44 protein-coding genes and 1 riboswitch (2 of these 45 cut by a window edge) are annotated in these 57,671 nt (G+C 41.7%); of the genes, 15 read left to right on the plus strand and 29 right to left on the minus strand.

Annotation, left to right across the window (positions count from 1 at the left end):
• Positions 1 to 120, minus strand: the start of a protein-coding gene (locus tag BLV55_RS09355) for an ABC transporter substrate-binding protein (RefSeq protein ID WP_093313723.1). Its footprint begins 1,989 nt before the window's first position; the window shows 120 of its 2,109 coding nt (coding positions 1–120); it begins with the start codon at positions 118 to 120; its stop codon lies off the left edge, out of view.
• A gap of 369 nt (positions 121 to 489) precedes the next feature.
• On the opposite strand from BLV55_RS09355, the gene BLV55_RS09360 reads away from it, so the two are divergent.
• From BLV55_RS09360 to BLV55_RS09375, 4 genes are read left to right on the plus strand one after another with little or no spacing between them, the layout of a single operon-like run.
• Positions 490 to 1,257, plus strand: a complete 768-nt coding sequence (locus BLV55_RS09360; protein WP_093313725.1) for an ABC transporter ATP-binding protein — start codon at positions 490 to 492, stop codon at positions 1,255 to 1,257.
• On the plus strand, positions 1,241 to 3,250 hold the full coding sequence (locus BLV55_RS09365) for an FtsX-like permease family protein (RefSeq protein ID WP_176968350.1): 2,010 nt from the start codon (positions 1,241 to 1,243) through the stop codon (positions 3,248 to 3,250). Before BLV55_RS09360 ends, BLV55_RS09365 begins: the two co-directional genes overlap by 17 nt.
• A gap of 17 nt (positions 3,251 to 3,267) precedes the next feature.
• Positions 3,268 to 3,939, plus strand: a complete 672-nt coding sequence (locus tag BLV55_RS09370; RefSeq protein ID WP_093313729.1) for a response regulator transcription factor — start codon at positions 3,268 to 3,270, stop codon at positions 3,937 to 3,939.
• On the plus strand, positions 3,936 to 4,982 hold the full coding sequence (locus tag BLV55_RS09375) for a sensor histidine kinase (protein WP_093313731.1): 1,047 nt from the start codon (positions 3,936 to 3,938) through the stop codon (positions 4,980 to 4,982). The genes BLV55_RS09370 and BLV55_RS09375 overlap by 4 nt, the downstream gene beginning before the upstream one ends.
• A gap of 20 nt (positions 4,983 to 5,002) precedes the next feature.
• Here the strand turns inward: BLV55_RS09375 and BLV55_RS09380 are convergent, their stop codons facing one another.
• Positions 5,003 to 6,499, minus strand: a complete 1,497-nt coding sequence (locus BLV55_RS09380; protein ID WP_093313733.1) for a protein adenylyltransferase SelO — start codon at positions 6,497 to 6,499, stop codon at positions 5,003 to 5,005.
• A 261-nt stretch (positions 6,500 to 6,760) separates the two neighbouring features.
• Here BLV55_RS09380 and helD point away from each other — a divergent pair, with 261 nt between their 5' ends.
• The 3 genes from helD (at position 6,761) to BLV55_RS09395 (ending at position 10,910) form a co-directional block, all read left to right on the plus strand.
• Complete coding sequence (gene helD, locus BLV55_RS09385; protein ID WP_093313735.1) at positions 6,761 to 9,067, plus strand: RNA polymerase recycling motor HelD; 2,307 nt, start codon at positions 6,761 to 6,763, stop codon at positions 9,065 to 9,067.
• Complete coding sequence (locus tag BLV55_RS09390) at positions 9,064 to 10,356, plus strand: MFS transporter (RefSeq protein WP_093313737.1); 1,293 nt, start codon at positions 9,064 to 9,066, stop codon at positions 10,354 to 10,356. The genes helD and BLV55_RS09390 overlap by 4 nt, the downstream gene beginning before the upstream one ends.
• A 98-nt stretch (positions 10,357 to 10,454) precedes the next feature.
• The gene (locus tag BLV55_RS09395) at positions 10,455 to 10,910 is read left to right on the plus strand and encodes a hypothetical protein (protein ID WP_093313739.1); all 456 of its coding nucleotides are present in this window, start codon (positions 10,455 to 10,457) and stop codon (positions 10,908 to 10,910) included.
• Positions 10,911 to 11,153: 243 nt separating this feature from the next.
• On the opposite strand, the gene BLV55_RS09400 is transcribed toward BLV55_RS09395, so the two are convergent.
• The gene (locus BLV55_RS09400) at positions 11,154 to 11,627 is read right to left on the minus strand and encodes a hypothetical protein (protein WP_242870089.1); all 474 of its coding nucleotides are present in this window, start codon (positions 11,625 to 11,627) and stop codon (positions 11,154 to 11,156) included.
• Positions 11,628 to 11,852: 225 nt separating this feature from the next.
• On the opposite strand from BLV55_RS09400, the gene BLV55_RS09405 reads away from it, so the two are divergent.
• Positions 11,853 to 12,905: a GGDEF domain-containing protein gene (locus BLV55_RS09405; protein WP_093313741.1), complete on the plus strand. Its 1,053-nt coding sequence runs from the start codon at positions 11,853 to 11,855 to the stop codon at positions 12,903 to 12,905.
• A gap of 4 nt (positions 12,906 to 12,909) precedes the next feature.
• Here BLV55_RS09405 and BLV55_RS09410 read toward each other — a convergent pair whose 3' ends face one another.
• From BLV55_RS09410 to BLV55_RS09430, 5 genes are all read right to left on the minus strand, one after another.
• Positions 12,910 to 13,692: an MBL fold metallo-hydrolase gene (locus BLV55_RS09410; RefSeq protein WP_176968351.1), complete on the minus strand. Its 783-nt coding sequence runs from the start codon at positions 13,690 to 13,692 to the stop codon at positions 12,910 to 12,912.
• 102 nt (positions 13,693 to 13,794) lie between these two features.
• The gene (locus BLV55_RS09415) at positions 13,795 to 15,093 is read right to left on the minus strand and encodes a helix-turn-helix domain-containing protein (RefSeq protein WP_093313745.1); all 1,299 of its coding nucleotides are present in this window, start codon (positions 15,091 to 15,093) and stop codon (positions 13,795 to 13,797) included.
• A gap of 451 nt (positions 15,094 to 15,544) precedes the next feature.
• Positions 15,545 to 16,738: a M20 metallopeptidase family protein gene (locus BLV55_RS09420; RefSeq protein ID WP_093313747.1), complete on the minus strand. Its 1,194-nt coding sequence runs from the start codon at positions 16,736 to 16,738 to the stop codon at positions 15,545 to 15,547.
• Between the two features lie 47 nt (positions 16,739 to 16,785).
• Positions 16,786 to 18,318 (minus strand): AbgT family transporter, encoded by a 1,533-nt coding sequence (locus tag BLV55_RS09425; protein ID WP_242870090.1) that lies wholly within the window; start codon positions 18,316 to 18,318, stop codon positions 16,786 to 16,788.
• 74 nt (positions 18,319 to 18,392) lie between these two features.
• Positions 18,393 to 19,688: an amidohydrolase gene (locus tag BLV55_RS09430; RefSeq protein WP_093314087.1), complete on the minus strand. Its 1,296-nt coding sequence runs from the start codon at positions 19,686 to 19,688 to the stop codon at positions 18,393 to 18,395.
• A gap of 301 nt (positions 19,689 to 19,989) precedes the next feature.
• On the opposite strand from BLV55_RS09430, the gene istA reads away from it, so the two are divergent.
• Positions 19,990 to 21,381, plus strand: a complete 1,392-nt coding sequence (gene istA / locus BLV55_RS09435; RefSeq protein WP_093313751.1) for an IS21 family transposase — start codon at positions 19,990 to 19,992, stop codon at positions 21,379 to 21,381.
• A 216-nt stretch (positions 21,382 to 21,597) separates the two neighbouring features.
• Here istA and BLV55_RS09440 read toward each other — a convergent pair whose 3' ends face one another.
• From BLV55_RS09440 to BLV55_RS09485, 10 genes are all read right to left on the minus strand, one after another.
• Complete coding sequence (locus BLV55_RS09440) at positions 21,598 to 22,611, minus strand: ABC transporter ATP-binding protein (RefSeq protein WP_093313753.1); 1,014 nt, start codon at positions 22,609 to 22,611, stop codon at positions 21,598 to 21,600.
• Positions 22,608 to 23,654, minus strand: a complete 1,047-nt coding sequence (locus tag BLV55_RS09445; protein ID WP_093313755.1) for an ABC transporter ATP-binding protein — start codon at positions 23,652 to 23,654, stop codon at positions 22,608 to 22,610. Before BLV55_RS09445 ends, BLV55_RS09440 begins: the two co-directional genes overlap by 4 nt.
• Before the next feature lies 1 nt (position 23,655).
• A complete protein-coding gene (locus BLV55_RS09450; protein ID WP_093313757.1) occupies positions 23,656 to 24,552 on the minus strand; it encodes an ABC transporter permease in 897 nt (298 codons plus the stop codon).
• A 22-nt stretch (positions 24,553 to 24,574) separates the two neighbouring features.
• Positions 24,575 to 25,546, minus strand: a complete 972-nt coding sequence (locus tag BLV55_RS09455) for an ABC transporter permease (protein ID WP_176968352.1) — start codon at positions 25,544 to 25,546, stop codon at positions 24,575 to 24,577.
• A 192-nt stretch (positions 25,547 to 25,738) separates the two neighbouring features.
• Positions 25,739 to 27,424, minus strand: a complete 1,686-nt coding sequence (locus BLV55_RS09460; protein ID WP_242870091.1) for an ABC transporter substrate-binding protein — start codon at positions 27,422 to 27,424, stop codon at positions 25,739 to 25,741.
• A 457-nt stretch (positions 27,425 to 27,881) separates the two neighbouring features.
• Entirely contained in the window at positions 27,882 to 28,361 is a 480-nt protein-coding gene (locus tag BLV55_RS09465) for an HAD family hydrolase (RefSeq protein ID WP_093313759.1), read from the minus strand.
• 24 nt (positions 28,362 to 28,385) lie between these two features.
• Positions 28,386 to 29,135 (minus strand): phosphate ABC transporter ATP-binding protein, encoded by a 750-nt coding sequence (locus BLV55_RS09470; protein ID WP_093313761.1) that lies wholly within the window; start codon positions 29,133 to 29,135, stop codon positions 28,386 to 28,388.
• A complete protein-coding gene (locus tag BLV55_RS09475; protein ID WP_242870092.1) occupies positions 29,132 to 29,983 on the minus strand; it encodes a PstA family ABC transporter permease in 852 nt (283 codons plus the stop codon). The genes BLV55_RS09470 and BLV55_RS09475 overlap by 4 nt, the downstream gene beginning before the upstream one ends.
• Positions 29,980 to 30,864 carry a phosphate ABC transporter permease subunit PstC gene (gene pstC / locus BLV55_RS09480; protein WP_176968353.1) on the minus strand — a complete coding sequence of 295 codons (885 nt, stop codon included), beginning with the start codon at positions 30,862 to 30,864 and terminating at the stop codon, positions 29,980 to 29,982. Before pstC ends, BLV55_RS09475 begins: the two co-directional genes overlap by 4 nt.
• 12 nt (positions 30,865 to 30,876) lie before the next feature.
• The gene (locus BLV55_RS09485; RefSeq protein WP_093313765.1) at positions 30,877 to 31,782 is read right to left on the minus strand and encodes a phosphate ABC transporter substrate-binding protein; all 906 of its coding nucleotides are present in this window, start codon (positions 31,780 to 31,782) and stop codon (positions 30,877 to 30,879) included.
• 239 nt (positions 31,783 to 32,021) lie between these two features.
• On the opposite strand from BLV55_RS09485, the gene BLV55_RS09490 reads away from it, so the two are divergent.
• On the plus strand, positions 32,022 to 33,005 hold the full coding sequence (locus BLV55_RS09490; RefSeq protein WP_093313767.1) for an OmpH family outer membrane protein: 984 nt from the start codon (positions 32,022 to 32,024) through the stop codon (positions 33,003 to 33,005).
• Positions 33,006 to 33,012: 7 nt separating this feature from the next.
• A complete protein-coding gene (locus BLV55_RS09495) occupies positions 33,013 to 33,660 on the plus strand; it encodes a response regulator (RefSeq protein ID WP_093313769.1) in 648 nt (215 codons plus the stop codon).
• Between the two features lie 4 nt (positions 33,661 to 33,664).
• Here the strand turns inward: BLV55_RS09495 and BLV55_RS09500 are convergent, their stop codons facing one another.
• On the minus strand, positions 33,665 to 35,425 hold the full coding sequence (locus tag BLV55_RS09500) for a sensor histidine kinase (protein WP_093313771.1): 1,761 nt from the start codon (positions 35,423 to 35,425) through the stop codon (positions 33,665 to 33,667).
• Between the two features lie 174 nt (positions 35,426 to 35,599).
• On the opposite strand from BLV55_RS09500, the gene BLV55_RS09505 reads away from it, so the two are divergent.
• The 3 genes from BLV55_RS09505 to BLV55_RS09515 all read left to right on the plus strand — a co-directional run bounded on the left by BLV55_RS09505 (position 35,600) and on the right by BLV55_RS09515 (position 38,122).
• The gene (locus BLV55_RS09505; protein WP_093313773.1) at positions 35,600 to 35,959 is read left to right on the plus strand and encodes a YegP family protein; all 360 of its coding nucleotides are present in this window, start codon (positions 35,600 to 35,602) and stop codon (positions 35,957 to 35,959) included.
• A gap of 100 nt (positions 35,960 to 36,059) precedes the next feature.
• Entirely contained in the window at positions 36,060 to 37,307 is a 1,248-nt protein-coding gene (locus BLV55_RS09510; protein WP_093313775.1) for a copper amine oxidase N-terminal domain-containing protein, read from the plus strand.
• Positions 37,308 to 37,450: 143 nt separating this feature from the next.
• A complete protein-coding gene (locus tag BLV55_RS09515) occupies positions 37,451 to 38,122 on the plus strand; it encodes a hypothetical protein (protein ID WP_143033186.1) in 672 nt (223 codons plus the stop codon).
• A gap of 67 nt (positions 38,123 to 38,189) precedes the next feature.
• On the opposite strand, the gene BLV55_RS09520 is transcribed toward BLV55_RS09515, so the two are convergent.
• From BLV55_RS09520 to BLV55_RS09565, 10 genes are all read right to left on the minus strand, one after another.
• A complete protein-coding gene (locus tag BLV55_RS09520; RefSeq protein WP_242870093.1) occupies positions 38,190 to 38,876 on the minus strand; it encodes an ECF transporter S component in 687 nt (228 codons plus the stop codon).
• A 20-nt stretch (positions 38,877 to 38,896) separates the two neighbouring features.
• Positions 38,897 to 40,552, minus strand: a complete 1,656-nt coding sequence (locus BLV55_RS09525) for an ABC transporter ATP-binding protein (protein WP_093313781.1) — start codon at positions 40,550 to 40,552, stop codon at positions 38,897 to 38,899.
• Positions 40,489 to 41,427, minus strand: coding sequence for an energy-coupling factor transporter transmembrane component T (locus tag BLV55_RS09530; protein ID WP_093313783.1), 939 nt, complete (start codon positions 41,425 to 41,427; stop codon positions 40,489 to 40,491). Before BLV55_RS09530 ends, BLV55_RS09525 begins: the two co-directional genes overlap by 64 nt.
• A complete protein-coding gene (locus BLV55_RS09535) occupies positions 41,418 to 42,392 on the minus strand; it encodes a DUF4430 domain-containing protein (RefSeq protein WP_242870094.1) in 975 nt (324 codons plus the stop codon). The genes BLV55_RS09530 and BLV55_RS09535 overlap by 10 nt, the downstream gene beginning before the upstream one ends.
• 101 nt (positions 42,393 to 42,493) lie before the next feature.
• Positions 42,494 to 51,808, minus strand: coding sequence for an S-layer homology domain-containing protein (locus tag BLV55_RS09540; protein ID WP_093313785.1), 9,315 nt, complete (start codon positions 51,806 to 51,808; stop codon positions 42,494 to 42,496).
• Between the two features lie 253 nt (positions 51,809 to 52,061).
• Complete coding sequence (gene sucD, locus BLV55_RS09545) at positions 52,062 to 52,994, minus strand: succinate--CoA ligase subunit alpha (RefSeq protein WP_093313787.1); 933 nt, start codon at positions 52,992 to 52,994, stop codon at positions 52,062 to 52,064.
• Positions 52,991 to 54,172, minus strand: coding sequence for an ADP-forming succinate--CoA ligase subunit beta (gene sucC, locus BLV55_RS09550; RefSeq protein ID WP_093313789.1), 1,182 nt, complete (start codon positions 54,170 to 54,172; stop codon positions 52,991 to 52,993). The genes sucD and sucC overlap by 4 nt, the downstream gene beginning before the upstream one ends.
• A gap of 18 nt (positions 54,173 to 54,190) precedes the next feature.
• Positions 54,191 to 55,393, minus strand: coding sequence for an aspartate-alanine antiporter-like transporter (locus tag BLV55_RS09555; protein ID WP_242870101.1), 1,203 nt, complete (start codon positions 55,391 to 55,393; stop codon positions 54,191 to 54,193).
• Positions 55,394 to 55,496: 103 nt separating this feature from the next.
• Positions 55,497 to 55,652, minus strand: coding sequence for a DUF2292 domain-containing protein (locus BLV55_RS09560; RefSeq protein WP_176968354.1), 156 nt, complete (start codon positions 55,650 to 55,652; stop codon positions 55,497 to 55,499).
• Between the two features lie 64 nt (positions 55,653 to 55,716).
• Complete coding sequence (locus BLV55_RS09565; RefSeq protein ID WP_093313793.1) at positions 55,717 to 56,223, minus strand: cob(I)yrinic acid a,c-diamide adenosyltransferase; 507 nt, start codon at positions 56,221 to 56,223, stop codon at positions 55,717 to 55,719.
• A gap of 255 nt (positions 56,224 to 56,478) precedes the next feature.
• Positions 56,479 to 56,672, minus strand: a riboswitch (cobalamin riboswitch).
• Positions 56,673 to 56,852: 180 nt separating this feature from the next.
• Here BLV55_RS09565 and BLV55_RS09570 point away from each other — a divergent pair.
• Positions 56,853 to 57,671, plus strand: the 5' portion of a protein-coding gene (locus tag BLV55_RS09570; RefSeq protein WP_207646066.1) for an L-cysteine desulfidase family protein. Its footprint extends 447 nt past the window's final position; only the first 819 of its 1,266 coding nucleotides appear in the window; the start codon lies at positions 56,853 to 56,855; its stop codon lies beyond the right edge, outside the window.

The following is a 57,671-nucleotide window of genomic DNA, read 5'->3' on the forward strand; positions in this document are numbered from 1 at the left end:
ATGGATCGCTCCTATTATCCCCACTCCTAGGATGAATACCACTACCCTAAGAAACAAGGCTACTGTTCTTATAAGGAGCTTTTCTTCTTTCCTTAAACACTCTTTGAACTCAGCGGCCATTTGGGTCCCTCCTTTGCTGCCTTAAAACCAAAATATCTTTGACGGATCTATGGAAGGCTTCTTTCTCTCCAGCATTCTTCGACAAAACTCTTCCATATCCTCTTTTTCCTTTGGCTCCTATTTTAGGGGGAATTCATATGATTTTTTTGGTTTTTTCCTTATGACAAACCAGTCACCATCCTAAACCACCAAGGAGCTCACAGAAACCTTACAAAAATGAAAGCTTCCTGTAAGGTAAATCCATGGCAGGTATTTCCAAAGCAACGTATAATAAGCCTATGAGGGTAGGAACCTACTCATCGTCATGACTAACGTGTCCTTAGGGATACTGTTTTATAACAAGGAAAAGAAATAGGAGGCAGGATCCATATGAAATCATTATTAAGTGTCCAAAATGCAGAAAAATATTATGGCAATAAAGGCAATGTGACAAAAGCCTTGGATGGTATCAGTTTCGACGTAGAAGCAGGGGAATTTCTTGGAATTATGGGTGCTTCAGGCAGTGGAAAAACGACATTGCTTAATTGCATCTCAACCATTGATCAAGTCACCACTGGAAGTATTAACGTCAAGGGACAAGATATTACACGGCTTAAGGCCAAGGCTATGGACCATTTTCGCCAAAATGAATTAGGATTTATATTTCAAGATTTTAATCTTTTAGACACATTAACCGCCTATGAAAATATAGCCTTAGCCTTAACCATCAAGGGAGAAAAAAGTCATCTTATCCATGATAAAACCGTAGCAGTCGCAAAATATTTAGCCATCGAATCTGTGCTAAAACACTATCCCTATCAACTATCAGGTGGACAAAAGCAACGGGTGGCTTCTGCAAGAGCTATTATCACAGACCCATCCTTAATTCTAGCAGATGAACCTACAGGTGCATTGGATTCTAAATCCGCACGATTATTACTAGAATGCTTTGAAAGCCTTAACAAAGACCTAAATTCCACTATTCTAATGGTCACTCATGATGCATTTACTGCTAGTTATGCCCAAAGAATTTTGTTTATTAAAGACGGTACCTTATTTAGTGAAATCCTTCGAGGAAATCAATCTCGAAAGGCTTTTTTTCAACAGATTATAGAGGTGATGACCTTGTTAGGAGGGGATGATGAGCATGTACTTTAAGATGGCTTTAAAAAATGTGAAAAAGGGTTTTAAAGATTATTCTATTTATTTTATGACCCTTACTTTAGCGGTCTGCATATTCTACAGCTTTAATTCCATTGGTTCTCAAAAAGCTTTTGCTTCCCTAGAAGGAATGGAAATGGATATCATTGCTGATTTGACCGCTGTGATTGGATATCTTTCCATCTTTATATCTTTTATCGTAGGAGGATTGGTGATTTATGGCAATCGCTTTCTGATTAAACGACGAAAAAAAGAATTTGGAACCTATATGATTTTAGGCATGAGCAAGTGGAAGGTATCAACAATATTGGTTTTTGAAACCTTAATGGTAGGCATGGCTTCCCTTATGAGCGGATTAATATTAGGCCTCTTCGTGTCCCAAGGTATCTCTCTTTTTACCACCATCTTATTTGAAATCCCTATGAAGGACTATGCCTTTGTGCTTTCTTTGGAAGCCATGAAGAAAACCTTCTTTTATTTTGGGATTGTGTTTCTTGTGTCTCTTCTATTTACCATAGGCTCTTTATCCAAGGTAAGTGTCCTTAAACTTCTAAGGGCTTCTAAGATCAATGAAGAAATGAAAATCAAAAGTTCCCCCTTATATATCTTGTTTTTTTTGACATCCATCACCCTCCTTTTTAAGGCTTACAAACTAGTCTTAACCGTAGGATTTCGGCCCATGGAAACAAGCTTCCTTCTTTCCTTAGCCCTGGGAATTCTTGGAACAATCCTTTTTTTCTTTAGTTTTTCTGGGTTGATGATTTTTATCTTACGAAAAAGTACACTATTTTATTTGAAAGGAATTAATATCTTTACAATCAAACAACTAAGCAGTAAAGTGAATACAAACTTTTTAGCTATGTCCATGATTACTTTCATGCTTTTGATTACCATTTCTGTCCTTTCCACTGGATTAAGCTTTCATAAAGCCATGGAAGAGAGTTTTGAAACATCCGCACCTTTTGACGCCAGTGCATCGGCTTATAGGACGGAAGAGGAAATCACGGATATTCACGCTTCTTTAAAAGAGGTAGGATTACGCTTGGATCACCAGGAACAATATAGCATGATCGATGTATATGGCCTCGGCCTAACAACCATGGAAGTATTCGCATTAGAGGATGGCTCCAACGCCTTAAGCCTTTATGATCTAGAGGTATCCGCCGTCAAGCTTTCAGAGTATAATAAAGGAAGAACACTACAAGGAAAGGCACCAATGGAATTAGAAAAAAATGAAGTATTGCTATTAGGTAATTTTTCTGAAGTAAAAGGGGTATTACAACAATATATGGATCAAGAAACGACCATAACACTGCCTCAACAAATATATACACTGAAAAACCAAGTGCTTTTAGAAGATAATCTGGTCAATACTCCTATGCCATCTTTATTCCCAACCCTTGTCTTTCATGATGAAGAAATAGAAGGTCTGCCCATTCAAGAACGCCACTTCAACATCATGTATCATGAGGACTATCAGGAAATATCCGAAAAAAAATATCGACAGATCTTTTCCAAGTATAAAGACGGTACTTTCCAAGAAAAGACCTCTGGCTTTATTATAGGTGACACCAGAGAATCTATGTTGATCTCTAACACTGGCTTGACAACGATCGTTCTTTTTCTTGGAATCTACTTAGGCATCGTGTTCCTCGTAACCAGCATGGCGATTTTAGGCCTTCAACAAGTTTCAGAAGCTGGAGATAGTATTGAACGCTATCGTTCCTTGAAAAAAATAGGCGCAACGGATCAAATGATCCATCAAAGTATTTTCCAACAAATTAGTATCCAATTTGCATTGCCCCTTATAGTCGCTATCCTTCACTCCTTTATTGCCATCCATGTGATGAATCGTTTTATTGCACTTTTTTATCCTGTAAACATAGGAAAAAGTGCCTTGATTACAGCCATGTTGTTTATAGTGATTTATAGCGGATATTTTATGGCTACTTATATGGGGTATCGAACTATTATTCATAGCAACAACTAAGAACTGGAGGTGCTCTGGTGAAAAAAATTATCATTGTCGAAGATGATCAGGTTATTCGGGAAGAACTAGAAATATTCTTGCGTAAATATGGCTATGATCCTAAGGCTATGGATTCTTTCGAAAATCCAGTGGAGGAAATAAAGAAAGAAATGCCAGATTTGATCCTACTCGATATCAACCTTCCTTATTACGACGGCTATCATATTTGTCGAGAACTTCGAAAAACAATAGATACCCCCATCGTGGTAGTCACCAGTCGAGATAGCGAAGGAGATGAGCTGATGAGCATGAACTTAGGTGCAGATGATTTTATCACCAAGCCCTACAACACACAGATTTTATTGGCTAGAATTGCCGCCATTCTTCAGCGAAGTCAAAAACAAATGCAACAGCAGGAAATGATCCATCATGACGGATTACAGCTTAATTTATCCACAGCTGTTCTGAGCTATGAAAATTCCCAAGTAGAACTTACAAAAAACGAAATCAGGATCCTCTCCTATCTTTTAAACAATGTGGGAAAGATTGTTTCCAGAGAAACCCTTATGGAGTATCTTTGGAGTACAGATTCCTTTGTGGATGATGCTGCCTTAAGCGTAAACATCACTAGATTAAGAAAAAAACTAACGGAAGTTGGTAAAGAAGGAATCATCGAAACCAAACGAAAAATGGGGTATCTCATCCAATGACCCTATATGCGTATATGAAAGATAAAGCCTTGTTTTTGATGGTTAATTTCCTTCTATTCCTTGTCTTAACCATGATCATGATCATCGGAGGATTAAATCCACAACTCATCTTATTGCTATTTGTTTTATGGTTTCTACCTCTCACCTCTCATATGCTGCTAGAAGCCATCAAGCTCAAAAGATATTATGACCAGATCCAAACCGCTTTACAGGAATTGGATTCCACCTACTTATTGCCTGAAGTAATGGAAAAAAGCACCTTTATCACCGGGCAAATCCTGAATGACATTTTAGGGGTCCTCTGTCGAGATATGCATGAAGAGGTAAAGAATCACAGAGATAAGCAACAGGGATATCGAGAGTATATTGAGGGATGGGTCCATGAAATTAAAACCCCCATTGCTTCTTCAAAATTAATTATTGAAAACCAACGAAATCCCACCACAGAAAAAATCGAAGGTCAACTCAAAAAAATTGAAGGCTATGTACAGCAAGCTCTTTACTACGCCAGAAGCAACACCGTACGAGAGGATTATTTGATTAAAGCCTTTCCCCTGAAATCCTTATTAGTTTCCGCCTTAAAAAATAATTCCAAGGATTTTATCGCAAAAAAAATAACCATCGACATGAAAGAAGTAGATTATATTGTCTATAGCGATTATAAGTGGGTAGAATTTATTGTTCAACAGATTCTCATCAATGCTATCAATTACAGTAAAGAAAACCGTGGGCGACTTGAAATTTTTTGCGAAGAACGGCCTAACGCGCTGATTTTAATGATTAAAGACTTTGGTATTGGAATCAATGAACGTGATATTAATCGGGTTTTTGATAAAGGGTTTACAGGAGAAAATGGCAGACGTTTGGGCAGCGCCACTGGCATGGGTCTTTATCTCTCCAAAAAATTATGCCTTCAATTGGGCCTTTCCTTGGAAATTATATCCAAACCCATGGAAGGTACTACAGTAATGCTGGGGTTCCCCTTGGATAAAAAACGAACAGAGGTATTGTTGGAGTTCAATCAACCTAATAACAGAACCTAAGAAGAGGGGAATTCCTCTTCTTAGGTGCCACAATACGTTTTGTATGGCTTGTCAAAGGGCGGTGGACTTTGGGCATATTTTTCTTGGTCTTCTGTATACGCATAAGGATTTTTAAGTGCTTCTAACAAGGATTCCATAAGGGTGAAATCCTGCTGTGTCACTACGGCTTCCAAGGCTTTTTCCACCCAATAATTCCGAGGAATTACGGAAGGATTGGATTCTTTCATTTTGGTAGCTATTTGAGGTAAAGGAATCCTTTGATGGGCTATCCGTCTTCTCCAACGCTGAAGCCATTGATTAAATTCTTCTTTCTTTTCTCCTGGAGTGATCCCAATATTGGCTTCTTCCTTGGCTATGTTTAACGTCAGATTACGGAAGGTGTTGGTAAAGTCCATCTGGTTTTTTTCCATTAATTGAAGTAAATCTTCTACCAGTTTAATATCCTGTGGCGACCCGGTCTCTATTCCCAGTTTATTCCGAAACCCATCCAGCCAATATTGACGAAATAAAACCGGATATTGTGCCAGCACTTCTTGGGCCACTTCAAGGGCCTTTTTTTCATCCGGATCCAATAAGGGCAATAAGGTTTCCGCAAATCGAGCTAAATTCCAACCAGCCATAGTGGGCTGGTTTCCGTAGGCGTATCGACCATAGTAGTCGATGGAGCTAAAGACTGTGGATGAATGATAGGTATCCATGAAAGCACAGGGTCCATAATCGATGGTTTCTCCGCTAATAGCCATATTATCTGTATTCATAACACCATGAACAAAACCTGTCAGCTGCCATTTAGCTATTAATGCTGCCTGGCTGTTTACCACCTGTTTCAACAAGGAAAGATACGGATTTTCCACCGACTCCAAACCAGCATAGTGACGATGATACGTATACTCCGCCAGTTGTCTTAAATGCTCCTTTGTATCCCATTTAGCCACATATTCAAAGGTACCTACTCGTATGTGACTAGCCGCCACTCGACACAGAATCCCACCAGCAAGTCGATGTTCCCGGAACACTGGCTCCCCTGTACTCACCACGGCTAAACTTCTTGTTGTAGGAATACCGAGACCATGCATGGCTTCGCTAATGATATATTCCCGTAGCATTGGTCCTAAGGCCGCTCGTCCATCCCCTTTTCGTGAATACGGCGTTTGTCCCGATCCTTTTAATTGTAAGTCTACCCTCTTTCCTTCTGGAGTGATTTGCTCCCCTAGCAACACGGCCCGACCATCTCCCAACCTGGTAAAATGACCAAACTGATGGCCCGCATAAGCTTGAGCTACAGGAGTCGCACCTTCTGGAATCTGGTTTCCTGCCAATACTTGGATTCCTTCTTGGCTTTCCAATTCTTCTGGGTTCAATCCAATATCCGCTGCTAATGCATTATTGAGCATCACCATCTGCGGGGAAGGGACGGGCTCTGGTTTCAGTCTTGTGTAAAAGCTTTCCGGCAATGTAGCATAACTATTTTCTAGCTTCCATCCAAGTAGTTCCTTCTGTTTTTTTTTCTTGGTCATCTCTCTCACCTTCTCTTTCTGACACCTAGGGTCAAGGATCCTACCCAGGCTTCTTTTTTAATAGATACCCTTTCTCCCATTGAAATATTGAACACCCTGAACAACTTGGGCATAAAAGGTTCCTTTGTTGACAATAATCCTTTGTATCGGGTACAATTAGTACGATAAAGCCATTTCTCAAAAGGCAGCTGCTTCGTTTTTTAATGAGAAGCAGCTTTTTCTTGCCTTTGGCTATATGAAACTACAGAAGGAGACTTATTCATGCCCAAAGACCATAAAGAAGATTTTCCCCAAGAAGTACAACGTTTAGAAGAAACGAAAGATTATTTAGAGCAAACCATTGGAACCCTTTTAAACAGCCGCGAAAAATTCAAGGAAGAAATAAAAGATGCTTATCTTCATTTGGATTTTCTAGACAGCAGTTTAAGTTATTCCAGTATTATGCTTAATTCAAAGATGCTGGATGAATTAGAAAAGAATTTTGCCCTCTTAATGAAATCTCGTCAAAAACCATATTTTGCACGAATGGATTTGAAACAAAAAGGCAAGGAGCAAACAGAAGCTTTTTATATTGGAAAAGTCTCTTTATTTGACGAAACCATGGACACCCCTCTGGTAGTGGACTGGCGAGCTCCTATTGCCAGTGTCTATTACGATGGTCGCCTTGGAGAAACCAGCTACAAAGCCTCCGGCGGTACCTATGCCATCGATTTGTATAAAAAACGCCAGTACACCATTGAAGAAGGAAACCTGCAGGAGTATATGGACGTAGATATTTCTACATCTGATGCTTTTCTACAGGCCTCTTTGGAAAATCATGCTGGTGAAAAATTAAAGGATATTGTTTCCACGATTCAAGAGGAACAAAATACCATTATTCGAGCTGATATCACAAAGCCACTGATTATACAAGGCGTTGCCGGCAGTGGAAAAACAACGATTGCCCTTCATCGAATTGCTTACTTGATCTACACCTACTCGGATACTTTTGTACCAGAAGACTTTATGATTATAGCTCCCAATCATCTGTTCTTGGATTATATCTCTGGGGTTTTACCAGAGCTGGGAGCAGAACGGGTGCATCAGACCACTTATATCGACTTGATGTTTTCCATCCTTGGTAAGAAACATCGACTGACGGATTCCAATGAAAAACTACGATTTTTGGTAAAAAATGACCCTGCCGGAGATCTGGCTTCCGCCAAAAAATCCATGCAAGAAGCCGCCGCCTTCAAAAATTCCATGGACATGAAGAAATTGTTGGATCTTTATATCCAGCAATTGAAGGATACTCTCCTGCCAGAAGAAGACTTTTGTATAGGGGATAAGGTTCTGCTCACCCGTCAATCGATTCACCAGATGGTCCATGAGGATTTTTCCTACTTACCTCTTTATAAACGAATTGACCGCCTAAAAAAAATGCTTTCCAAGGAAGCGAAAAATGTCTCAAAAAAAATCTTAGCCTCTTTAGAACATGAGTATGATGTCCTCCTAGACCGTATTCGTAGCCAGGAAGAACCGTCGGATCAACGGACAGATAAACTGGTATCCCTCATGAATGAAAGGGACGAAAAACTGGAGGCTCTTAAAAAAGAGGTTCGAAATGTTGCCAATCACTACATTAAAAAAATTCCAAAAGACACCTTGCTGAATCTCTATCAATCTCTTTTTTCCCAGAAGCTTTTATGGGAAAAAGCCACTACTTTTTCAACTCCAGAAACCCTTGGCTCCCTATTGGAGGAAAGCAACTTAATTTTTGCCAGCAACAAGCTGGAACTTGAAGATTTAGCTCCTATGGCTTACCTTCACTACCAGCTTTTCGGCCTAAAGGAAGATTTGGACATAAAGTATGCCGTCATAGACGAAGCCCAGGATTTCAGTGATTTTCAGTTCCATGTGCTTCGAGAAGTTCTAGGAACAGATCAATTTACGATCCTGGGTGATCTGTCTCAAGGAATTCATATGTACCGATCCATCACAGATTGGTCTTACCTTCAACATCATGTTTTTCAAGACCCAGCCAATTATTTAACCTTGGAGCAAAGCTACCGAACCACCATCGAAATCATGAATATGGCCAATTGGGTACTAAGTCAGTCGGCTACAGAGCACCTGCTTAAGGCCAAACCAGTGGTACGCCACGGCCAAGAGCCAACAATAAAGGGTTTCCAAGAAACTTCTCAAGTGATTCATGCCATCCATGAGCAGGTGAAGTCCCTAAAGGAAGCGTCTTTTACCACCATTGCCATTATTACCAAATCTCAAGAAGAAGCCACCAACCTTCATAAAAAACTTGTGAAGAAAACTGACTTGAAGCCGGTCTTGGTGACGGAAAAAACCCTTCATTTTGACCATTCCATTTTTGTCATTCCCGCTCATTTATCCAAGGGACTGGAATTCGATGCCGTTATCATTACGACCCTAGAAGATCGATTTACCCTAGAGGCTTTGGATGCGAAATTGCTTTATGTTGCCATGACCAGAGCTCTGCACCGTTTATCTTTCTTCTATACAGAAGGAACCCTAGACTATTCTATTGACTCATACCACCCTAAGGAGCTTTTATGAAAACCCACACAAATACTCAACCTAAAAGCAAACTGGCTTTTCCTGGATATAGCTGGATCATTGTCCTCCTCAGTGGCCTAATCCTTTTTTTCTCTGGTCCGGGCCAAACGTATAATGTTTCTGTTTTTATCGACTCTTACATTGAATCTGAAGGCTGGAGTCGCTCTGCCATTTCTGGATTTTATTCTGCCGCCACTTTAACGGCAGGTCTTTTAATGCCTTTTTCTGGCAGATTGATCGACAAGAAAGGCCATCGTTTTATGACACCAGTTATTGCTGGATCCCTTGCCCTAGCCTGTTTTTGGATGAGTTTTATGCAAGCCCCTTGGATGTTGGTACTGGGCTTTGTAATGATCCGACTGTTTGGGCAAGGCTCTATGACACTGCTTTCCACGACTCTGACACCACAGTGGTTTCATCGAAAGCAAGGCATTGCTCTTAGCATTGCTTCCTTAGGCGGCGTCGCTGGTCCTGCTTTAATTCCCATCATCAGTACTTATCTCATTCTCCATTACGGTGCCAGCCTTGCCTGGCGTTTCTGGGCTTTCTGGCTTTTAGCCTTGATGGTACCTTTGGCCGCCTTGTTGATTCGGAATCGGCCAGAAGATATCGGCATGGCACCCGATGGTAGAATGGCTTATGAAGCAGATTCCAAAGACATCACTTCCTCTAAAGAGACAAATCCTACGGCCCCTATGACCCCGGATTGGGAACCTGGAGACGCGACGAAGACCCGAACTTTTTGGATGATGATTTATTGTATGCTGGTCCCCTCTATGATTACAACAGGGATCACCTTTCATATTGTTTCTATCATCAGTGAAAAGGGATTTCCTGTGACCTTCGCAGCCTTGATCTTGAGTATCACGGCAATGGTACAACTACCAGTTACTTTTTTAATTGGCTGGGCTTGCGATCGGTTTCCTGTCTACAAATTAAAAGCCTTTAATTATCTGTTGATGGCCGCCGCTATTTTATTGTTGCTTTATAGCCCCACAAAGCCATTTTTGATTCTTTATGCGGTGATTCACGGCATTTCCATCAGTGCCGACCATGTCAGCACCAGTGCTTGGTGGCCTGGGAATTTTGGTCGAAAGCATCTGGCCACCATTCGAGGAATGGGCATGACGGCCATGGTCATTGGCTCGGCTTTGGGACCATTGCCTTTTGGCTTTGCCTACGATACCTTTGGCGACTATCAGTTTATTTTGTTAACCATGCTTCTTTTTCCCCTTTTAGCTTTTGGTGCTGCTCTTATCTCACCGCCTCCTCAAAAGTCTTCGAATTAAACCAACACCCGTCTTGACAGCAAACGAAGCGGAAAAGACAGCCGAGTGTCTATACTTAATGTCGTACCGAATGATTAAAACGAATGGAGGACTTCCCTATGCAAAGCATCCCTTTATTTATCCTACTGTTGTTCGCCTTTATTTTTGGCAGCCTTAGTAATTTTAAGAAAAGAAAACAGTGCACCTATCAAAGCATTATGACCAGAAGCCGCCTTACGGCTGTCGGGCTTTCCACCTTGGTTTTTCTTGGCATTACCTATAATACCGGCCATTTTTGGACTAATTATCTACTGGTGCTTGCAGCCAGTGTCTACATCCTGTCCGGCCTTATGGCGGCTGGTATTCATGAGAAGGGAATTCTTCAGTTTACCGGAGTCACCCTTTTGGGAAAAATCGAAAAATGGGAAGACCTTGATGAGATACGGGTAGAGAAGAATGGTTTAACGAAACTACGCTTTAAAAGTCGCTATGGAAAACAAACCCAGTGTTATCCGACCAAGGATTATTCAGAAATTCGAAAATTTATTTCTTCGCAAATACGAGGAGCCAACTAAGTAAGTTGGCTCCAGGTTGTAGACAAAGTAATTTGAACTCGGTTATAACACTACGATCTTGTGTGTTTTGGTCGAAAGGTCGAAAACAGAAATCCAAACTCACTCGTGCCCTGCGGGTACTCCGTTCAAACAAGGATTTCTACCGGTTTTCTCTCTTTTTCGAAAAACACATACAAGCTCTTTGTTAGATGTCCTCGCCTCAAATTACCATGTCTACATAATTTGTCTTCAGTCTAGAGCCAACTAAGTAAGTTGGCTCTCGCTATGTTTATGCTGTTTAAGTTTTCGTGAATAGTATAAAAAAATCGGTAACGGAATAACTATCCATCCAAAACTTTTGATCAAATTGTTCTTTGCCCGATTGGTATATCGTTGTTGCTCTTCTGCCACCATGGCATCATATTGTCCTCTGATCTCTTCTGCCACCTGAGAGCTGATTTCTTCTCCTTCCAAATCATAAACCCGGTCTACGTTCCATCTGCGATAATCTTCATAAGATTGATAGTACGGTGTCGGTGCCACGATATCCGCCAGCGCCATAAAGGCGGCAACACTACCACCAATGGTCATCATCAGTGTTGCAAAAAGCACTACATAAATATATACATTTTTGATCATTTCTTCTCCTCCTTGGTGTGAACCACCTTTTACTCCAATAACCAGCAGCCCTAACAAAGCAAACATGATAAACGGAATCACTAATGCTCCTACCATCATTTTATCCCACCTTTTTTCTGTTTCTTTTCTGCTACGGATTTTCTATGCTCTTTTCACCTTTTTTCTGCTTCTTTTTTACTACGCTTGAAAAGCAAAAAAGTTTTTTTGACAAGTTTCTTTTTTAGGGTTTTCATCGGACGAATGTGTGTTAAAATAGGTAGCAGGTACTATTTTTATCCTTAAGCCGCAGACCTTGAACCTTCTTATAGAATTGGAGGGATCGTATTGAATTGGCACATTCCTAGGAATAGTCACTTAACCAATATGAAAGATCAAATATTTCTCACCAGCCTCCGCATTGGGTTGGTGGCGTTTATCGTTGTTGCTCTTATTAACCTTATCAATTACCGTCCTGTATCCAATATTATTTCGCCCCTTCTCGGTGCTGGCTTTATGTTTTTTCTTCATCAGTGGTATCCTACAGAAAAAAGCAAAAGAATTCGTTTGCTTTTTTTATGCTTCTTGTGCTTGGTATACCTACCTGCCGCATGGCTTACTTCGCCCGGCTCTTATAGCGCTATGTCTTTTTATGCTGTCTTGATGCTCTTCCTTTGTTTCATTGTGATTCAAGAAACATGGGAATACATTTTCCCTGCCCTGTTTACAGTCTTGATGATCATTCTCCTTCATTTAGAACCACAGCATCCGGAGCAGTACTATTTTTATTCCGATCCTTATCTCAGAGCCTTCGATTTGTCTATTAATTTTGTAGTTGTTTCAATTACCCTATTTGCGTTGATCTTTGTCCTAAACCGTTCCTTCAACGATGAACATCAGCGAATTTATCAATATTCTATTACCGATCCTCTTACCAACTTATTTAACCGCCGGTATCTGCACCATTTTCTAACCCGTTTGATGGAAGACAGCCGTTTCCCAGACATCACCTATTCCCTATTGTTGATGGATCTTGATCATTTCAAGAAAGTTAACGATATCTATGGTCATCCAGAAGGCGATCAAGTCCTCAAAGAGTTTGCAACTGTCTTAGAAAAATCTTCCCGTAGAAATGATGTGGTGGTTCGTTTTGGAGGGGATGAATTTTTATTGCTTTTAATGGATACCGATGAACCCGGAATTTCCGTTGTTGAAGAACGAATTTTGGAACTCTTTCAACCAATTTGCGACAGATATCCCGATATCCCTTTATCTGTAAGTTTTGGAAGGGCTACTTGTTCTTCCGGCTCTGTAGATGAAGTAATTAAAATAGCAGATGATATTCTCTACCAAAGCAAAGATACTTCCAGAAAAAATGGTGTTTCCCGATCAGTCGAATAAAGGCTTATATTTCTATCCTCTCTCCCATTTCTTTGAAAAAAACCGTTTTTACAAAATCTTGCTTGCTGCGTAGATAGCTTTTCTGAGTAGCTTTTCTCCAACCCCACCTGTCTTTATCTGGGTCTGGCAAATGAATAACAGCCATTTTTTTGGGGGCAATATATTCCCGTACCAATTGCCTTGCTTTTGGAATGCCCGCATAAGGGAAATTAGCTAGCAACACATCCACCACTTCTTCTTTTAGCTGAAAAGTGTCGAAATTTTCTTTTTCTGGTGCCGCATCACCTAAATGCATCACCTTTTTTCCTCCATCCATCAGATAGGCTAAGTGAAGGATCGCCGTATCCGTTTCCCCTTCATGCCGCATGGCCATCCCTTTTATTCGAAGCCCTTCTAAGTAGATGGTTTCACTCTGTCCCAAAGCAGGATTCATTCCATATAATCTTTCTGATGAAACATCTGGTGCCTCTTTCCTAAGAGAGAAAATCACTTCTTCCGGTGCAATGATTTTGGTTTTTTGACTGTTTCTTAAAAAAGAAAGCACCCGCTCTGCATCAAAGTGATCGCTGTGCTGATGCGTCACTAGCAAAAAATCGATCTGATCATAAGGCGGTTCCTGGTTCAGTAGTTGCTGATAGATATCTTCCGGCGTACTTTTAAACATGGGAATCTTCGACTTAGTCAAGGCATCAATAAGGATCCTTTTGCTCCCTATTTCCACTAATACTCCTGAATTTGCAATGTATTGAATCCTTTCTGTTTTTTCCTGCCAATCACAAGAACGCATTCTTTCACCTCTCGTTTCCTTCTGATTATTCAACCTTTCTCTATGATAATACCAACAAGGCTTTATTTGCATATCGATCAACATAATCTAAGTGTCTCTGTGCTATAATTGTAGCTCATATATCTTTCTAGGCCTTCCTTTTCCTTCACTTTCTTCTCCAACAATCTTAGAATATCCCTTTTCCTCTAAAGCACCTAAAATTCGACGAGCACTGCGTTCAGTCATTCTCAAATAGTGGGCAAACTCTTTTGCCGTAACTTTGCATCCATGTTTATCCATCATGGCAACAATTCGATTAACACTTTTTACACTTAATTTTGTTTTTTCAGCTACAGATATAATTTTTTCCTCAAGCGAAGCCAGCCTGTATTCAAGCTGATGCTCCTTTCCAAGCGGTCCTTTGATTCTATGATTTTGATCAACTATAAAAAGGCAATCCCCTCCATATTTTTTTGCATGTTCAAGACCAATTCGTGCATTATGCTCAGCATCATAGGCAGTAGTATCAAACCCTATACCAACACTTGCTCTCATCTTCAGCTTTTTCCGGATTATATCTAAGAGTGTTATTTCACCATGGTTTTTTGAAGAGTTTTCTAAAGATCCACCCGTAGTAAAAATCAAGTATTCATCATTTCCCATTGAGAAAATTCTACCTTTAGTTTCTTCAGCATAGTCTAAAAGAATTCTATGAAAATCTAGCTTAAGCTTTTGCACTCCATATTCTGAAGGGAATTTCTTGATTTCTTTTTTGAATTCATCTATATTTACTACCAACACAGCAATTTGATTATGTCTAAGTTTTCTAGCTTTAACCTCATATAGCGCTGATTCAATTACTTGTCGAATTAGAGGGCGAGTTACTAATACTCTGTACACTGGTATCCCTTCCCTTTGTAAAATCTTGCTTGTTTCTTTCAGACAGGTTACAGCTGCTTCGGTTTTTTCATTTCTAAATAGATTCGTATGATAATCTGCCCACTCTTGATACTTTAAATTTTGCTCATATTCTTTTATAAAAACATTTTTACTGGACATCTCCAAATCTTCGTAAATTTCATTCATTTCTGTTGTTGAGACATTATCAAAACTCACCTTTTCAATGTTCCTGCCACTATTCTTCATTTTCAGAAGCGCTTGGTAAATACTCGTTCCGCTATGCGGCAAGTAAAGACTAGGAATTTCCATTTTCATTTTTTTCATCACAATGTAATATGGTACATGCCCTGAAAAAATAACTGCATCCATTTTATCGATATGTTGTTCTGCCAGGCATATAGCATCTTCTTTGCATCTATACGGCAGAGGAATAAACACTGCTTCTTTTTCATATTCTTTCGAAACTTTATCCATTATCGTTACTGAGTCCTCTGCTCCAATTAATCCAATTGTAAATTTCAATGTTACCACCTCATTTTACTGTTCGTATTGTAACCTAAATCACTTTCAAACTTCATATATCTATTGCTTTTAGCGAGTTTTACAAAAAATATAGTGGCACCCCCTTTGAGGCAGTATAATTGAGTCACCACAAGTAAACCTCTACCAAAAAGAAAGGGTGTCACTATGGTTACAATTATATGCCATCTCATTATGATTAATCAATTGCTTCTCGCTCTAATTGTTTCTGAATTTTTGTTTTCTCGGTTTTCATGTGCTCCTTTACAGTACCTTACTGTTGATTTATTATACATCATTTTATGTTCTTCCATCATCTTTTACTAGAATACATGAGCTCTATTATTCTATCCACTTAGAGAAGATCTAATCAGGTTTTCATTACACTTCTTCAGATATTTCCTTATAAAAAAAACCCTTTGAACCACATATAGTGGTTCAAAGGGTTTTTTTATTATTTATTTAACCGACACCACTCTAAGGCTGTCTTACAAAGAACTTTTGTCCCTAAAGCCAGTATTGCTTCATTAAACTCATAATGTGGGCTGTGGGGTGGATGAATTTCTTCCTCTTCTCCGTATCCTAGCCAAAGAAAAACCGAAGGAACTTCTTTAGCAAAAAAAGCAAAGTCTTCTCCACCCGGAGCAGGTTGATCTACTTCTATATAGGATCCTTCACCAAGCATTTCCTCAGTGGAAAACTTTGCAATTTTTACCATTTTTTCATTATTTATCACAGCTGGATATCCAAAGGTATAGTTAAATTTTGCTTTTGCATTCATTGCCTCAGCACCTTTTTCAATGACAGTCTTCATTCGATCATGAATTCGAAGACGTGTTTCTTCGTTGAAACTTCGTACTGTTCCATAAAAGTGCACCCTCTCCGGAATAGTATTGTACTGAGTTCCACCTTGCATAATCCCTATCGACATAACGCCTTGTTCGAAAGGACTTATATTTCGACTAATCACAGACTGAAGATTAACAATAATCTGCGAAGCCGTTATAATAGGATCGATTCCCATATAGGGGAGTGATGCATGAACCCCTTTTCCAACAACTTCCACATTGAATGGATCTGAGGCCGCCATTATGGGACCCACTCGCGATCCAACTTCCCCTACTTTCAATTTAGGCCATATGTGCATTCCCACCATAGCTTCTATTTTAGGCTCATCTGAAAGCACACCATCTTTTATCATATGTTGTGCACCACCACCTGTCGTAGCATCCTCTTCGGCTGGTTGAAACACAAGCTTCACAACACCACATATCTGATCTTTCATCTCATTTAAGACTTTGGCACAGCCGAGTCCCATAGCCATATGACCATCATGCCCACAAGCATGCATAAGCCCCTTATTCAATGACTTAAATTCAGTTTCTACCTTTTCTTCCATTTCCAACGCATCCATATCAAACCTAATTCCAATGGTACGTCCTGCCTGCTCTCCGTAGATTACTCCAACTAAACCAGTGTTGTAATATCCTTCCTTAACTTCAATTCCCAGGTCTGTTAATGACTTTTTAATATATTCTTTTGTTTTCCATTCTTCCTTACTTTTTTCAGGGATCTGATGAAGAGCTCTTCGATGATTAATAATCCATGCTTCGTTCGCTTCTATTTTGTCTCTAACAATTTCATTCATATTTATCAGCCTCTTTTTTAATATTGTCCATCTTTAACCAATCGTACTTACAACAGAATACTTCCGCCTGGACCTAACGGCAATCCAAGTATATGCCATACCGATAACATAATCATCCATACTACCATAAATGCAATTGTATAAGGCATGACCATAGACATAACCGTCCCGATTTTAGCTTTTTCTTTGTCATATTTAGCAAAAAATCCCAAAACAATTGGAAAGTACGGGAACATAGGCGTAATCGCATTTGTTACTGAATCACCAATTCTATAAGCAAGCTGAGCATACTCTGGTGAGTATCCTAGCAGCATGAACATTGGCACAAACACTGGTGACAGCAATGCCCATTTGGCAGCACCACTTCCAATAAAAATATTGACCACAGTACTCACCAAAAGAACTCCTAATACCATCGGTAATCCGGACCAGCCCAATGTTTCTATCAGATTTGCCGAACTGACCGCTAAGATCATACCTATATTCGTCCAGTTAAAATACTGAACAAATTGAGCAATGACAAAAACCAATACGATATACCCAGCCATCCCTTCCATTGCCTTTGTCATTAACTTCGGAACATCTGATTCAGATCTAATAGTACCCACCGTTATTCCATAAACCACACCTATAACGATAAACCAGAATAGTATAAAGGGTACAATCCCTCTTAAAAATGGTGACGGCACAAGGGTACCACCTTCCCCTCTAAAAGGAGAGTCTTGGGGAATCAACATTATCACTATTGCCATCCAGTAAATTAAGCTTGCAATTCCTGATCTTAAAAGACCTTTTGTTTCAATCGCCGAGACCTTAAATTCATCTTCTGCCAACTCAAAATCTTCTTCAGGTATATATTCGCCCGCTTGCGGCTCAACAAACCTTTTTGTAATATACGCCCCTACCACCGTAAGAACAAATGTGGATGCAATCATAAAATAATAATTAACAGCTGGTGAAACTTCAATACCAGGTTGTATAGTTTGTGCTGCTTCCTCAGTAATCCCAGCAAGCAACGCATCCGTACCAGCAATAAAAATATTTGCTGTAAAGCCAGCACATGCCGCTGCATATCCAGCCGCTATACCCACTAAAGGGTTTCTTTTCGTTCCATAGAAAAGCGCACCTGCTAAGGGTGGCACAATGATAATAGCCGCGTCAGACGCAATATTTCCTACAATCCCGATAAAAAAAACTGATAATAGTAATAGTTTTTCAGGTGCTCCTAACATAACCTTCTTCATAAAGGCTGACATAAAACCTACTTTTTCAGCAAGCCCTATCCCCAGTACCATCGTCAGCACAAGTCCCAGGGGCGCAAAACCCGTAAAGTTGCTAATCAAATTCAATACCATCCATTGCAGCCCATCACCAGACAGTAAATTTTTGACTATTATTTCTTGACCATCAATGGGATGGATAACAGAAATGCCCATATGACTGGCAACCAAAGAAATCATCATAACTACGACACATAGTATAACAAATAAAGTAAAAGGGTGTGGTAATTTATTCCCAGACCTTTCTACAAAATCAAGAAATTTGTTCAGCATAGATCTTTGCTCTATTTGTACCTTCACTGGCATTACCTCCTAAAATCTTATTTTTATCTGCTACAAGTACAACTTTTCGTCCTAAATATTTCTCGACCTCTCTACCTTCCTGCTATTTTGAGTATGACATCCTTATAAAGACATATCCCTTTCATTAAAACTGCTTCATCAAAATCAAATCCTTCGTTATGATGAGCAGCTTTCGTTTCAGCACCAAAAAAGATATAAGTCGCTAAGCCGCCCCGCTCTTGCACTGATTTCATCATAAAAGTCGCGTCTTCACTTCCACCCAAATACTTTTCATTAATGACTCCTGTGATTCTTTCTTTATTTTCCAGTGCTACCTCTTTAACAATATCAACTAATTCCTCGTCGCAATCAGCCGCAAGTGCCTCGCCCTCTTTTTTCATAGAGACGTTATTGCCATACATCTTTGCAGCACAATTCAGTATTCCAGCGACTTTATCATACATATAATCATTTAATTCAGGTGTCTCACCACGAGTTTCAATTTTCAAAGTAGCTGCTGGTGGAATGACATTGCGCCCTATTCCTCCTTGCATCACCCCTACATTAACTCTAGTTATACCCTTACTATGAGGTGAAATCGCATGAATATTAAGCACTGCCGTAGCCGCCGCCAAAAGTGAATTTTTTCCTTCTTCTGGTGCATTGCTTGCATGAGATCCTTTTCCATAAAAATATGCATCCATCTTAGTCGTAGATAAAAAACCTGTCGTTTTAGGGGCAATGAATCCAGTTTGAAGATTAAACCCCAAATGCCCAGCTAGAAAATAGTCCACATCCTCTAATAAACCTTTCCCTACCATCGCTCTAGCACCTCTTACGCCTTCTTCCGCTGGTTGAAAAATAAGTTTGATAGTACCCGTTAGGTTTTTTTTTTCTTTTATCAGCAATTCTGCTAAACCTAGTCCCATAGCGGTATGACCATCATGTCCACAGGCATGCATCATCCCTTCATTGACAGACGCAAACCCTTCTTTTGTAGGTCTATGCTCCAAATCTTTTCGCTCAATCACGTCATTAGCGTCTATGTCAAAACGAATCGCAATAACTGGTCCGGGCCTTCCAGTTTTTAAAATTCCAACAGCTCCCGTATACCCTTCCATTTTTTCAATAAACTTTGAGTTTCCGCCTTGTCTTATACCACGCTCAATATGATTTGAAATTTCTTGCTCAGCGTCCCTTCCCATCACCATTGGTATATGAATAACTTCTTTGCCATACTTCACTTCCAATCCTAATCCTTCTAATATTTCAATAATTCTGGATGTTGTTCGAAATTCCTTCCATCCCGATTCTGCATAAAGATGGAACTCCCTCCTATAGCCAATAACTTTTTCTTCCACTTCTATCACATCCTTTCTGGCATCCAACCTAAAATGCTTTCTTTTTTCCCTTACCAATTTATAATGTTTTTTTTAACCTATCCCCCTTCCTATAAGGCCGTTCATTTACGGTCTATTTATGGAAATGTCCTTATGTATCTTAATATTCGACATTTATTTTGAAATTCCTCTTTTATTTTTATTTTATTTTTACTTTATTTTTTCGTTAAGGTTTCAAACGTATTTTTCACATGTTTATGATAATCTAAAAATACCCCACCATATTAGTTGAAAAATCCCCCAGAAGAAGTACAATTAACCCTATGACATTTCATAGGGGGCTAAGGGGATGATCCGTTTAGTGCAAAAACAGGAAATCATATTAAAACATTTTAGAGAAGGGAAATCACAGAGAGATATTAACAGGGAAACAGGTATTTCCAGAAAGACAATCCGGAAGTATATTGAAAAATATGAGGAGCAAAAACAAAGAGTTCTTGAGGGGGATCCAGAAGATAAAGAAATCATCAATGAGTTTATGGCACCACCTAAATATGATAGTAGCAATCGTGTACGAAAGAAGCTGACAGATGAAATCATCGATCGCATTCATTTTTTCATAAGAGAGAATGAAAAGAAAAAATCAACAGGAAGGAGCAAACAACAGAAGAAAAAAATTGATATTTATGAGTGTTTAGTGGAGGAAGGGTTTGACATTAGCTATACAACCATTTGTAATTACATTAGAGAATATACGGAGACTGTCAAGGAAGCCTATGTCAGGCAGGAATATCAGCCAGGAGAGATCTGCGAATTTGATTGGGGGTATGTTCACTTAACGATTGACGGGAAACCAAAAATGGTTCAAATGGCCGCTTTTACCAGCGCAAAAGGTAATTATCGGTACGCGAACTTGTATCACAACCAAAAGATGGAAAACTTTTTAGATGTTCATGTGAAATTCTTTAATGAGATTGGAGGGATTTATCAGACGGTGGTCTATGACAATATGAAGGTGGCTGTAAAGAGATTTGTCAGTAGAACCCAAAAGGAAGCGACGGAAGATCTGTTAAAGTTATCGCTGTACTATGGCTTTCAATATCGGTTTTGCAATGTTTGTAGAGGGAATGAAAAAGGCCACGTCGAGAGAAGTATTGAATACATCAGAAGAAAAGCTTTCAGCAAACGGGATACATTTGACAGCCTGGAACAAGCGAATCAATATCTACAGGAGACGTTGGAAAAACTCAACGCTCGTCCGACAGAATACCAGGAAGGGAAAAGCCCGGCGGATATCCTGGAGGAAGAAAAGCCCTACCTGCTTGAATGGATGCCAAGTTATGATACGGCAAGGACTTCTGAACTGAGAGTCAATAAATACGCCGTGGTCAGTATCGATGAAAACAAGTATTCAGTTCCTGATGACTTAGTGGGCCGGTTTGTTTTTGCTAAAGTATATCCGGAAAAAATCTTACTGTATCATCAGGAAAAGCTGGTAGCCGAACATTTGCGAAGCTATGGTGCCCATACCTGGAGTATCAATATCCAGCATTACTTCAACACCATAAAAAAGAAGCCTGGGTCCCTTCATTCGAGCACAGCCATGCAACAAATGAACCCCACGCTTCAATCCATATACAATTATCATTATACCGAAAATCCCAAGGATTTCATAGACCTTTTAGAACTATATGATAATGTTAAAACACTTAGACATACCAGAACATGCGGCTATGAATAAGTTTTTTCAAAGCTTGTATTAAGTGTTAAACTGATTCATTTATCGGAGTCTGTAGCTTAAGTTTTACAAACAAAACAGATTTCAAAAAAGCCTAAAGTGCTTAGCTCCAGTGGAGATCGAAGCCAAGCACTAATATCATAGTTTTTTTCAATTACTTATCTGCTTGACAATGGTCAGTTCAGACCGTCTCTTTCCTCTTTTTTATGATAACCCTTTTTAGTGGTCTTCATTTTTAATCTGCTCTTCTTTGGCAAAAATGCAAGCATGCTGATGACCCTCAAATACTTCCGTATAATCATGATTACAAGTCTTGCAAGCTTCCTTGGCGTAAGGGCAACGTGGCCCAAAGCGGCAACCTTCCGGCAGATTGATTTGATCTGGTGCTTCATCATCAATCAGAATACGCTTTTTTTCATAAGTGGGATCGGCTACCGGTACGGCGGATAATAATACCTGAGTGTAAGGATGCTGCGGATTTCTCACTACTTCATCCACCGGTCCAATTTCCATTATTTTCCCAAGATACATAATGGCAATACGATCACATAAGTACTTGATCGTAGAAAGATCATGTGAAACATAGAGCATGGTAAGACCCATTTTTTTTCGAAGATCCTTTAACAGATTGAGAATATCAGCCCGAATGGAAACATCCAGCATCGAAACTGGTTCATCCGCAACCAATACCTTCGGTCCGACCACAATCCCTCTGGCAATAGCGACCCGTTGCCGCTGACCACCGGACAGTTCGTGAGGATACCGGTGAACATAATGGGCTGCTGGTTTCAGTTCCGCAATCTCAAGGACCTCCATCACTTTTTCATAAAGAGCTTTTTTATCTTTCAGTCCATGAATTCGCAGAGGTTCGGCAATGGTTTCAAACACATTGAAACGAGGGTTTAGGGTTTCGTAAGGATCTTGAAAAATCATCTGCACTTCTTTCCGGAAACTTTTTTGTGCCTGTTTGTCTTTAAGATTCAATGGGTGACCATCAATGGTAATCGTGCCATCTGTTGCTTCCTGAAGTCTTACCAAAATTTCGCCGGTGGTGGTTTTTCCAGAACCACTTTCGCCGGCCAGTCCTAGGATTTCTCCTTTATCGATGGTCAGGTCAACCCCGTCGATGGCCTTTACAAACTTTTTCTCTTTATTAAAAATATCCTTAAATCCTTTATTCACTGGATAGTACTTTTTCAGATTTTCAATTTGAATTAAAGGGCTTCCGCTCAAGAGACATCCCTCCTTATTTCTTCAATAATCCGTTCTCTTACTTTTTCCCAGGTTTCCCGTTTCTGACTTTCTTCCCGGAATCTTTCCACTTCTTTATTATGGTGACAAGCAGAAAGGTGATTGGGTGCCACTTCTTCCAAAGGAGGCTGCTCTTCCATACAAATTTCTGTCCGGAAAGGACATCGGGCACGGAATCGACACCCAACCTGCTCTTGCATCAGATTTGGCGGTGATCCGGGTATGGAAATCAACTCTTCGCCAATTTCATGAATACTGGGAAAAGCATTGTTAAGTCCTAGGGAATAGGGATGAACCGGTTTCGTAAAAAAGGCTTTCGTAGAAGCTTTTTCCATTATTTTTCCGCCATACATTACAATAATGGTTTCACAGGTTTCGGACACAACGGAAATATCATGAGTGATAAGGATCATGGAGCTATTGATCTTTTTTTGAATTTCAATCACCTGTTGCAAAATTCGATCCTGAACCACTACATCCAGTGCTGTAGTCGGCTCATCCGCAATAATCAGTGAAGGATTCAGGGTTAAGGCCATGGCAATAATGGCCCGCTGTTTCATGCCGCCACTCATCTGATGCGGATAGCTTTTCAGCCGTTTCTCTTCCAAGCCAACCATTTTGAATACTTCAATGGCACGTTCTCTGGCCTGTTCTCGGGTCATATCCGTATGAATTTGTATCCCTTCAATGAGCTGATCTCCAACGGTATATACCGGATTCAATGCATTCATCGCACTTTGAGCGACCATTGCAATTTCCGTTAACCGAAGTTTGCGAATTTCTTCTTCGGTTTTGGTTACCAGATCTTCTCCCTTAAACATCATCTGTCCTTCACTGATGCGACCATTTTTCGACAGGAGTCTCATAACAGATTTAGCCAAGGTCGTTTTGCCACAACCACTCTCTCCAACCAAACCCACACTTTCTCCTACTTCCAACGAAAATGAAACATCTTCCACCGCTTTTAGCACACCGTCTTCTGTCGTATATTCAATACTGACATTTTTAACATCCAATAGTGCCATTTTATCGCCCCCTCAATCTTGGATCTACGACTTCTTCTAAGGCTCTGGCTAAAAAGAAAATAGACAGAAGCAACAGAACAATGGCAACACCGGGAGCTGTAATCCACCACCAGGCTACACGGGAGTTACCGGTACTAAAGACAATGTGCAGGATTTGGCCCCAGCTGGGAACCGCTGGATCGCCAAAACCAAGAAAAGCAATACTGGCTTCAGCGGCAATTGCCCAGTTTACCATAAATGCCATCTCCAACAAGATTAACGGGACTACGTTTGGCAGAATATACTTGAACATCAGCCTCAAATCACCGGCACCTGCCACCCGTCCTGCTTTAATATACGGCCTTTTGGCAATGGAAAGCACCTGAGAACGTACCAACCTTGCCACCGTCCGCCAGGAAAGCATGGATACTGCCAGAATAACATTCCAAATACTCGGCCTCATCACGGCCGATAACACAATCACAAAAGGAATAAACGGAATGGCATAGAAAAAGTCGACCACCCTCATTATCATGGTGTCTATCCATCCTCCATAATAACCTGCAATAATTCCCACCACAGAACCGATAACGGTTACCAGCAGCGCTGCCAATAAGCCTACCATTAAGGCGGTTTTGGTTCCCAATACTACCTGAGAATAAATATCACGACCTACATCGGTGGTTCCAAAAGGGTGAGCACGGGAAGGCGGTTCCAAACGACGAATACTACCTTCTTCATCATAATGCCGATCTCTGGGTCCATAAGGAGCAATTACATCGGCAAAGGCGGCCACCGTTAAAAAGAAGATCAGTAAAACCACACCTATCAGTGCCAATTTATCCCGACGTAAATTTTTTACAAACAGCCTGAAAACACTTTTGCTGTTCCCTTTCTTCTCTAATGCTGCAACGTTCATGCTTTCACCTCTCTTTTTCCGATTATTTGTAAGAAATACGCGGATCTAAGAATGCGTATAACATATCTGCTACCAGATTCATAAACATAACCATAGCGGAAATAATAATAAAACATCCTTGCGCCAAAGGGTAATCATGCCGTGTAACCGCTGTCACAATTTCCCGTCCCAAACCGGGCCAACTGAAAACAACTTCTATCAGCACCTGTCCTCCAATGGAAGAACCGATAAAAAGTGCTCCGGCGGTTACTACCGGTAATAAGGCATTTCGGGCCGCATGACGGTAAAGAATATTTCTTTCCTTTGTCCCTTTTGCCCGAGCCATTTCAATATAGTCTTCTGACATGACTTCCAGCATACTGTTTCGCATAATCAACATAGGGGTCGCTACAAAGTAAAGACCGGCTACTAAGCTAGGAAGAATCAAATGCTTTAGAAAGTCCAGGGTAAAAAATATTTCTGTAAAGGTACCTCCACCGGTTCCGGCTGTCCGCATTCCTTGGGCAGGAAACCAGCCTAGCCGCACAGAGAAAAGAAGAATCATCATCAGCCCTACCCAGAAGGTAGGCGCTGATCTGAAAATAAGAGAGATGGTAATCCCTAAGGATTCCAATCGGGAACCTCTTTTCCAGGCCATCCAGGCACCTCCAAAAACACCAATGGTATAGGCAAACACCATGGCTGTCAGCATCAGAATTAAGGTGGCTGCCAGTTTTTCTTTTATAATTTCAATGGCTGGACGATTATAAAAGAAAGAATCTCCAAAATCTAATCGCACCAAGTCAGATACAAACACTTTATATTGATCCCAGAGACTTCCGTCCAATCCATAGCGTTCTAATAATTGTTGCCTTGCTTCTGGCGGAATGGATGGATCCACCACAAAAGCCGTCGGATCTCCCGGCATGGTTCGAAAAAGGTAAAAGATCATCGTTGACACTAAAAAAATCATTAGTAACATGACCAGTAATCGACGTAAAAAATAGTTTAACAAGCTATCACCTTCCTTGTAGAGGATTAAGATGCTTCTGAAATTCACTTAATATTCCGAATAATAGGGCGGGTTCATGACACACCAACAGCAAAGGATCACGCTTCTCGCTTTAGTGAGTATGAAGTAAAACATGAAAGTCGAGATATCGACTTTCATGTTTTAAGTGTTGTTAAACAGGACTCTTAAGGATGGTTATTGCGCTGGCATCCGAAGTTTGCCTTCGCTATCCCAGGTAAATCCAGCTTCTATAAGAATTTCTTTAGCCATCTCTGGATCATAGGTATCATAAATAGGTACTTCCGGATTATGCCAGAACTCATTGGCTTCTACAATCGTTAAACCAGCACCTCCACGTGCTCCGTATCCATTAAGATGAACGTCTAAGGCAAGATCATAATCTACCAGATGCGCCATCGCAATCCGGAAATCTTTGTTGCTAAAAGGTGCTCGATCCAGATTCATCCCAAGATAGAAAAATCCGATATCGTCTGCCTCTGTTAATTCCAAGTGATCATACTGACCATCGGCATTATTGGCTATTTGCTCCGTATGAGCTGGCACTAAATCATAAGATACCATGTCAACATTGCCTAATTCCAAAGCTGTCAAAACTCCTTCCGGAGAAGCAAAGATCTGGAAAATATACCCATCAATGTGTACCGGTTCAAAATAATCATCAAACTTAGATAATACTAGTTCTTCGCCTGTCTGGAAACGATCCAGCTTGAAAGGTCCACTTCCAATGGCGTCTTCGTTGCCGTATTGCACTGGATTGTCAATGTTTTCCCAGATATGTTTTGGCAAAATTGGAATTTGTGCCAAGGTGTTGGTGATAAATGGTGCATAAGGCTCTTCCAGGATAAATCGCACTGTGTTTTCATCCGTAATTTCAATGCTTTCAATAGGCTCTGTAAAGGATGCAAAATATTCTACATTTTCATTAATAAATAATTCGTAGGAAAATTTCACGTCTTCCACGGTAACTGGTTCTCCATCATGGAAGGTCATGCCTTCACGAAGGACTACGTCAATAATATTGTCTTCCACAATGTCCCAGCTTTCAGCGGCCCATGGCACCGGCTCGATATCAGGAGAAATCCGAACCAGCTTATCATAGATGAGTCTTAGGTTTCTCCAACCATAAACACTTCTTGAGCTTAATGGGTTCATATCATCAATGTTTACGTTACTAGCCACGGTTAAGACGGTTTTGTCTGTTTTAGGCTTAATGCTGAAGGGAGTCCACTCATTAAACAAGCCTTCTCCAGGAATATTAATCACATCTTCAAACAACTCTTTGTTGTAAGTCTGCATATTAGCCCTTGAGTATAGGGTTATTTTAGGAACATCTTCTGCTAAAATCTTTTGTGCTTCCCATACCAACTCTCTCCGGGCATCTAAATCCATTTCACGACGCTGGGCATCTGCCAGCTCGTCAAAGGCTGGATTCCGGTAACGGTTGGTGTTGTTTCCACCCGGCTCTGCATTCGCTGAGTGGTTAATGGAGTGAATAAACATATCCGGATCCAGTCGTTCAATACGTCCAGACCAGCCGATGGTATAGGCATCAAAATCACTCTCATCTCCATACAGTACATCCAATAATACGGCAAAATCCATGGGCTGAGCGGTTGCATCAACGCCTAGTTTCTGCAATTCCTCCACTACTTCCTGTGCCATTTCATAATTCACCATATTGTCTTCCGGTAAAGAGCTATAGATTGTAATGGACGGAACCACGTCTCCCATCTCTTCATCTGGAATATCCGATACCGGTGTTGCTGGTTCTGATGTTCCACCGCCCCCACAAGCACTGAGCAGTAATGCGGCTGCTAACAATAAACTCAACCAGCTACTTTTTCTTTTCATCATCCTCATGCTTACCTTCCTCCTTTTTTGATATGTAGCAATATTTTGAATCAAATCAAAGTCAGTTTACCACTTTTCAGTCAGTTCTGTCAAATTATCTTTCCCAAAATACGTTGTATATTTATGCGACATTATTTTTTTGCGAAATTCGCACCATTCTGTCAATTCTAAGTGTATACATTGCAAAACAGCCCTCTTTCGTTCAAGGGCTGTTTTTTCAATCCTTAAGAGCTTTGGATGATTATGCATGGTTGTATAAACCCTTTTTGCTTCTAAAACCTTTTACTCAAGGCTTTCCTTCTCTATCTGTAATGCTCTATCCATTTTATGCCTCCTTCCTACAGCATCTGCCGACACCTCTATTATATGAGTTGCCCTTCTCTGTAGCAATGCGTAAAAGAAAGAGGGATCATTGTTTTTCTCGATGGGTCCTAAAATATCTTCTATGGATCCTATGCCCTTTCCTTTATCGACGCAAGGTAGCAATCATTCTATTAGGCTCTAGTAATAAACATAATGCGGCTTCAATGTTTGTCACCACTATATCCGACACGGTCATTAGGGGAGCAAAAGCACCTTCTCCGCCAATTATTCCAATGGCCAGAGCCGCTTTACGAAACATCGCCATATCATTGGCTCCATTACCAACAGCAATGGTATGACTGGCTCCCAAAGCTTCAATAAAGGCCTCTTTATCTTCTGTGGTCTGTGAACCACGAACCACTTTTACCGTCGCTGCTCCTTCCAGACGTTTTTCAATGAGTGGAGCTGTCCCATGGGTATCGGCTGTAATAATGTGGAGTGATGCCTGTGCTGAAAGGTTTTTTAATAAAGCCACCGTTTCGTCAGATAGCTGCCCGCCGATGGCCAAGGTTCCGTTTAAGTCAAAAACAATATGTTCAATTTCATACCTTTGGTCTCCTGGTATATTCAAAATAAGTGACATAAGGACATCCTTTCTTGTTAGGTTTTAGCCGATGAGTCCTTCCAGATAACATCTGGTTTCCTCCTGCTTCGGTTCTTGAAAAAGTGCTTCTGTTTCCTGAACTTCCACTAAAACGCCGTTGCTGATAAAGGCGGTATAATCAGCGATCCTTTTGGCCTGAGCCATGTTATGGGTTACAATAACGATGCTCACTTCCTTTGCTAATTGTCTCAAGGTTTCTTCAATAACAGCCGTGGATTTTGGGTCTAAAGAAGAACAAGGTTCATCCAACAGCAATACATCCGGATTTAAGGTTAGGGAACGGGCAATGCAAAGACGCTGTTGCTGTCCTCCTGAAAGCCTTACGGCCGACAAGTTCATCCGATCCTTTACTTCTTCGTAAAGCCCCGCCATTTTTAATTTTTCTTCAATCAGCATGACTTCTTCTTTGGCCGTTAATTTTTCATGGTATCGAATGCCATATTCCATGTTTTTTTTGATAGAAAAGGGAAAGGGTGTCGGTGTTTGAAATACCAGCCCTATACGTCGTCGAAGGATTTCCAGAGGCAGGCTTTGAATGGAAGTTCCTTTTAACTGGATTTCTCCTCGAGTAGTAGCTGTCGGCTCTTCTTCTGTTAGTCGGTTAATGGATTTCAGCAAAGTGGTTTTGCCACAACCGGAGGAGCCAATCAGAGCCGTAATCTTTTTTTCTGGTATTTCTAAAGAAATATCTTTCAATACTTCTGTTTTTCCGTAATGAACATGCCAGTTCTTAATAGCGATGGCCTGGGTCATTTTTCTTCCTCCTTCCTATCCTGAAATAAATAAAAAGAAATCCCATAGGCTATAAAAAACATACTCAGCAGCACCAAGGCGGTTCCAAAAGCGTTTTCCATGGAGATCCGCTCTGCTGCCATAAAGTACAAATGATAGGGTAAGGCCATGACTGGACGAAACAAGGAGTTCGGTACAGAAGCGGATACAACCGCCGCTGTTAGAATAATAGGCGCTGTCGCTCCCATGGCATAAACCGTCCCCAGCAGGATTCCGGAAAGAATATCTTTTTTTCGTGCCGGCCATACCAGCTTAAAAAAACTATAGGATTTTGATACCCCCAGGGCATGAGAAGCCATTATTTGATGAGCAACCATTTCCCGCAAAGCTTTTTCCGTATTAATCACGATGACCGGAAAAATCATGATGGATAAGGTCAGTCCGCCAGCCAGCAAAGAATGGCCAAATCCAAGAAGAACCACAAAAAAGGTATATCCGAACAATCCTAGAATAATAGAAGGTATTCCAGCAATGCACTGAACAATCAGCCGGACAAAGGCATCTATTTTACCGGACTGATTATACAAAAAAAGGTAGACCGCTACGGACAACCCTAAGATAGTTGCCAAAGAGGTACTGATCAGCCCTAAGGCTAAAGAACCCATCATGGCGGGGAAAATACCGCCTTCACTGCCTAGTGGCCTTCCCTGTGGTGACGCGGTTAAAAATTCCATATCAATCGCTGAAAAGCCCCGGATAAAAATGCTTCCAAAAATAAAAGCGGCTGCGGCCATAACCACCAAAAGAGAAGCATAGATCCAGCTCTGAAGAACATAGTCTTTCCAATGTTTCTTCACACCTTCTTTCATGAAACTTCACCTCTGCTTTCTATTTGCCTGCGCAGCCAGTAAAAAAGAAGGTTGATCCCTAAAAGCAACATCAGCAATACAAAACCGGCTCCAAAAATAGCATGGTAGTGCTGACTTCCCAAGGGTGCAGACCCCATCTCCAGAGCAATAAGTGAAGGAATCGGCTTGACTCTGCCCAGCAAAGAATCTGGCATCAGGGGTGAGTTTCCTACCACCATCATCACCGCCATGGTTTCTCCCATAGCCCTAGAAGTCCCTAAAACAGCTCCGGCAATCATCCCTTTTAAGGATAAGGGTAAAATAAGTTCCCGTAACATATACAGATGGGAAACGCCCAGGGTTTTAGAAACCTCTAGATACTGACTGCCTGCTGCTTCCATGCTTTCTGCCATAACAGAAATCATAAAGGGAAGTACCATAATCGCCAATAACACACCACCGGCCAGTAAGGAATCTCCGGAACTCATGGAGAAAAGATTTTCCATTAGAGGAATCAGGTATACCAAACCAAGCATTCCATAAATAACCGAGGGGATACCAGCCATGATATCAATAAGGCTTCGTAATGGTCTTCGTAGAGGCCCGGGACAAAGATATGCAAAAAACAAAGCGGCCCCCACCGCCATCGGCAGTGCCAGCACAAGGGCCACCAGTGGCAAGGCTAAAGTTGCTGCCAATATTGGCCTCAGACCAATCCTAGGATGGTGAGACACAGGCCTCCATTCGGCTCCAAAGAGAAAATCCTTCACCGACACCTCCTGAAAAATCGCCAGGCTTTCCCGGAAAATCAAAAAAATCACCAGGGCTAATATGAATACAGCCACAACAGTACAGGCACGTACCGTTGTGGCAAAAAGTTTTTCCAATCGATGATAGAACATTTTTTTCATTCCTTATTGAACTGGCACAAATCCCATTTCATCAAGAATCTGGATGCCTTTTTCAGATTTAATATATTCCATAAATGCAGCTTCTGCTGGATTCAATTCTCCATTCCATACCAATACTAAAGGTCTGGCTACTGGATAGGTTCCATCAAGGATGTTTTCAAGACTTGGCTCCACTCCATCCAAAACAAAAGCTACCAAATCATCTTGATGCATTTCTGCCACACCAAAAGAAGCATATCCCATGGCTAATGGATTATTCATCAATCGATCCACTAACCCTGTCATGGAAGGAACTTCAATGGCCGTTTCGGTCACATCCACTTCGCCCATCATAGCATTTTGAAACACTCCATGAGCACCGCCGCCTACATCACGAACCAATAGCACAATTTCTTCTTCTGGCAGGTTTTCATCTACCTGGTTCCAATGAGTCCATTCGCCTGAGAAAATATTTTGCACTTCTTCCGCTGTGATTTCAGAACGATTCTGCCCTAGGGGATTATTCTGATTAACGGCCATCAGTAATGCATCCATGCCGATAATGGCTTCCTGATATTCCTCTAAAGCTTCTCGCTCTTCTTCCCGTGCATGACGAGCCAACATTCCTATGTTCGCCGTTCCATCCAATACAGCTTTTGCTCCAGCACCGGATCCACCAGTAGATACACTGATCTGAATGGTTTCCGCCGGCAAGGAGTCATCTACCTGATCCCAGGTTCCAAATTCATTCTGAAATTCATCGGCTATCTGAGAAATCGTAGGCGCCAGGGTAGAGGAGCCGGTAAAAAGCAGTTCTCCGTCGAAGTTTTGATCTTCTGCGGCTGTATCACCGCTGCCACCTCCATTGCCACAAGCAGCCATGGTCACCATCATCAATCCTATTACTACTATCTTTGCCATTTTTTTCATCTTAATCCCTCACTTTGCTTGATATGTATGCTTATCTGACATTTGCCCAACACGTCTTATCATAGCAGAAGGAAGAGATTTCAGCCAATAGATATTCTCTATCTATTTTTTTATTTTGATAAGGATTGTCTATATTCATTTTCCTTTCTTGACTTCTTGACTTCTTGACTTCTTTCATCGCTTTCGCTATAGTTAGATTATTCAAAATAACCATCAATGAAAAGGGGGAAAACTAGCCCATGAGCCGCATGTATACCATGGAATCTTTCTTAAGCGCTATTGGCTGGCTATCGCTCCTTTTGGGATTGATTATCCTTAATTTTTATGGCTATTACCGTCAGAAAAGCCTTCCTGCCCGATGGTGGTTTCATAGTGCCTCCTTTTTAATAGCAGGAGTATGTTGCCTAAAGATCATGATCATTGCTATGCTGGAAATGCCTATAAAAACCTCTTTCCAGCAATTCACCTACCTGTTAAGCTGGGCAGCCAGTATCACGCTTCTCTTCGCTGCTTTTTTTTATTGGCAAACTACCCGCCAGAAAAGTAATTCCAACCCTGAACCATCGTTACCGCTCCCTCTGGCCTCTTTATTTCAGGCAATGGAAGACTGGATATGCATTTACGACAGTGATTTTAACCTAATGAGTAGCAATCACCAAGATTATCCGCTATATTCAGTGACAGAGCTTCATCACCTGCCAAGCTTTCTCCACCAAGTAAACCTATTGCTTTCAAAGGAAGAATCTACCCGCCTTCATTTATTTCTAAACCATTTAGATGCTAAGAACGCCTTGATGGACATCCAGTTATTATTGCACCCTTTCAAAAGCTATATGGTTTTATCAAAAGTGCTGGATCATCATCGTATATGGGTAGGAACGATTATGCTCATTCATCCAGCCGAAAAAGAACTGTCATTGATCCATTCTATCGACACCCAAAACAAACAAATAGAAGCATATAACCAACAACGACAATCTTCCTTATTAAAGCTGGAACAATTTGAATTTGAAAAGGAAAAGGATCGTTTATTGCAAGACCTCAACCTCAGTATTATTCGTAGCATTCAGCATCATATTCACCAGATTCAAAGACTGCAGGAGAATAAGTCCCTGGCCGTAAACGAAAAACGAAGCGCTATTGCCCGTATTAGTGAAGAGATTGGCTGTTTATATAAACAACTGCGTCAAACAGTACGCCAGATGGCAACGAAAGGAGAATAAGGTTCCTATGATCCGACTTTTGCTAGCCGACGATCAGGTATTATTCCGAAGTATGTTAGAAGAAGTCATTACCAGTGATGAACGTTTCCATTTAGTAGGATGTGCCTCGAACGGGTTAGAAGCTTTGGATTTAATGAAAGTAACCCAGCCGGACGTAGCACTGCTGGACATCCGGATGCCTAAAATGGATGGTCTGGCCACCCTTGCCGCTATTAAGAAACAGTATCCTACTGTCAAAGTATTAATGCTTACCACTTTTGAAGATCCTTTCAGTGTCCGAGAATCACTCCAAACTGGCGCCGACGGGTATTTACTGAAAAGCATGAAACCACCAGCATTATTGGCTGCTCTTTTTTGTGTCGCCCAGGACATTATGGTCATGCATCGTGAAATCTATGAATCTACTTTAAAAAACAATACACCTGCTCTTGCTAACCATGCTCCCACTTTGGAAATTGATGGAATACAGTTTACGAAAAGTGATCTGCAAATTATGAAAGGAATTGCCGAAGGAAAAACCAACAAAGAAATTGCTCTTCTTCTAAACTATAGCGAAGGAACCATCAAAAATAAAGTATCTCAGTTGCTTTCCAAAACAAATCTTCAGGATCGTACGCAAATATCGGTTTATGCCCTTAAAAACCAACTGATTTAAGCGATCATAAACAGGATGGAGACGGAATTGCGAGAGGAAATTCACCATAGATATGAAAACCACCTCCTTCGCCAGAACCAAAGCTAATTCTTCCTCCCAAAACTTCTATCCGTTCACGAATTCCTTTCAGCCCCAAACTTTCCGTTACATGGGTGCAACCACTACCGTCATCGATGGCATATACCTCAAACTGATGTTGCTGATAGCGGAGAAAGATATGCAATGTTTTGGCACTACCATGCCGAATAGCGTTGGTAATCGCCTCCCGGCATAACCGATAAACAGCTTCATTTTGTTCAGCTTCCAACACATAAGGTGTTCCCTGACACCTTACCTCCAACTGAAGCGGGCTGGTTGCCAGCGACAAAATCGCCTCTTCTAAATTAGACACCGGAGGAGAACCCTGCTGACAAAGGGAATCCTGTAGATCTGTCAAATTGTTGAGAAGTAGTTCTTTCCCTTCATAAAGACACTGATCCAGGACTTTTCCGTCTTTCTCTAACAATGCCAGTTCAAGTTTTCCCATGACCACCGTTAAACTATGTCCTATAAAATCATGTACATTTTGCGAAACCAAAGAACGAGCTCGAAAAACAGCCAGTTCTTTTTCTTTTTTTGCAAGATTCTCCAGTTGTTCCCCCATGGCTTCCAGCTTCTTTTGAGAAGCTTGAAGCTGCTCCTGCATGCCCACTATTTCTGTAATATCAATAAACAGGATGGCTGTCAGATCCTTTTCTATCCTCATTTTTCTCCATTTCAAGTGACGATCCCGGCAGACAGTCCTAAAAGAAGTTGTTTCTTCTGTCGGCGGTAAAATGATCCACTGCCACAAATTCTGACGATTTTTCTCCTGATCCTGCCTAAAGAAAAACGAGATCACTGTTTCAAAAGAACCTTCAAAAACAAACGCCTTTGTCTCTTTCAGTCCATTGGATGGCAGCCAGCTTTTTACGGCCGGATTCATATCCACTATCTCTAAAGAAGGATTCAACCATATAACGCCCTGTTTGAAATGATCGTACACATGCTGGCGAGAAAGGGGCACAATATCTAAAAACCGATAAATACTGGCCGGAATGGCAAAAAAAGTAATGGAAAGTGCCATGGCAATAGGCGTCACATCAAAGGGGCGAAAAGGAAAAATCCATGGAATATCTGTAAGCTTAAACGTAATATAGTAAAAATTGATCAATAGTGGTGCCAAGGCACAAGAAGCAAAAAGACGACAGATGATCTTTTTCTTTGCATGAAACCGAGAATCAAAAGAACGCCGAACCAACAGGAACATCCCTGCTAAAATATATCCGTACAAGATAAACTGACTTGGCAAAAACATCCAGCCAAAACGGGTCCGCCCATATTCAAATACAGAATAAAACCCATAATGCAGCGGATTGGTTGCCACAGCAAGAAAACTGATGATTGGATGAATCAGCAGAAATGCCCATTGTTCTTTTTTAGGCAGAGAATATCCGGCATACAATAATGCAAAAATAAAAATGGACAATCCCAAAAACTGTACCCCTACATATTGAATCACCACACAGGACCATCGCAAGGTTACATTCGGCGTTACTGTTTTGATTACTTTTGATCCTGTCCAAAGAATCAGTAGCCCTAAAATCGATAAATAGGAATAAAGCAGCGGTGTTTTTTGAGAACGATAGTAAAAAAACAGGGCCAATATTAGCATACATGTTGCCGCTACCATGTTAGAGGTTGCAATGGTTAACTTTCCCACAGCCTGTTCCGGCGTAAATGTCATTTTTTTCTCTCCTTCGTCACGAAAACCAATTTCTTTTGTGACTTTACTGGTTAAACGATGACTTTTCTTTACCCTTTCAGCACTATTCCAGTGACTCCCCCCTGTCGTACACTTATTATAATCCAATTATTTCGAATAATAAAGCTGGTTTTATTCGCAGAAAGGCGGTTTGTCATGGCTTTCTTTCAAGTTAAACTGAACCCATCTGGGCGATTTTACTTTGTCTTCTGCCATCAAGAAGATTTTTCTATGGTTTCCCGCAGCTATGCCGATCGAGCCCAGTTAGAAGAAAGCATTGTACAGCTCCGAAAATTCAGCGACCTATATGAGATAATCGATCGCCATCCTCCTGCTTTTTACCCCTGCTTTCTTATTCATAAGGAATGTTCCGGGCAGGTGTTTTTTCAGGCCTATGGCCTGAAAGGAGATCTCATCATGACCAGCATGCCTTTTCACACCCTGGCTGAATGCCAAAAAGCTATTGCTGCTCTAAAGCAACGGGCAAAAGATTCTAAAGTTCAGGATTTAACGTAAGAAACACCCACTTTATCATGGAAATGAAAGGAGGTGAAACCACCTCATGGGAATGAACTGGCAGTAGAGGCAATAGACCAAAATTCAAAGGAGGATTTCAATGAATAAGCAATGGATACAAAAAGGATTGACGGGAATAATAGGGATGACGTTGGTATTGATGACCCTAACACTCACAGCCTGGGCCGACAACACAGCTATTGAAGGATTGTGGGAACGAAATGATAAGCAGGTTCTCCAGATCGCTGGAGATGAAGGTTTGTTTTACGATATTGGCACTTCTGCCTGGCGCCTTTATCCCGTTAAAAATGGAGACCAGCAACTACGAAATATTATACAAATTAGCGAAACAGAATGGATACTGGATTCTCTTAGATATTTCCAGCAAGGTGGAGAGCGTAAAGTAGCATGGTCAGAAACCGCCACCCTTACCTTGCGAGATGAGGGCCAATCCTTCGTGATCAATTCACAGACAATCCACCCATTTACTGGAAAGCTTCAACGAAGTACGGCTACTTATCAGCGTCTGGAAGATGCTCCTCTACCAGCAGAAGAACCTGTCGTGGAAGAACCTGTAGTGGAAGAGCCTGTAGTGGAAGAAAAACCGGCTCCTGTGACGGAAGAAAAACCAGTAATCATAGCGGAATCTGAAGACAGTAGCAGTGAAGTCTTTGACTCTGGCATACGCATGGGATGGTCGAAAAACGATCAAGCCTTAGGATATCGAGTATTCCGTTCTACCAGCCGTGATGATTTAGGCCTCTCCGTCACCGACTTTTACATCACCGCCACACGGTTTGTGGACGTGAATGTAGAACCAGACACCGAGTACCATTACACCGTATTACCGGTACTGGCAGAAGCAAAACCTCTTGAAAACATTGAAGAACGTCTTGGAAATGCGATTGCCAAGTTTACTAAAAAAACAGGTTCCCGCATTACTCATGTAGGAGAAGAAAAAGGATTTATTATTCTTCAGCTAGACAATCCTATGATGATTGTCAATGGAGAAACTCAAGAAATAGATCCAGGCCGTGGAACAACCCCTATTGTTGTTAACGGCCGAAGCATGGTGCCTATCCGCGCCATTGTAGAAGCTATGGGAGGGAAGATTCACTGGGATGGAAGTGAAAGTAAGATCAGTCTTCATGCACGAAATCAAGTAGTCGATATGTGGTTAAATCAAAATCAAGTCCATCGAAATGGAAATGCTGATCAAATGGATGTTGCCCCTATTTCTCAGAGTGGGCGTACCTTTGTACCGATTCGTTTCGCCTCCGAAAACCTGGATGCAAAAGCTGATTGGATCAACAGCACCAAAGAAATTGTCATTGTTTATACCAAGTAAAGAATTAAAATCTAAGGAGTGAGTAAATAGTGAACCCTCTTCAAAAGAAACTTATCATCCTCCTCATGCTATTCCTGTTATTGCCAGGATGCGGTGGTGATTCTTCTTCCCAGGCAAGCTCTGATTCCGAAGGAGAAACGACCATGCAAAATCAAGAAACACAAGAATCGCAAGAATCCGGAAAAGAAGCGACTTCCACCCTCGAAACAACAGCTCTGTTACCAGCTTATAAATCACTGGTAGATGAAATTCTTGCGGCCATAGAAGCCGGTTATCAGTATGACTCAGGTTTCGCACCCATTACACGTCAAGGTAAGTATGTGCTGGCAGGCGATCCTTCTGCCGATGACTTTATCACTTCCTTTACCATTGGCATTGTAAATGAAAAAAACTACCAGGTAATCAAAACCGAAGGCGAACTTACCGATATCCACGAAAATGATATGTTGGGTGCAGGACTAGACCTTATGGGTACCCATCTTCAAAATCTCCTTCATCAGTTACAGGCCCATTCCTCCGGATCTCCCTATGAAGAAAACGAATTTCATCATTGGGACATTTTAGACGTGGACCTTCAAACATCAGGGAATACAACGACGGTTACTGTCACCAAAGAATTGCCCGATTCCAGCCAAGACCCTTCCATCGAGACCTATACCTTATCCGATGGATTACTGGATGCTTTCAGCTTATCCACTCCTTATATTAACCAAGGGGAGTTACAGGAAACAACCTATACCTACCAAAGCAAGGGACCTGTGGACGGTGCTTTTCTATCTTCTTTATATGAAGAAACCCTTGCTCAAATTCCTTAACCTTCATTAATTATCTAGTGCATTCCTCGGGAAAGCCAAAAGGCTTTCCCGCTTTTTCTCTTCCCCTTTACCGGTCTTCCAACAAACCATATTTTGTCTTTACCCGTTCCAACTTTTCCGTCATCGGATCCGTCAACCAAAACAGAAAAAAACCGGTAGCAATGCTATGAATCACATCAAACCAAAAGGCGGTTACATACATTCCCAGTAAAGCATCCAAAGAAAATACAGGCATAAACATAAACAGGGCACCGATATTAATAATCCCTCCATAGATAAAAAAGGTTGCCAACACCCCGAAAATACATAGATTCTTTTTTGATTTTCGTATTTTCCCGTTAAAGAAAATAAGACCAGCCAAAAATCCTATGATCCCAAAACAAAACATTTGCCAAGGCGTCCATGGACCCTGACCAAAGTAGAAATTTGAAACAAAGCCAGCCATGGCCCCTACCAAAAACCCAGACTCTGCACCAAAACTGATGCCGGCAATAATCACAATCGCCACCACCGGCTTAAACTGAGGCAACATAAAAAAAGCAGCTCTTCCTGCTACTGCCAAAGCGGTTAGTACTGCAATAATCATTAGCTCTCTGGCCTGTGGTTCTCTTTCTTCAAAAATAAGAGCAAAAGGAAGTAAGGTGTAGAATATGATTAACATACTAATAAAATAGTACTTCCGATCTTCTAAGTACATCACTCCCAACAGAATGGTGGCCGGAATCAATAGCAGGATCATTACGGCTGATATCACTAGGCGCCACCTAGCTTTCTTCAGGGACAAAAAAGAGCTTTGCATCCTTGAATCACATCCTTTTCCGTAATGGCCGCCGGCATTACATGACGTGCCATGCGATTGGCGGCTGTGGTGTAGAATCGGTTTCCAGCAAAGAACTGGTAACATGGTTCTGTGCTAACCACCTGCCCATCAAAAATAAGCGAACAGGTATCCGAATAGCGGGCACAGAATTCAATATCATGAGAAACCATTAGAACCGTCATCCCTTGATCTTTTAAGGCGATCAGCCGTTTCGCTAAGGCTTCCTTAAAGGGACGATCCAAGCCTTTCGTAGGTTCATCCAACAGCAGTAAATCCGGTGATATCATTAATATTTTTGCCAAAGCCGCCCGTTGCAGTTCTCCACCACTCAGATCGTATGGATGAGCCTTTGTCAGATCTGATAAGCCCATAAACTCCAGCATGCTAGTTATTTGCTGGGAAGATGGCGGGCCTCCATCTATTTCCATACTTTCCAGATCTTCTATCAAGGTTTTTTTCACCAAAAGATTTTTAGGATTTTGAGGCAATAAAGCGATTCTTTTATCCTTCCTTTTGAATTTTCCTCTATAAGCTTCCAAGATCTTTGCTGCCAAAAGTAAAAAAGTAGACTTGCCAACTCCATTGCCTCCCAGTAAGCAATGAAAATCTCCTTTTTTAACTGAAAGATTAAAACTCCTTAACACATCCTTTCCACCTTTTTCATAACGAAACCAAAGATCCTGACATTCCAAGGAATTCTCTTTATTATCCAAGGAATTCTCTTTATTTTTCAAGGAATTTGAATGCTTTTTTCCCAAGTCCGCCGATACCTGTCTTTGGATTGTATCCAGCCATTGCCGCCCTTCTTTCACTGTAACCGGACCGTATTCCATTCCTCGCTCCGAAGATCTTACCTCTCCATAAATCCGCATTGCTGTCGTTGTCACATAGTCTTTCTGCTTTTTGGTGAAATTATTTTTTCGAAGTAGTTCCTGAGAAAGATTCAAGTTAACTTCTCCTTTTTCCATCAAAACTAACCGATCGGCCATAGGAATCACCTCTTCCAGCCGATGCTCCGATAAGAGAACGGTTACTCCCAGCTCCCGGTTTATTTTTTGAACAGTTTCTAAAAATTCAACGGCTGCAATAGGATCCAACTGTGCTGTGGGTTCGTCCAGAATCAACACTTCTGGTTGCATCACCATAACAGCCGCCAGGTTTAGTAATTGCTTTTGTCCCCCAGAGAGATGATGTACCGATCGGTGAAACCAGTCTTCGATTCCAAAAAAGCTGGCCATTTCAGCTACCCTGAGGCGAATCACTTCCTGTTTTTCACCTAAAGATTCTAAGCCAAAGGCCAATTCATGCCACACCTTATCCGTCACTATTTGATTTTCTGGACTTTGAAGCACGTAGCCTATAGCCGTTGCCTGGTCTTTCATTTCTAAGGATGCTAAGGACTCTCCCTTAAAAAGAATGTCGCCTTCTTTCTTGCCATGGGGCGTTAAGACTGGCTTTAATTGCCGCAACAAGGTGGTTTTTCCACAACCAGACGCACCACAAAGAACCAGCATTTCTCCTGCGTCAATGGATAGGTTTACTTCCTTTAAAGCTGGGTGATTTTGTCCGGGATACCAGAAGTTGATATTCTGGATGTCAAACAACGCCATTGATATTCCTCCCATCTGGTGACAAAAATTGGCAAACTGCACAGGCAAAAAAAGCATATGAGAAGAAGACTATGAGCTCCATTAAAGCTTGCCAAGCGAAAGCTGGGAAAGTAACGGACTTGCACATATCCTTCCACACCACCTGCCAGCATCGCCAAGAAAAACAGGACAATCCATGTCAATAAAACCTTGTCCCGAAAACTCCATGAATAAATAGAGAAATGACTTCTTTTTCCGGTTCCATAGCCTCTGGCTTTCATTGAATCTGCCGTCTCAATGGCGCTTTCCAAGGCCCAGGTAACCATAATGGATAGGATTTTAATGCCATTTTTTCCCCTCTGAATCCAGGAGCCTTGGGTAAAATCATTACCGATCCCTTTTTGAGCCATGGCAATTTGTTTGATTTGATGCTGGTAAAGAGGTACAAATCGTAATGCCATGGAAAAAATCATCCCGAGAGCGGGAGAAAGTTTTCCAAATAAGTAGCCTAGTTTGTCTGAAGTCATGACGGCATTAAAACAGGAAAACCATAAAATAACGGCAGCAAACATTACTGCCGATGCTAGGCCATAAAAAATGGATTCGGCGGTAACAGGATTTCCGTTTCTAGTATAAAACAAAATGGTTACGCCAGCATGGTTAAACATTGGATTCATAAGGGCCGTGGTCACCATAATCACTACCAGAAAAACACTTTGCTTTTTCACATAAGCCCGGTCTCTGAGTTTCCAGTTATAGATAAAACCAGTAATCAGGGACATTAGCAAGAATACTGGATGCATGTGAAACATGGTTACTCCCAGTACCCCAATAAAGAAAGTCATTAAGACAACAGGATGGCTATTGGAAAAACCGTGATTCTTTACTAATTCCATGAGGAAGCGCCTCCTTCTAAGTCTCTTCCCAAGTCACAAGTATATTTCCATTCAATCTTATCTCCGGCTTCCAACAAATAACGACTGCTACCATAGTTGGGAAACCAGCCATTCACCGCATACATCCAACCACTTAACGGACCCGTATCAAATTCATAAAGATTGTGAATGCCTTCCACATAGTTGCTGTTGTACATCGGAGTCATGCTAAACTCCATATGAATGCCTGCATTTTTTAGTTCCCGATGGGTCACATCAAAGGCAGATTCTCCGGGATAAAAAACAACTTCCTTTTCCGGAAAAATGATGCCATCCCTTGGAAGTACCTCCATTTTGTCTGGATTAAATATTTCCAAATTCTCCAAAATAGTATGACAAGTGACCGACAGGATAACGGTTTTCTTCTTTCCATAATCTACTTGTGTTTCTTGCCACTCAACAGGTTCTGGTTTTCCTTCTGGCACTGGATCCGTAAGGTACTGATCTTGCTCGGTTCTTCGCTTCTTTTCCTCTTTTTTTGTTTCTACTTCTTTTTTCTCTTCTTTATCTTCTTCTATTACTTTTTCATTCTCTTCTGCTTTTGAGTTTTCATTCTCTTCTACTTTTGCTTTTTCCTTCTCTTCTGCTTTTGCTTTTTCTTCCGTCACTTCTTCTTGTATTTCTTTTTCATCTTTTTTTATCGTTTCTGGCGAAGCTTTTTCTACCTTTTCTTCTTTCGGCTCTTCTTTCGGCTCTTCTGCCTCTTCATCGGATGCATCATTTCCTTTATTAAGTTGATCCGAAAATGATTCTTCCTCCTGATCTGTTTTTTCATGGGGCATCACCGGTGCCGGATTTTTTTCTAAGTCTTCCACGGTTACCCGGGGTGCTATTTCATAACGCCAGGCCTGAAAATCATCTATCAAAAAAGAAGCACTCAGTATCACAGCCAATGCCAACAACCATTTCCATCTTTTTTTGATCATTTTTTCACCACCTACTAACAGGCAGCGACATTATATGCCCCTGCCTGTTTTCTATTTTCTTTTATCTAAAAGGGTTCTTTTTCCTTTAAACAACGCTTTCTTCATTCTTTTCCGTCCCTAGTAACAGTAGTCATATCATACAACCTTGGCAATCCTTTTAAGAATCGATGATACGACACCAATGCGTACATTCCCTGATCCGTTGCCATGGGGTCTACCTCTCCGGATTGAATGTGGCGAAATCCTCCACCTTCCACGTAAAAGCTTAACAAGGCATCTACGGGGCTGTTCCCATTTTTAATGAAACGTTGATCTTCTTCTGGATGGATCCCCAAAGCCGTTAATGCCACAATAACCTGAGAAATACTTTCGCTGCTGGCTTCGTTGCCCCAGGCACTTTGAAAGCTCCCATCCTCTAATTGTTCCCGAGATAAAAAATCCAATCCTTTCTCAGTAGCTTTTTTCACCGCCGATTGATCTTGATAAGGTGCCAAAGCTTGAATAGCCATTCCAGTAATATCCGTATCTGCCGGCAAATCTCCTGTCAACGACCAGCCACCTCCAGGTAACTCCCGGTCCAGTATTTCCTTAATCAACTTTTCTCTGCTGGTTTGGGTAGGAAAATCTGGAATTTGAGGAATTGTATAGCCGCCAGTATCTAGGGCAATTAATGCCCAAATAGGCCCGTTCAGCCCTTGTTTTAATACGGTTTCAAAATCTGCTAAGGGATCTAATAAGCTATAGCCGGCCACATCTTCTACGGGTATTCCCAGAGAAGTAAGGGCCAGAATGACCCGATCATACTCGGTATACTTAATAGGATGAAGAATCCCTTCCTTTTCTCTCATGGTATTTTCCACGTTTTTCAGGTATTTTTCTTGATAGGTCTTTGGTACTTCCACATGGGATCTAGCAATGGAAAAAATCGTCCATTCTCCACCTACACTGGCTACCTGGGGATCTGGCACCATGATTTTCATAAAAGAAGCGGTCTCTTCTATTTTTTTCTGGAGGACGGCTTCACGCCGTCCTATGGTTGTTTCTTCACTTGCTTCTTTTGCTTTGTCTTTGTCTTTATCTTCCTTCCTTTTTTCCTTTTGTACCTTTTCGTCTTCCTTCGCTTCTTCCTCTTTCACTGGATCTGTCAGGTCAGAAGCAGCACTGATATTCTTTTGCTTCCTCTCTGTTTCTCTGTCAAAGGCTTTCATGACCACAACCGCAGCCATCTCTCTGGTTGTGATTTCTTTTGGCATAAACTGATGGCCATTTCCATTCATATAACGATGTGCCATCACTGCGGATACGGATTCTGCTGCCCAGGGAGAAACCAGTTCAGCGTCAGAAGTGTCAAGGATTGAATTCCAGTATTCTAATTCGATGGCTTTCGCCAGCATTACTGCCATTTCTTCACGGCTAATAGGGGCTTGGGGGTTAAAGTAATCGCCATAACCAGATACCCATCCACTGCCGGCGGCTTTCATCACTGGTTGGTAATACCAATGATCCGATGTAATGTCATGGAATCGAAGGCTTCTTTGATGTTCGTCGGTTTCAACAACACTGGTCAGCAATGTAACAAACTCTGCCCGGGTTACCGCATCCTGTGGCCGAAGTTGCTGTGAATAGCCTCGCATCACTCCCGTATCTACGGCTTTTGCCATGGCTTCCCTAGCCCAATCTGATATTTGCGCCTCATCTTCGTATAGAAGCAGGGCTTCTAGTCTTTCTTGTCGCCGTTTCTCTGCTTCAGCTGCTTCATCAACTTTTTCGACTTTTTCTACCTCTTCTGCCCGTTGATAAAAGAAGAAATCACTAAAGTGAAGGGTTTTTACCCGAAGGGTATCTCCTTCCAAATAGGCATATGCTTCTTTAGCTTCTTTTTCTTCCGCTAATGCTTCTTTGGCTTTTTCTTCTGTTTCATATACAGGAATTTCTCTTAAGGTTTCTTCACTCTTTACGACGACCTGTAAGTTCCGGCCATTTTTCAAACTAAGAGTAACCGGTATGCTGAAGGATATCTTTTTCTCTGGATGTCCCATCATCACCGCTTTTTTAACTACTTTTTCTTCTTCTGTATCTGAGTTTACCCACTGGTTTTCCAGCCATTCAATGGCTTCTTGCTCTACTAAACTAAAGAGTTGTACTTCTGTTTCTTCTGAAAGCAAAGCCGTATCTTTTTCGATTTCCAACTCCCAGTCTTCCTTAACAGCGATCATGGCCGGCAGGGCGTCTTTGCTTTCCGCCAGATTAAGTGCTACTACTTCCTCTATTTCTGGTATTTCAATGCGAAGAACTTCAATATCTTTTAACTTTTCATCAATCTTAATCACATATTTTTCTTTAATATCTTCCGGAATCTGAAGAACCGGCTTTTTCTCACCTGCTCTTATTTCAACCGTATGGCCGCTGTCGCCATCATTCTCCCACTTGCTTAAATCCTCTCCAAGATCTTCTCCCAAGTCGGTGGTATAGCGCCATTGCATTCTATCGCCATGCCTTAACTCATATCGGCTGGCACCATAGTTAGGGTACCATCCATTAACATTGTACATCCAGCCACTGAACTCACCATGGTCAAACTCGCCATCTCCCGCAATGGATTCTACATAAACACTATTGTATTGTTCGGAGAAGCTATACCGATAGGCTATGGATCGTCGATCCATTTCTCGCTTTAATACGTCCCAGGCTGAATCTCCTTTTTTTAACTCCACTTCGACAGGACGAAGGACATATCCTTTATCTATGGTTTTTTTATCAATAGAGATGGTTACGGTTTCTTTTTCCGGTTTTGGAACCACACCGCCACCACCGCCAGCGCCACCACCTGGGCCACCACTGCCAGTATCTGATCCGGTATCTGATCCAGTGTCCTCTTCATCTTCCTGATCTGAGCCGGTATCCTCTTCGTCTTTCTCATCTTCTTCCAAGCTGTACACAAAGAAATCTGTAAAGTGCGTGGTGCGAAGCAAGAGATTTTCTCCGTTATCATAAGCAAAGATTTCCATGCCCTGCTTTTCAGCTTCTTCTATATTGCTTACTTTTTCAACAAGACTCAGAGTGCCATTTTGAAGATAACCTACTTCTTTGCCACTTTCGCCCTGAAACGTAAGGGTTGCGTATTGATCTAAGGTTATTCTTTCTTCATTTCCAAGAGATAGAGCCTTCCCAACAGTCTTTATGGAAGAACGACTTCCGTTGCTGGTTAAGTGTTTCTTCAAAAGCGATTCTATCTCGCTTTCTTTTTCCGGTCTTTCAATTAACAGGTCAAATCGAGAGCTGTCTCCCTCTGTGATCTGTGTTCCTTTTTCTATCTCAAAAACGCTTTTCCCGTTTTCTGCCCTTATCCCAGGAAGGGGAGTGTCGGCTGGCAGGTTCATTCTTGCCGGCTTTATCGAAGAAAGCAGAATTTCTACTTCCTTATGACTATCGGCTGGACTTATTTCTATTTCTACTTCTTCCTCCATGTCTTCCAGGCTAATCCGATGGCTTCCTTCCTCCTGGGACAGGGTTACTCGTCTGACCAACAGATGAAGGGCTTCCCGTAATTTTTCTGCCGCTTGATCTACGGCTTCCTGTGTTGCCGACTGGTTTTTCACCAGTTCTTTCGCTTCTTCCAATGCTTGATTCATTCGTTGCCAGGAAACAGCAGTATATTGCCCGTTTTCTTTTTCCTCTGCTTCTTCAATGAGGGCTGTAAGGCCTGAATCATCAACGGTTTCAAAGGAGATTGTGCCCATTTGATACCAAGTAGATCTTTCTGATTTCAAGTCCGATAAAGCTACGGATACTTGTTTGGTTGCCATGCCAATGGAGCCTTCATCATCCATTTTCCAATTAAAAGCCCCATCTTCTCGTTGATATTTCAGCAAAGCATCTACTGGTGTATTGCCATTTTTAGCCCATGGGCCTTCTGGATTCTGAACGTCTTCTCCAAGGGCTATCAACCCTTGAATAACGCATGCAATACTGTTGGAGTTGGCCACATCCCAACTACCTGTGCCACCAAAACCTCCATCAGGTTCCTGCATGGATTTCAGGTAGCTTTTAGCGTCTTGAATGGCTTTTTCTACAGCAACACCCTCTGACCGAGAAAGTGGTATTAATGCCCAACCGGTATAGTCAATATGACTAAATCGGCCAAAGCTGCCGTCTGTATTTTGTTGAGCCAGCAAAGCGTCAATGGCTTTTTGCCTTGCCGCTGCATTCCATTCCGGTATTTCAGCATCAATATCTAATCCAATATCCAGAGCTACCATCGCCCATATATGTTTTCCAAGATTTCCGAAATAACCACTATCTTCATTTTGCTGTTGGGCCAGTTCTGAAAAAAGATTTCGATTGGTTTCAAAGGCTTCTGCTGGATTGTGCCCGGTTCCTAAGAGGCTGTAAATGTGATGGATATGTGCATTTCCAAAGGTGATGGCGTCAAATCCTGGATCTTTTTCTTGCCATCCATAGACTGGCCATGGCGCTTGCCGGAAATTTTCTCCAAGTCCCCAAAGGCCTACAAAGGCTTCCCAATCGCTGGTGGGACTGTTGGGTTGCTGATTCTGGTAGTATCGAACCAACTGGCGAGCCGCCTCTTCCAAACTTCCCGGTTCAAGTTCTTCCTCTGGTTCTTCTTCTATTGGTTCTTCCTCTTCTGGTTCTTCTTTATCTATCGGTTCATAATCACCCAGCACCGTGGTCACCAGGGCTGGTTTTCTTAAGGAGAATCGAAGCTGCTGCGATTCAGTATGATATTCGGAATGTCCAATATAGGCTTCTTGATTGTCTTCCAGAATATAGGGATGCATGCGGCTGGCTTCCTGATCTGCCCCTTCATGACCCCAGTATTTCATCCTCCACTGAACCTCTGTGCCTGCGGAAAACTGGCTGATTTCTTCTAGGATCTGTTCTCCATCATAAAAACTCATTGCCAGCTTCCAGGTTCTTCCCAGTGTTTCTTTTCCCTGATAAGCTGGTAGGCTCTCAGCTTCTAACATGCTGGTCCTAATCCGCAACTCCGAGGAATCTAATTCCTTATAGGGTGATAGATCAAAGGCCTTTGGATCAATGACCAGACCATAATCTTTAGCCTCTACTACCAACGTGACTTTTTGTTCTTTTGCTTGTTGCAAAAATGCCACTGGTATTCGAAGCGTATCCCCTTCCCGATCAGCATTGGTGTTGATAACGCCTAAATATACTTTTTCGCTTTGCAAGGCTTTTGCATTTTTCAAAGCGTTTTTCCAAGCGTTTTCGGCAATCCTGCGATTATCATCCGTGCGTACATTAAGTTCTTCTTCAAGGACCCGAATGACGGCCGAGCCTTCTATCCCTTCATAAACAGCCTGGATAGTCGTGTATCCAACACCGTGGCCCTCAACTTCCCACCGTCCTGCAAGGAACCAAGGTTCTACGGAGGCAATTCTCTCCTCTTGACTTTCCCAAACAAAGGCATCGTCTTCAATTCCTTCAATGATATGACCTGCCTCATCATACACTACTGGTGTAAGCCGTGTTTTTCCACCCACCTGCAGGGTGTTATTTCCTGTTGGATTAGTGATGTGAAGCCTTTTAGGAATAACCGTTTCCGGCGACCCAACTACCAGCTCTACAGTATCCTGTACCGTTGGATCTGTTGCTAAAGTAGCGGTTACTTGAACCTTGCCATCCCGCAAACCGGTTACAAGCCCAGCTTCTTTTCGGATATCGGCTACTTTGCTATCTTCAATGCTCCAGTCTATTTGCTGATAAATGGTTTCCTTTCCTGCTTGATCAAAAGCCTTTACGTATAGCTGACTGTTCTGGCCAGGCTCTAATTCTAAATCTCCTGCAATCTCAATGCGATGAACCTTGTTTTCCACTGGCGTGCTGGGACGTATTCCGGTTATTTCTGTGGAAATTTCGCCAAATCCTCCGGCATGCTTCATTAGTCCGGTATACACTTTTACGTACCGAACTTCATCTAGTTTTACCGGATTTCCCTGTTGGTCCACAGCCCAACGAAGGTCCATGGCATCGCCACCGTACCCTTGAATGCCCAATCGGTAAGGATTGTTGGGAGGGCCTTGAAAATCTGCACCAGAAGCAGTAGGAGTGCTGTCCGCATATCCAAATCCTACCTGATACGCCTTGGTTCCTACCTCCGTTCCTGCCAAATTATTAAGAATCGATACGCCTGTCAGGGTATATTGATTCTGATCAATGTTTGGAAAGGCTTCAGCCTCAGGATACATAGGATTATCATAAATCGTTCTTTTCACATGGCCTTGATTTCCCTTATTGTCCTGCCAGGGAACATTGGTAGCTTTTTCTTTTTTCGGATTGGTATAGGTCACCCGATAATCGTGGTACGTATCTTCCTGATAATGCTCCGAACCTGCCAGTACGTACCATGGTCCTTCCAGGTTGTTACTTACCTCTACAATACCTGGTTCCTGATTGTAGATATTCGGTTGTCCTGCTATTTCAAAGGGGTTTCCGAACACGGTAAAATCCATGCCGTATGGATTTCTTGGATCATTTTTCACAGGTTCTTCAAATTCGACAATAACATACCCGCCAAAAGCACCCAGGGAGATTCCTCCATCTGGAACTGACCGAAGCCTACTGGCATCTGTCCAGTTTGTATTGGTAAACTGGCCAGGAGCTGGTTTAAAATCCACTACCTTGATCTGGCTATAGTTTATTATCTTTCTATCAGTTACTTCATTCCCCTGGTTATCGGTAGCTTTGGCCGTAATCACATTGATGCCTTCCGCCAGATTCAGCACATATTCGCCTGATGATTCAGCTTCTATGATTTGACCATCATATTCTAACTGAACCGATACCGGCTTCTGAAAATCGCCCCGATACTCCACTTCAGCTGTAACTTTTGACTGATAGGAGGGATTTGTCAACCCTTTGATTTCCACTTCAAAGGGGGTGGGCTCTTTTTCTTCTCCTTCCACCACTACTTTTACATAAGGTCTGGAAATATCTCGTTTACCTTCTGTCGAAAATCTTTCAGCCGATAGATGATAGGTTCCCGGCTTGGCAAAAACGATGGATACTTTTCCATCTTCATCGGTGGTAAAAGTTTCGCCAGCTATTTCTAAAGCTTCTTCTTCCCGTAGAATCTTTGCACCTTCTACAGGTCCGGTGGTTGTTTCATCTGTCCACATATCATAATGAGATCCAGTCAACACCAGTTCTGTTGCTTCTCCTGTTGATGTATAGATCCTTTTTTCTTCAAACCAGCTATAGGTGTTATCCATATAGTCTTCCACAAAGAACATAACAATTTCCTGGTTTGGATGGATGGGATAATTATCTACCCCTAAATTGGCCCATTGATGGTCCACATAATACATCCACCCATCTCCAGGACCCGTACTAAAGGTAGCTAATCCATCAATCATATCAATGTAGGTACCATTATTATGATTAAGTCCTTTTTGACTATCACTGCAATCTATGCCAACACTTTCCAGTCCGGCAATAATAACATGAATAGGTCGTACTTCGTCAAATTCTCGACTAATGCCATATTGACTTAGGTCTAAGGAAGAAATCTCTACCTCTGTTTCCGGCACCATCGTATGATCATTCGCTTCTATCCGGATCGATGAGGGAAAAGATAATACTTCTATTTCTATTTGATCCTGACGGGTACTGTCATCCTTTAACATAGCTGTTAAAATAAATGTACCCGATTTAAGAGCTATTATTTCTCCAGTGTTTTCATCAAGATATGCCACAGATTCATCATCAACGTTCCATTGAATCCCGTCAAACGGTGGCTCTACCAGTTCACCCCGATAGGCTAATGTGATCTGGGCCTTTTCTCCAAGTAAAAAAGCTTTTTCTTCTACTTTTATCTCCAATTCTTGGGTCGATTCTCCAACGCTACGATAAGTCACTTCTACATCTGTATCTTTTATCGCTTTAAACGAATATTCATAGCGTAAATTCCTATACTCCAACCTTTCTTGCTTGTCTTTACCATTGACTAAAAACCGATCAATCTCTTTGCCTTCCGGAGGAATGACATAAATCCTTACGTCTTGATTTATCCCTATAGTGCCGGCTTCCGGCAGGCTTTTAACACCTTCACCTTCCAACGACAAAGCGATAGAGCCAAGTTCCTGATAAACAACATTGCTTTCGTTATGCTTTTCTTCAAGTGTTATTTCAATAGGTTCTGGAGCTAGATATCCAGGAATTTCTTTTGGTACAAAGGTGATCGTATTTCCTATTCGGAAATAGTTTTCTCCCAAGGATTCTGTAAAATTATAGTCCCTAAAATTCCCCGTACTGGTTCTATAATCTTTCAAGTAGCGTTGGTTACCCACTACCAGACTCCAGCTTTCATCGCATACAGCATGCTTTTCCTGACCTGTAATCCCTTCCGTTTCCTTGATGCTTTTCCCCTGTTCATCTACATAATGAATCGTCAGAGAAGCAGGATTAACAATTCCTTGAGTATTTAAGTCTGTTGCATCCCCATTATTATAAATCTTTGTATATCGCTGGATTCCATCCTCTTTCTTTGTATTGCTCCGCCAGAAAATTCTTCCATTGGATGGAAAATCCTTCACACTATCAGGCAAAATAATTTCGTCCAGGGCATTGAAGGTAAATGCCTGCTGTCCAATTTCTTCAAGTCCCAAAGATAACGTCACATGCTCCAGTTCATTATCCTTAAAAGCCATAGCTCCTATTTCTTTTAAGGATTCAGGAAGGTGAATTTCTTTCAACTTATTGCCTTCAAAAGCATCCTCTCCAATTTTTACCAAATGATCAGAGAAGGTAATTTCTTTAATCTGATTCCCCCAGAACCCTCGTTTCTCTACTGTTTTCAAGGTGTTAGGCAATTTCAGTTCTTCAATCAAGTTCCCCTGAAATGCCCATGGACCTACTTCTTCAAGCCCTTCTGGTAGCACAAGTGTTTTAATCTGACTATTAATACTTCCGCCAAAAGAAGAGAAGTGAAAAGCTTTTTCACCTATTTTTTTCACATCCACTCCGTTAATAGTAGATGGTATGATTAGCTCTTCTGGTGGATTTTTTCCTCGATATCCTAAAATAATTCCTTTTTCTTCATCAAACTCAAATTCATCATTGCTTTGCATTTTTATTTGTTCTACTTCTTCTGTCTCTTCTGTTTCTTTCGCTTCCTCATAAGCTGCATCTTCCTGTTTTTCTTCTGGCTTTTCTTCCTTTGTATCCAGATGTTTCCTATCACTCTGATCATCCGAATCATTCGTTTCAGGGATTTGATCCACCTCTTGGTAAACCTTTTCCGTAACTGTTGTTTTCGTTGATTCAGTGTGTTTCTCCACCAAATCTTTTTCCGCCCATGCTACAAATGGACTAAACAAAGGTAGTACCATACTTAAGGTTACTAGCAACGCAATACGTTGCTTCCATGCCATTTTTGACATTCTTATGCCTCCCTTTCTTTTGCTGTTCTTTCTTTCCCTTATCCTTGCACCGCTTCCTACATCCGCCCCTTTCCTCTATGTAATTCAGATGATGCTATATATAAAAAACCAGAGGTAGCTAGTAAACTCATTTCTATCCGAAAAGGCAACACCGCTTATCTCCTCTTTTAAGAAGGAATTTTCGATGCTAATCATCGGATACATGAGTTCTTAGCTACCTCTGGTTTTCCAGTCAGTAGAAACTATTTTGTTTTTATTTTAAGGCTTTCGAAATTTTATGCTGATAGGATTCAAATTCGTCGACCCATAGATTTTCTTTTTTTAACGCTTCTACTAAAGTTTTTCCAATACTGGTAGGTTTTTCTGCCATATAAATACCGGCTTTTTTCATGGCTTCTATTTTTTCTTTGGCCGTTCCTTTTCCTGCTGATATAATGGCTCCGGCATGGCCCATCCTTTTTCCGGGAGGTGCGGTTTCTCCGCTAATAAAGCCTACCACCGGTTTCTTCATATGCTCGCTGATCCAGGCGGCGGCTTTTTCTTCGGCATTGCCTCCAATTTCACCAATCATCACTACGGCATCTGTCTCCTCATCCTGTTGAAAAGCCTGTAGTACATCAATGAAGTCGGTACCATGAATCGGGTCGCCGCCAATGCCCACGGCAGTTGACTGCCCGATACCTCTTTGAGATAACTGGTGGACCGCTTCGTAAGTCAAGGTTCCAGATCGGGAAACAACGCCGATTCTTCCTTTTCGATGAATGTAGCCAGGCATAATGCCAATTTTGCAAGCTTCCGGCGTGATAATTCCCGGGCAGTTGGGTCCAATCAGCCGGGTTCTTTTGCCTTCCATATATTTTTTCACTTTTACCATATCCAATACCGGTATATGTTCTGTAATGCATACCACTAGGTCCAAAGAAGCATCCACAGCTTCCATGATGGCATCGGCGGCATAGGGAGCCGGTACGTAGATCACGCTCACATTGGCACTGGTTCTTTCCACCGCTTTTCGCACCGTATGAAACACAGGTATTCCCAACAGTGCCTGACCTTCTTTCCCAGGACTGACTCCGGCCACGATGGTGCTGCCATATTCCTGCATCAGCTGGGCATGATACTGGGCTGTTTTTCCGGTAATGCCCTGAATAAGGATTCTTGATGTTTCATTTACCCAGATGCTCATTGAACCGCACCTCCTTTTTTCTTTACCAGTTCCACGATTTTTTTTGCGCCTTCGTCCATATTCATCACCGTATGAATGGAAAGAGTCGATGCTTCCAGGAGTTTTCTTCCTTCCTTAACATTAGTCCCTTCCAGCCGAATCACCAAAGGTACCTGAAGGTTTATTTCTTTGATGGCATTCATAACTCCTTCTGCAATAATATCGCAGCGCATAATGCCTCCAAAAATATTGACAAAAATGCCCTCCACCTTGGAGTCTGATAAGATAATCTTAAAAGCTTCGGTGACTTTTTCCTCCGTAGCACTACCACCTACATCCAGAAAATTTGCCGGATCCCCGCCATAGTATTTGATGATATCCATGGTCGCCATGGCCAGGCCGGCGCCATTCACCATGCATCCAATATTGCCGTCCAGCGAAATATAGGAAAGATCGTACGCCGCTGCTTTGGTTTCTTTTTCATCTTCTTCATTCTGATCCCGGAAGGACAATAGATGGGGCTGACGAAAAAGAGCGTTTTCGTCAAAGCTTAACTTTGCATCTAAGGCCATCATGCCACCGTCTTTTGTCGTGACCAGAGGATTTATTTCAGCCATGGAGCAATCTTCTTCTATATAGCACCGATAAAGATTTTTTAAGATAGACAAAGCTTCCGAAACCTGCTCCAAAGGGATTTTGATAGCATCACATAACCGCCGGGCCTGAAAATCCGCTAGACCTATAGCCGGATCAATGAGTTCACGGTGAATCCGTTCCGGAGTTTCAGCGGCTACGGCTTCAATATCCGTTCCTCCTTCTTCAGAAGCAATGATCATTACCTGGGATGCTTCCCGATCCAAGGTTACAGCTACATAATATTCTTTTAGGATATCGCAGCCTTCTTCAATCAACAGGGTTTTTACTTCTCGGCCTTCCGGTCCGGTCTGATGAGTGACCAGCTTTTTTCCCAATAAGGATTCCGCTGCTTGTTTCACCTCTTTAAGGCTGTTTACCACTTTCACTCCGCCAGCCTTTCCCCTACCGCCAGCATGAATTTGTGCTTTCACAACGGCCATATCCGTTTGAATGTTCCAGCCTGATTCTTCCGCCTCTTCTGCTGTGTGAACCGCAAATCCACGGGGTACAGCTATGTTGTATTTCTTTAAGATGGATTTTGCCTGATATTCATGAATGTTCATCGCTAAGCCTCCGTTCTTTTATCGATATAAAATATTGGTATATAGAATCATCAGCAATAGTGCAAAGGGGTAAGCCGCTCCGTAGCCCACGGTTACTTCATCGCTTTCAAACGCATCAATGGAAGCAGCAAGTCCCGGTGTACTGGTCATTCCACCACAAATTCCTCCTACAAGATAAACCGTAGGAAGCTTTAATAAATGCTTTCCTACCAGATATCCGACCAATATACTGACTACGGCCGTCATAGTTCCCACCCATAATAAGGAAACTCCGACCTCCTTCAGCATGTGCAGTGCCTGATACCCATAATTAAGCCCTACGATAGCTAAAAACAAGTTTAAAGAGGTGTCACGCAAAACCCCCAGTTGGCTATCTTCCATCAGGAAAATAAAAGGACCCAATTTTTTCTTGTCGCCCAGCAGCAAAGCACTTATTAAAACACCACCCGTCGTCCCTAAGGAAAAGGTACCCAAAAATGATCCCATATAAAAAGAAATATTTCCAAGGATGATGCCGGTCACGCAAACGAAGGAAAAAGATGCTATACAAAAACATCCTTCAGCTCTCTGACCTTTTTCAATGCTCTCGCTCTCTTCCTTGCTCATTTTTGCTTCTGTTCTTTCCTGGTTTATGTCATTTTTTCTGCTTCTCTTATGATTTCGATAAATTAGTTGCACAAAGATAACCGCCGCCATAATACCGGGGATATAGGCAATAGAGTAACCAAGGCCAACCATGGATTGCTCTCCACCACCTTCAACTCCTGTTATTTCAAGGGCCGTTGCTAAGCCAGGCGAACTGGTCAACGCTCCTACATACGTACCAAGAATGGCCGTTCTCAAGGTTGGATACATAAAATTCATAAAAAAATAGCTGGCGGATGCCCCGGCTGTTGTGATGGCTAACGCCAATAGTAAAAATTGATATCCATATTGGCGAATCACCAGCCGAATATGTTTTGCTGCCATTAAGCCAACGGAAGCAATAAAAATCATCAAGCTTAAATGAAACAGCGAACCTGGTATCAGTTGCCCGTTTTCTGGAACCAATTGAACCGCTGCTATTTTCAGATAGCTGATGAGTGGATAACTGATCAGTATCCCCGCAAATAGCACGGCTGAACTACCTAACTTTACTTCTTTCACTTCTATTTGACCCATCAAATGACCTGCCAGTACACATATCCCAATCAAAAGAAAGGGATTAGCAACGATTTCCATCACACTCAACAACCTCACCCTTCTTTCTTTGTCTTAAGGCAAGCTAAAGAACACCAGAGATCGGCCCGATTATCCTTTTCCAAATCTCCGGCGTTCCGACCATTCATAGTTTCATGGATTTTTTCCAGTCTTCGATGCGAATGGCATGACCATCCTGAATAATCAGTCGCATTTCTCCATGCTGGGTTTCCCGTATCAGCTGTAACAATTTGGCCTCCCGATGAGTCAATTTTTCTAATGATGTTATTCTTTCTGCCAACGAACTCAACCTCCCCACCTAATCCTTTACCATCCAGCAAATCCATTATCGGCTACTAAGCCCTTTAACAGCCTTCTTCTTTCACTGCCAATGCAAACAGGGTATCCGACAGTCGATTCACATACCGCAGCAAACAGTCATTAATCTCTTCTTCCCGCATTAACCAGATAATTCGTCGCTCAAGACGGCGGCATACGGTTCTGGCAACGTGAAGATGTGCCGAGGAAAGGGTTTCTCCAGGCACTACAAAGGTTAAGGGTTTTTCTAACTGGCCCATATAACGGTCAATCAGCTCTTCTTGTTTTTTCACCTGTTCCTCTGTTATGGTATCCCTCATTTTTTCCGGATTTCGGGTTGCCAGTTCACCACCTAGGATAAACAATGCTTGTTGAATTTCTTTTAAGATTTCTTTGACTTCCTGATCTTTTACAGTGGCCCGAGCCACGCCCAGAAAACTGCTCAGCTCATCGACGGTTCCATAACATTCCACCCGACACTCGTCTTTGGTTACTCGCTGACCATCCCATAAACTGGTTTCTCCCTGATCGCCACCCCGCGTATAAATTTTCATCTTTCCTTCCTCCCTTCTGCTTCTTTTGACACTTTTTATTTTATGCTTCTCTTTCCCTTTTTATTTCCTTGCTTTCTGCACTCTGCAGAGACAGGCCTTCCACTTTCTTTCCAGAAACGCAGACATAAAAAAACTCCTCCAGATTCCGGGAGAAGTGTTTATTGAACTATTGTTATCATTAGTCATCAGTTAAGAACAACCAGAAAAACAAGGTTTTTCGGATGCTTCCTATTCTCCTTCTCATCTCCCGTGAGAAATATGGAGCATTTCATGGCAGGTCTCCTGGCTCAGCTTCATCGCACATCAGTCTCCTTCCCATTGTTGTGTTTCAACAGTGGATATGACTAATAGCTCTGCATTACAGTGGCGGGACCGCGTGGGCTTTTCACCCATCTTCCCTTTTAATCTGTTCTCGTAATCAAACAGACACCATCAAATGTTATTAAATTGTCTTGTTACAAAAGTATCATATCATATTCAAAATGGGCAATCAAGCACTATTCTTGTTTTCCATTTTTCCTCTTTTTTCCCTTTTTTCAAGGATTTCCCACCAGTTTCGGTAATATTTGTTGACAGCTTACAAAAATTATATAAGAATAGAGGATGAACGAGAAAAGGAGGGTTTTCCATTGAAGGATTTATATATTCAGGTATTAGAAGAAGAACTGGTACCGGCATTAGGCTGTACGGAACCAATTGCTATTGCCTATGCCGCCGCCAAAGCCCGGGAAGTGTTAGGACAGATGCCGGAGTCTATGATTGTTGAATGCAGTGGAAACGTCATTAAAAATGTAAAAGGCGTCACCGTACCGATGACACCGGGTATGAAAGGCATTGAAACCAGTGCCATTCTTGGAGCTGTTGGGGGAGAAGCGTCACGAAAGCTGGAAGTATTGACTTTGGTTACGGATGAGCATATTCAGGAAACAAAAGAGAAGCTGGAAAAGAAGATATGCCAGGTGGAGCTGGCCGAAGGGGTGGAAGGACTCTACATTAAAGTTCTCCTTCGTACTGGACAGGAAGAAGCCAGTGTTACCTTAAAGGACTGTCACACCGGTATTATTGAAATCACTAAAAACCAACAGGTTCTTCCACAGGAATCTACGATAGATGTCAATGCCACTCAAAACCAACAGGTGGATCGAAGTTTTTTAAGCATTCAAGGGATCTATGATTATATCCGTCAGGTAGATGCGGAAAAACTAAAGCCCGTCTTGGAGGATCAGGTCACTATGAACCGAGCCATTGCCGAAGATGGTCTTGCCAATCCTTATGGTGCCAATGTGGGCAAAACCCTGTTGGAACTTTATGGAGATGCGGTGGATAACAAAGCAAAAGCCTATGCCGCTTCCGGTTCGGATGCTCGAATGAGTGGATGTTCCAAGCCAGTGGTCATTAATTCCGGTAGTGGAAATCAAGGGCTAACCGTCTCTTTACCCGTCATTGTT

It is taken from the genome of Tindallia californiensis, from assembly GCF_900107405.1.
Classification (GTDB): domain Bacteria; phylum Bacillota; class Clostridia; order Peptostreptococcales; family Tindalliaceae; genus Tindallia; species Tindallia californiensis.

What these genes read in the sequence shown, in the direction of transcription:
- BLV55_RS09360 (WP_093313725.1), top strand. Translation starts at nt 490, where the DNA reads ATGAAATCATTATTAAGTGTCCAAAATGCAGAAAAATATTATGGCAAT.
- BLV55_RS09365 (WP_176968350.1), top strand. Translation starts at nt 1,241, where the DNA reads ATGAGCATGTACTTTAAGATGGCTTTAAAAAATGTGAAAAAGGGTTTT.
- BLV55_RS09375 (WP_093313731.1), top strand. Translation starts at nt 3,936, where the DNA reads ATGACCCTATATGCGTATATGAAAGATAAAGCCTTGTTTTTGATGGTT.
- BLV55_RS09380 (WP_093313733.1), bottom strand. Translation starts at nt 6,499, where the DNA reads ATGACCAAGAAAAAAAAACAGAAGGAACTACTTGGATGGAAGCTAGAA.
- helD (WP_093313735.1), top strand. Translation starts at nt 6,761, where the DNA reads ATGCCCAAAGACCATAAAGAAGATTTTCCCCAAGAAGTACAACGTTTA.
- BLV55_RS09390 (WP_093313737.1), top strand. Translation starts at nt 9,064, where the DNA reads ATGAAAACCCACACAAATACTCAACCTAAAAGCAAACTGGCTTTTCCT.
- BLV55_RS09395 (WP_093313739.1), top strand. Translation starts at nt 10,455, where the DNA reads ATGCAAAGCATCCCTTTATTTATCCTACTGTTGTTCGCCTTTATTTTT.
- BLV55_RS09400 (WP_242870089.1), bottom strand. Translation starts at nt 11,627, where the DNA reads ATGATGGTAGGAGCATTAGTGATTCCGTTTATCATGTTTGCTTTGTTA.
- BLV55_RS09410 (WP_176968351.1), bottom strand. Translation starts at nt 13,692, where the DNA reads ATGCGTTCTTGTGATTGGCAGGAAAAAACAGAAAGGATTCAATACATT.
- BLV55_RS09420 (WP_093313747.1), bottom strand. Translation starts at nt 16,738, where the DNA reads ATGAATGAAATTGTTAGAGACAAAATAGAAGCGAACGAAGCATGGATT.
- istA (WP_093313751.1), top strand. Translation starts at nt 19,990, where the DNA reads ATGATCCGTTTAGTGCAAAAACAGGAAATCATATTAAAACATTTTAGA.
- BLV55_RS09445 (WP_093313755.1), bottom strand. Translation starts at nt 23,654, where the DNA reads ATGGCACTATTGGATGTTAAAAATGTCAGTATTGAATATACGACAGAA.
- BLV55_RS09450 (WP_093313757.1), bottom strand. Translation starts at nt 24,552, where the DNA reads ATGAACGTTGCAGCATTAGAGAAGAAAGGGAACAGCAAAAGTGTTTTC.
- BLV55_RS09460 (WP_242870091.1), bottom strand. Translation starts at nt 27,424, where the DNA reads ATGAGGATGATGAAAAGAAAAAGTAGCTGGTTGAGTTTATTGTTAGCA.
- BLV55_RS09465 (WP_093313759.1), bottom strand. Translation starts at nt 28,361, where the DNA reads ATGTCACTTATTTTGAATATACCAGGAGACCAAAGGTATGAAATTGAA.
- BLV55_RS09470 (WP_093313761.1), bottom strand. Translation starts at nt 29,135, where the DNA reads ATGACCCAGGCCATCGCTATTAAGAACTGGCATGTTCATTACGGAAAA.
- BLV55_RS09475 (WP_242870092.1), bottom strand. Translation starts at nt 29,983, where the DNA reads ATGAAAGAAGGTGTGAAGAAACATTGGAAAGACTATGTTCTTCAGAGC.
- pstC (WP_176968353.1), bottom strand. Translation starts at nt 30,864, where the DNA reads ATGTTCTATCATCGATTGGAAAAACTTTTTGCCACAACGGTACGTGCC.
- BLV55_RS09485 (WP_093313765.1), bottom strand. Translation starts at nt 31,782, where the DNA reads ATGAAAAAAATGGCAAAGATAGTAGTAATAGGATTGATGATGGTGACC.
- BLV55_RS09490 (WP_093313767.1), top strand. Translation starts at nt 32,022, where the DNA reads ATGAGCCGCATGTATACCATGGAATCTTTCTTAAGCGCTATTGGCTGG.
- BLV55_RS09495 (WP_093313769.1), top strand. Translation starts at nt 33,013, where the DNA reads ATGATCCGACTTTTGCTAGCCGACGATCAGGTATTATTCCGAAGTATG.
- BLV55_RS09500 (WP_093313771.1), bottom strand. Translation starts at nt 35,425, where the DNA reads ATGACATTTACGCCGGAACAGGCTGTGGGAAAGTTAACCATTGCAACC.
- BLV55_RS09505 (WP_093313773.1), top strand. Translation starts at nt 35,600, where the DNA reads ATGGCTTTCTTTCAAGTTAAACTGAACCCATCTGGGCGATTTTACTTT.
- BLV55_RS09510 (WP_093313775.1), top strand. Translation starts at nt 36,060, where the DNA reads ATGAATAAGCAATGGATACAAAAAGGATTGACGGGAATAATAGGGATG.
- BLV55_RS09515 (WP_143033186.1), top strand. Translation starts at nt 37,451, where the DNA reads ATGCAAAATCAAGAAACACAAGAATCGCAAGAATCCGGAAAAGAAGCG.
- BLV55_RS09525 (WP_093313781.1), bottom strand. Translation starts at nt 40,552, where the DNA reads ATGGCGTTGTTTGACATCCAGAATATCAACTTCTGGTATCCCGGACAA.
- BLV55_RS09530 (WP_093313783.1), bottom strand. Translation starts at nt 41,427, where the DNA reads ATGGAATTAGTAAAGAATCACGGTTTTTCCAATAGCCATCCTGTTGTC.
- BLV55_RS09535 (WP_242870094.1), bottom strand. Translation starts at nt 42,392, where the DNA reads ATGATCAAAAAAAGATGGAAATGGTTGTTGGCATTGGCTGTGATACTG.
- BLV55_RS09540 (WP_093313785.1), bottom strand. Translation starts at nt 51,808, where the DNA reads ATGTCAAAAATGGCATGGAAGCAACGTATTGCGTTGCTAGTAACCTTA.
- sucD (WP_093313787.1), bottom strand. Translation starts at nt 52,994, where the DNA reads ATGAGCATCTGGGTAAATGAAACATCAAGAATCCTTATTCAGGGCATT.
- sucC (WP_093313789.1), bottom strand. Translation starts at nt 54,172, where the DNA reads ATGAACATTCATGAATATCAGGCAAAATCCATCTTAAAGAAATACAAC.
- BLV55_RS09555 (WP_242870101.1), bottom strand. Translation starts at nt 55,393, where the DNA reads ATGGAAATCGTTGCTAATCCCTTTCTTTTGATTGGGATATGTGTACTG.
- BLV55_RS09565 (WP_093313793.1), bottom strand. Translation starts at nt 56,223, where the DNA reads ATGAAAATTTATACGCGGGGTGGCGATCAGGGAGAAACCAGTTTATGG.